Annotated in this window: 46 protein-coding genes and 3 pseudogenes (2 of these 49 running past the window's edge); 19 read left to right on the top strand and 30 right to left on the bottom strand. The window is 56.1% G+C overall.

The genetic code is table 11. The annotated features are described in order from the left end of the window. The 3 genes and pseudogenes from LIX15_RS28765 to LIX15_RS28755 all read right to left on the bottom strand — a co-directional run. A pseudogene (locus LIX15_RS28765) lies at window positions 1-771 on the bottom strand (glycerate kinase type-2 family protein); it reaches 554 nt to the left of the window's first position. A gap of 304 nt (window positions 772-1075) precedes the next feature. Beyond that, complete coding sequence (locus LIX15_RS28760; RefSeq protein WP_227778228.1) at window positions 1076-2977, bottom strand: DUF8034 domain-containing protein; 1902 nt, start codon at window positions 2975-2977, stop codon at window positions 1076-1078. Between the two features lie 88 nt (window positions 2978-3065). After that, window positions 3066-3788 (bottom strand): ThuA domain-containing protein, encoded by a 723-nt coding sequence (locus LIX15_RS28755; protein ID WP_227778227.1) that lies wholly within the window; start codon window positions 3786-3788, stop codon window positions 3066-3068. Window positions 3789-4489: 701 nt separating this feature from the next. Here LIX15_RS28755 and LIX15_RS28750 point away from each other — a divergent pair. Continuing rightward, window positions 4490-5398 (top strand): NAD(P)-dependent oxidoreductase, encoded by a 909-nt coding sequence (locus LIX15_RS28750; RefSeq protein WP_486327117.1) that lies wholly within the window; start codon window positions 4490-4492, stop codon window positions 5396-5398. A gap of 588 nt (window positions 5399-5986) precedes the next feature. Here the strand turns inward: LIX15_RS28750 and ddfA are convergent. Continuing rightward, window positions 5987-6301, bottom strand: coding sequence for a DdfA family disk-determining factor (gene ddfA / locus LIX15_RS28745; protein ID WP_227778226.1), 315 nt, complete (start codon window positions 6299-6301; stop codon window positions 5987-5989). A 622-nt stretch (window positions 6302-6923) separates the two neighbouring features. Here ddfA and LIX15_RS28740 point away from each other — a divergent pair. Next, the gene (locus LIX15_RS28740; RefSeq protein ID WP_227778225.1) at window positions 6924-7211 is read left to right on the top strand and encodes a hypothetical protein; all 288 of its coding nucleotides are present in this window, start codon (window positions 6924-6926) and stop codon (window positions 7209-7211) included. Between the two features lie 302 nt (window positions 7212-7513). Here LIX15_RS28740 and LIX15_RS28735 read toward each other — a convergent pair whose 3' ends face one another. Further along, complete coding sequence (locus tag LIX15_RS28735) at window positions 7514-7795, bottom strand: hypothetical protein (RefSeq protein ID WP_227778224.1); 282 nt, start codon at window positions 7793-7795, stop codon at window positions 7514-7516. A 63-nt stretch (window positions 7796-7858) separates the two neighbouring features. On the opposite strand from LIX15_RS28735, the gene LIX15_RS28730 reads away from it, so the two are divergent. Beyond that, window positions 7859-8632, top strand: coding sequence for an IclR family transcriptional regulator (locus LIX15_RS28730; protein ID WP_227778223.1), 774 nt, complete (start codon window positions 7859-7861; stop codon window positions 8630-8632). Window positions 8633-8828: 196 nt separating this feature from the next. Here LIX15_RS28730 and LIX15_RS28725 read toward each other — a convergent pair whose 3' ends face one another. Then, window positions 8829-9767: a dihydrodipicolinate synthase family protein gene (locus LIX15_RS28725; protein WP_227778222.1), complete on the bottom strand. Its 939-nt coding sequence runs from the start codon at window positions 9765-9767 to the stop codon at window positions 8829-8831. A gap of 153 nt (window positions 9768-9920) precedes the next feature. On the opposite strand from LIX15_RS28725, the gene LIX15_RS28720 reads away from it, so the two are divergent. From LIX15_RS28720 to LIX15_RS28705, 4 genes are all read left to right on the top strand, one after another. Continuing rightward, on the top strand, window positions 9921-11159 hold the full coding sequence (locus LIX15_RS28720; RefSeq protein ID WP_227778221.1) for a mandelate racemase/muconate lactonizing enzyme family protein: 1239 nt from the start codon (window positions 9921-9923) through the stop codon (window positions 11157-11159). Window positions 11160-11381: 222 nt separating this feature from the next. Next, window positions 11382-12521, top strand: a complete 1140-nt coding sequence (locus LIX15_RS28715; protein ID WP_227778220.1) for a mandelate racemase/muconate lactonizing enzyme family protein — start codon at window positions 11382-11384, stop codon at window positions 12519-12521. A gap of 54 nt (window positions 12522-12575) precedes the next feature. Continuing rightward, complete coding sequence (locus LIX15_RS28710; protein ID WP_227778219.1) at window positions 12576-13040, top strand: universal stress protein; 465 nt, start codon at window positions 12576-12578, stop codon at window positions 13038-13040. Between the two features lie 86 nt (window positions 13041-13126). Next, complete coding sequence (locus LIX15_RS28705) at window positions 13127-13966, top strand: NAD-dependent epimerase/dehydratase family protein (protein ID WP_227778218.1); 840 nt, start codon at window positions 13127-13129, stop codon at window positions 13964-13966. Window positions 13967-14024: 58 nt separating this feature from the next. On the opposite strand, the gene xacF is transcribed toward LIX15_RS28705, so the two are convergent. Further along, on the bottom strand, window positions 14025-15476 hold the full coding sequence (gene xacF / locus LIX15_RS28700; protein WP_227778217.1) for a 2,5-dioxovalerate dehydrogenase: 1452 nt from the start codon (window positions 15474-15476) through the stop codon (window positions 14025-14027). Window positions 15477-15684: 208 nt separating this feature from the next. On the opposite strand from xacF, the gene LIX15_RS28695 reads away from it, so the two are divergent. Further along, window positions 15685-15921, top strand: coding sequence for a hypothetical protein (locus LIX15_RS28695; RefSeq protein ID WP_227778216.1), 237 nt, complete (start codon window positions 15685-15687; stop codon window positions 15919-15921). 120 nt (window positions 15922-16041) lie between these two features. On the opposite strand, the gene LIX15_RS28690 is transcribed toward LIX15_RS28695, so the two are convergent. Together LIX15_RS28690 and LIX15_RS28685 are read right to left on the bottom strand one after the other, a co-directional pair. Continuing rightward, window positions 16042-16473, bottom strand: coding sequence for a PPC domain-containing DNA-binding protein (locus LIX15_RS28690; protein ID WP_227778215.1), 432 nt, complete (start codon window positions 16471-16473; stop codon window positions 16042-16044). Window positions 16474-16568: 95 nt separating this feature from the next. Continuing rightward, on the bottom strand, window positions 16569-17612 hold the full coding sequence (locus tag LIX15_RS28685) for a lactonase family protein (protein ID WP_227778214.1): 1044 nt from the start codon (window positions 17610-17612) through the stop codon (window positions 16569-16571). Window positions 17613-17721: 109 nt separating this feature from the next. Between LIX15_RS28685 and LIX15_RS28680 the strand changes: the two genes are divergently transcribed. Continuing rightward, window positions 17722-18546 carry an SDR family NAD(P)-dependent oxidoreductase gene (locus LIX15_RS28680; RefSeq protein ID WP_227778213.1) on the top strand — a complete coding sequence of 275 codons (825 nt, stop codon included), beginning with the start codon at window positions 17722-17724 and terminating at the stop codon, window positions 18544-18546. A 60-nt stretch (window positions 18547-18606) separates the two neighbouring features. On the opposite strand, the gene LIX15_RS28675 is transcribed toward LIX15_RS28680, so the two are convergent. The 8 genes from LIX15_RS28675 to LIX15_RS28640 all read right to left on the bottom strand — a co-directional run bounded on the left by LIX15_RS28675 (window position 18607) and on the right by LIX15_RS28640 (window position 29934). Next, on the bottom strand, window positions 18607-20784 hold the full coding sequence (locus tag LIX15_RS28675; RefSeq protein WP_227778212.1) for an ABC transporter ATP-binding protein: 2178 nt from the start codon (window positions 20782-20784) through the stop codon (window positions 18607-18609). Further along, on the bottom strand, window positions 20781-21863 hold the full coding sequence (locus LIX15_RS28670) for an ABC transporter permease (RefSeq protein WP_227778211.1): 1083 nt from the start codon (window positions 21861-21863) through the stop codon (window positions 20781-20783). The genes LIX15_RS28675 and LIX15_RS28670 overlap by 4 nt, the downstream gene beginning before the upstream one ends. Window positions 21864-22030: 167 nt before the next feature. After that, on the bottom strand, window positions 22031-23035 hold the full coding sequence (locus tag LIX15_RS28665; RefSeq protein ID WP_227778210.1) for an ABC transporter permease: 1005 nt from the start codon (window positions 23033-23035) through the stop codon (window positions 22031-22033). Between the two features lie 210 nt (window positions 23036-23245). After that, window positions 23246-23443 carry a hypothetical protein gene (locus LIX15_RS28660; protein WP_227778209.1) on the bottom strand — a complete coding sequence of 66 codons (198 nt, stop codon included), beginning with the start codon at window positions 23441-23443 and terminating at the stop codon, window positions 23246-23248. A gap of 110 nt (window positions 23444-23553) precedes the next feature. After that, a complete protein-coding gene (locus LIX15_RS28655; RefSeq protein WP_227778208.1) occupies window positions 23554-25374 on the bottom strand; it encodes an ABC transporter substrate-binding protein in 1821 nt (606 codons plus the stop codon). Between the two features lie 130 nt (window positions 25375-25504). After that, window positions 25505-26542, bottom strand: a complete 1038-nt coding sequence (locus tag LIX15_RS28650) for a Gfo/Idh/MocA family protein (RefSeq protein WP_227778207.1) — start codon at window positions 26540-26542, stop codon at window positions 25505-25507. A gap of 184 nt (window positions 26543-26726) precedes the next feature. Then, window positions 26727-28283 (bottom strand): glycoside hydrolase family 28 protein, encoded by a 1557-nt coding sequence (locus LIX15_RS28645; protein ID WP_227778206.1) that lies wholly within the window; start codon window positions 28281-28283, stop codon window positions 26727-26729. Between the two features lie 100 nt (window positions 28284-28383). After that, complete coding sequence (locus LIX15_RS28640) at window positions 28384-29934, bottom strand: pectate lyase family protein (protein ID WP_227778205.1); 1551 nt, start codon at window positions 29932-29934, stop codon at window positions 28384-28386. A 3-nt stretch (window positions 29935-29937) separates the two neighbouring features. On the opposite strand from LIX15_RS28640, the gene LIX15_RS28635 reads away from it, so the two are divergent. After that, on the top strand, window positions 29938-30426 hold the full coding sequence (locus tag LIX15_RS28635) for a hypothetical protein (RefSeq protein ID WP_227778204.1): 489 nt from the start codon (window positions 29938-29940) through the stop codon (window positions 30424-30426). A gap of 1053 nt (window positions 30427-31479) precedes the next feature. Further along, complete coding sequence (locus tag LIX15_RS28630; protein WP_227778203.1) at window positions 31480-31836, top strand: hypothetical protein; 357 nt, start codon at window positions 31480-31482, stop codon at window positions 31834-31836. A gap of 308 nt (window positions 31837-32144) precedes the next feature. Here the strand turns inward: LIX15_RS28630 and LIX15_RS28625 are convergent, their stop codons facing one another. Beyond that, entirely contained in the window at window positions 32145-33509 is a 1365-nt protein-coding gene (locus LIX15_RS28625) for a nickel pincer cofactor-dependent isomerase, group 22 (protein ID WP_227778202.1), read from the bottom strand. Between the two features lie 203 nt (window positions 33510-33712). Between LIX15_RS28625 and LIX15_RS28620 the strand changes: the two genes are divergently transcribed. Further along, window positions 33713-34555 (top strand): fumarylacetoacetate hydrolase family protein, encoded by an 843-nt coding sequence (locus LIX15_RS28620; RefSeq protein ID WP_227778201.1) that lies wholly within the window; start codon window positions 33713-33715, stop codon window positions 34553-34555. Between the two features lie 764 nt (window positions 34556-35319). On the opposite strand, the pseudogene LIX15_RS28615 reads toward LIX15_RS28620, so the two are convergent. Continuing rightward, window positions 35320-35638: pseudogene (locus LIX15_RS28615) on the bottom strand (ATP-binding protein); the annotation flags it as partial. 1083 nt (window positions 35639-36721) lie between these two features. On the opposite strand from LIX15_RS28615, the gene LIX15_RS28610 reads away from it, so the two are divergent. Next, window positions 36722-37669: a family 43 glycosylhydrolase gene (locus LIX15_RS28610; protein WP_227778536.1), complete on the top strand. Its 948-nt coding sequence runs from the start codon at window positions 36722-36724 to the stop codon at window positions 37667-37669. A gap of 29 nt (window positions 37670-37698) precedes the next feature. Here LIX15_RS28610 and LIX15_RS28605 read toward each other — a convergent pair whose 3' ends face one another. Genes LIX15_RS28605 through LIX15_RS28575 form a run of 7 tightly spaced genes read right to left on the bottom strand, consistent with a single transcriptional unit; the run spans window position 37699 to window position 46154 of the window. Then, complete coding sequence (locus tag LIX15_RS28605; protein ID WP_227778200.1) at window positions 37699-38499, bottom strand: SDR family NAD(P)-dependent oxidoreductase; 801 nt, start codon at window positions 38497-38499, stop codon at window positions 37699-37701. 2 nt (window positions 38500-38501) lie between these two features. After that, window positions 38502-39653, bottom strand: a complete 1152-nt coding sequence (gene dgoD / locus LIX15_RS28600; RefSeq protein WP_227778199.1) for a galactonate dehydratase — start codon at window positions 39651-39653, stop codon at window positions 38502-38504. Beyond that, entirely contained in the window at window positions 39650-42364 is a 2715-nt protein-coding gene (locus tag LIX15_RS28595; RefSeq protein ID WP_227778198.1) for a glycoside hydrolase family 2 protein, read from the bottom strand. The genes dgoD and LIX15_RS28595 overlap by 4 nt, the downstream gene beginning before the upstream one ends. Before the next feature lie 9 nt (window positions 42365-42373). Next, window positions 42374-43048 (bottom strand): hypothetical protein, encoded by a 675-nt coding sequence (locus LIX15_RS28590; RefSeq protein WP_227778197.1) that lies wholly within the window; start codon window positions 43046-43048, stop codon window positions 42374-42376. After that, window positions 43045-43902, bottom strand: a complete 858-nt coding sequence (locus tag LIX15_RS28585; RefSeq protein ID WP_227778196.1) for a carbohydrate ABC transporter permease — start codon at window positions 43900-43902, stop codon at window positions 43045-43047. Before LIX15_RS28585 ends, LIX15_RS28590 begins: the two co-directional genes overlap by 4 nt. Beyond that, window positions 43899-44825 (bottom strand): carbohydrate ABC transporter permease, encoded by a 927-nt coding sequence (locus LIX15_RS28580; protein ID WP_227778195.1) that lies wholly within the window; start codon window positions 44823-44825, stop codon window positions 43899-43901. Before LIX15_RS28580 ends, LIX15_RS28585 begins: the two co-directional genes overlap by 4 nt. A 3-nt stretch (window positions 44826-44828) precedes the next feature. After that, window positions 44829-46154: an ABC transporter substrate-binding protein gene (locus LIX15_RS28575; protein ID WP_227778194.1), complete on the bottom strand. Its 1326-nt coding sequence runs from the start codon at window positions 46152-46154 to the stop codon at window positions 44829-44831. A gap of 228 nt (window positions 46155-46382) precedes the next feature. Here LIX15_RS28575 and LIX15_RS28570 point away from each other — a divergent pair, with 228 nt between their 5' ends. Together LIX15_RS28570 and LIX15_RS28565 are read left to right on the top strand one after the other, a co-directional pair. Then, a complete protein-coding gene (locus tag LIX15_RS28570) occupies window positions 46383-47498 on the top strand; it encodes an ABC transporter ATP-binding protein (RefSeq protein WP_227778193.1) in 1116 nt (371 codons plus the stop codon). A 290-nt stretch (window positions 47499-47788) separates the two neighbouring features. Then, window positions 47789-48517 (top strand): IclR family transcriptional regulator, encoded by a 729-nt coding sequence (locus LIX15_RS28565; protein WP_227778192.1) that lies wholly within the window; start codon window positions 47789-47791, stop codon window positions 48515-48517. Window positions 48518-49057: 540 nt separating this feature from the next. Here LIX15_RS28565 and LIX15_RS28560 read toward each other — a convergent pair. From LIX15_RS28560 to LIX15_RS28550, 3 genes are all read right to left on the bottom strand, one after another. Beyond that, a complete protein-coding gene (locus LIX15_RS28560; RefSeq protein WP_227778191.1) occupies window positions 49058-49492 on the bottom strand; it encodes a TRAM domain-containing protein in 435 nt (144 codons plus the stop codon). A gap of 166 nt (window positions 49493-49658) precedes the next feature. After that, window positions 49659-50678 (bottom strand): S66 family peptidase, encoded by a 1020-nt coding sequence (locus LIX15_RS28555; protein ID WP_227778190.1) that lies wholly within the window; start codon window positions 50676-50678, stop codon window positions 49659-49661. A 124-nt stretch (window positions 50679-50802) separates the two neighbouring features. Further along, window positions 50803-51429: a class I SAM-dependent methyltransferase gene (locus tag LIX15_RS28550; protein ID WP_227778189.1), complete on the bottom strand. Its 627-nt coding sequence runs from the start codon at window positions 51427-51429 to the stop codon at window positions 50803-50805. Between the two features lie 751 nt (window positions 51430-52180). Between LIX15_RS28550 and LIX15_RS28545 the strand changes: the two genes are divergently transcribed. The 4 genes and pseudogenes from LIX15_RS28545 (at window position 52181) to LIX15_RS28535 (ending at window position 56015) form a co-directional block, all read left to right on the top strand. After that, window positions 52181-53056, top strand: a complete 876-nt coding sequence (locus LIX15_RS28545) for a ParA family protein (RefSeq protein WP_227778188.1) — start codon at window positions 52181-52183, stop codon at window positions 53054-53056. Then, complete coding sequence (locus tag LIX15_RS28540; protein WP_227778187.1) at window positions 53053-53460, top strand: DUF7970 domain-containing protein; 408 nt, start codon at window positions 53053-53055, stop codon at window positions 53458-53460. Before LIX15_RS28545 ends, LIX15_RS28540 begins: the two co-directional genes overlap by 4 nt. A 1383-nt stretch (window positions 53461-54843) precedes the next feature. Next, window positions 54844-54966, top strand: coding sequence for a hypothetical protein (locus tag LIX15_RS33055; RefSeq protein ID WP_265338460.1), 123 nt, complete (start codon window positions 54844-54846; stop codon window positions 54964-54966). A 23-nt stretch (window positions 54967-54989) separates the two neighbouring features. Further along, window positions 54990-56015: pseudogene (locus LIX15_RS28535) on the top strand (RNA-guided endonuclease InsQ/TnpB family protein). 696 nt (window positions 56016-56711) lie between these two features. Here the strand turns inward: LIX15_RS28535 and LIX15_RS28530 are convergent. Continuing rightward, window positions 56712-57671, bottom strand: the 3' portion of a protein-coding gene (locus LIX15_RS28530; RefSeq protein ID WP_227778186.1) for an orc1/cdc6 family replication initiation protein. It continues 435 nt past the right edge of the window; the window shows 960 of its 1395 coding nt (coding positions 436-1395); the start codon falls outside the window, past its right edge; it ends in the stop codon at window positions 56712-56714.

Genomic DNA, 57671 nt, shown 5'->3' with positions numbered 1-57671 from the left:
AGGACATTCACCATCCATGCCCCGCCGGAGTCGAACCATGACTGCGTCAGGTACGTCGATTTCGTACCGGTCGATGACGTCGAGTGCGTCCGCGAACGTCGATTCGTCGGCCGTCAACGGACCACTGGCGATGACGTCGAGACGGTTCCCGACGACGTCGCTGAACACGAAACCAACGACTGTCGCCGGCGCCGCAGCGTCAGCAAGTTGGCCGCCTTTGATATCCGAGCAGTGTTTGCGCACAGCGTTGATCTCACCGATGTCAGCGCCACACGCCAGCAGCCTCTCCGTCGTGGTTTGAAGATCCGAGAGATCGATACCGTCGGCTGGCGCAGGCATGAGCGCGCTGCCACCACCAGCAACAACGACGATCACGAGATCGTTTGCTCCGGCCGACTCGGTGATCTCCAGGAGCGTCCGTGTACTCTCGACACCGCGTTCGCTCGGGACGGGATGGCTGCCGGGTAGTACATCGATCCGTTCCGTTTCTACTGGGTTGTCGGTGACGACGACGCCACCGTCAAGCCAGTCGCCCAGTACGTCTTCCAATGCTTTCGCTGCGGTAGCGGCCGCATTCCCACCGCCGACGAGGAGTATTTCGTCGTACTCCGCGAGGTCGTACCGAACCTCGTCGATGACCAACTCTGTCCCGTCTAGCGAGAGGCACTCGTCGACTACGGTCGCTGGCTCCGAAGCGCGGATTCCGGCGGTGATACAATCCAGTGCCAATTTCTGATCCGGACGATCAAAAGCGTCGTAGTTCTCGATCATGCTCGTCGGTCTAACGTACTAGTACAAAGAAGTCCCGACTATCGAATCATTCGTTGGAGCATGCTCGGGCCTGGCACCAGACGCGTTACCAGCGAATTTGCGAGCGTCATCGTTGGGTGCCAACTTGTAGATCGAATATCGACGATACCACATCGTTACCGTTCCGCCTACTATCGCATGGAAGGCCGTCTAGTTTCGAATTCAACGACCGACGGTCACCGGGGTTCAGTGCGGGAAATCACGGGTCTCCAGCCCGGACGCTCGCTGCAAGTCGTTCGATAACGAAAAACCGCATAGAACAACGTTATCGGTCGAGTTCGGAGGGGATTTCGTAGCTGGGGTCGTTCGAGAACCGATTCATCTCGGCGGAGAGGGAGAGACGCGTGCCGCTCGGGAGCAAAACTGTGATGACGTTGGATTCGAGACGAACCTCCTCGTCCCCGGTTTTGACGGTCGTGAACTCGTGTTCGCCGTACGCACCGGCCTGAACGAGCATTTCGCGATCTTGGCCGCTCGTGTTGACGAGCGTCAGTCCGATTCCTTCCGAGGTAATCGAATCGATCAGCGCCGCGACGCCGTCGGGAAGCCCTGGCTGCTCGCGTTCGCAATCGAAGTGGCGAACTTGAGCCATGACGAGACCGCCGTAGTAGATCGGTTGGGGCGCACCCATCGTTAGTTGAAGTAGCCCCTTTTCCGAGACTGGGTTGCGGTTTCGAAGGTAGTCTTCGTCGATCTCGTCCGGTTCGTACCCCTCTTGGCGCATGAATCGCATTCGTTCCCGAACCTGTGACTGACTCGCCTCCATAATTCGCTCGGGATAGTCTTGAAACCCCCCGTCGAGATAGGCGAGCCAAGCATACTCGTGACCGTCGGCGTGCTTCGTTTTCGCGCGCGGATCGACGCGCCGCCAATCCTGCTTGTGGTAGTTGCGGAGATCACGGACGCGCTTTCTGTCTTCGTCGCTCATCGACATATACCACAGGTGGACGGCGTACGGGTCGTCCTTGTGGGGTTGGAACTCGAACCAACCGTCCTCGTAGCGAACTTCACCGTCGTTCTCCCGGAGTACGCCCGAGGCGTTGTAGTGGTAGTTACCGGGATCACCGTACTTGTGCGGGAGATAGAGAGTATCGTTGACGGCATCCGCACTCACCTCTATGCCGCGCTCGATCAGGAGGTCGAGTTGCGACCGGGGGAACGCCAGATGCTCGCGATCGCCGTCGAGAAGGACGGCATTCTCGGCAGCGACGGTCGGACCGATGCCGACATAGTGCCACCCACCCCACGACCACCCGTAATAGCCGCCGTACCACTTGCCGTTCGTATATTCGCCGATTTCGCCCGAACGCCCCACGTTATCGGGAATAATTCCGCCGTTTTCCGACGTCCGTTCGCGCCACCCTTCGAGGTAATCGAAGACCCACTCACGGTAGCGGTCATCGCTCGTGTGGAGATACGCGTTGGTCATCAGACTCGTGATGTTGAGGTTGAGCGGGATGTCGCCCTTCGTACACCGCTCGTTCAACACCTCGAACAGCAACTCCTCGTTCTCGGGGTCGTGTAGATCTGCGGGTTCGTTGAACTCGGGTACGTCGCGCCACGGGAGGCCGTGACGCCACCAACGATAGTCGGATCCGTAGCCGTGGGTGACGTACTTCGAGAAGTCACCGTAATCCGGGCCCATGCTCCCGGTTTGCGGACTGCGGACGATACGTTTTTCAGCGTCGTAGTTGCCGGTCTTCGAGTCACCGAAGTACATCGAGGCGAACCGCTCCGCTCGCTCAACCACCGCATCGTCGGCCGGATCGGCGAGGCCTATGTTGTAGGTGTAGAGGTTCCCCTCGCCAAGATGGAACCAATCGCGTCCTTGGTCGAACTCATCCACGTACATCGGGTGACCGTATGGCGTCTCGACCGTGGAGAGACGGTCGATGACTGCCAGATACTTTTTCTTCGCCGCATCAAGGAGAAGTCGGTCGCCGCCCATTGCGTAAACGAGTGGCCAGTTGTAAAAACCCTCGATGAGGTCGTCGGAGCCGTCAATACCGACGTGCCCGTCGGGCGGCCACAGCGGGCTACCATCGTCGGTGAAGTAATGCTCGACGAACGAATCGACCGCGTCGAGCGTCAGGTCAAACAGTCGTCGCTGTTTCGTCGCCCACGCAGGCGGCTTCGAATACGATTTCGTCGCCTTGAACAGAGTCATAGCTTCTATCGGAGGGGCGCACGTAATCAATATTTGGGTCGAGAACGAAGCTAACGTGAAAAGAGGTCACTCGAATCAGAATTTATCCTTACTCGTCCAACGATTCGACAGATTCGACGTTCCCCCAGTTCACAGTGGCCCCTTCGTTTGGAGCGGCCCACGCGACGGCGTTGCTGATGACCCGTTGAACTTCGTCCTGGTAGAAGATGGGATACTCCTCGTGACCGGGACGGAACGCGAAGATTCGACCGCGTCCACGTCGATAGCACACGCCCGAACGGAACACCTCGCCGCCCTCGAACCAGGAGACGAATACCGTCCGGTCGGGTTCTGGAATATCGTACGGCTCACCGTACATCTCGGTCGCCGGAATTTCGAAGTACTCGTCGAGACCGTTAGCAATGGGATGTCCGGGATCCACGACCCACACTCGCTCGGTTTCACCGCCGTGGCGATACTTGATGTTGCACGTCGTTCCCATCAGTTGAGTAAACGGCTTCGAGTTCTTACCCGAGTGTAACGGGACAAACCCCGTCCCACCGTGAACGGCGTCAACAACGCGGGTAGCGACATCGTCACTTACCTCATCGTTGGCACAGTGAGACCACCAGACGAGAACATCCGTCTCATCAAGCACGGATTCGGAGAGACCGTGCTCCGGCTCCTGCAACGTTGCGGTTTCGACGACGTATCCGTCGGCTTCGAGGGATGACGCGATCGTACCGTGAATGCCGTCGGGGTAGCGCTCCGCAACGGCCGGGTCCTCTCGCTCGTGTACGTTCTCGTTCCAGACGGTTACCCGTACGCTCATACGCAGAGTGTTCTCGAACGTGGATTATAAGTGTTCTTCGTTGGATTCAGCGGTCAGTGAAGATGTCATCGAGGTCCCAGTAGTTCTTTGAATCAACCTATCGGCGGGAACAATATCGTATTTAACGATAGTAAGCCCGTTGGGAACTGGGGTGTTTTCCTATACCGAACGTGGAGATTACAGGTTTGGTTTGTAATAGAGAGTTGCGGTTTCATCGGGTATCGTTCATCCATTGATAGTATCGTCGAGCTATTTCCGGGAGGAATGAACGAGATAGCGGTCGTAGGCGGGTCGGAATCGAGACAGACGACAGTGACGGTTCCGGAATCGGTGAGGGGGAATGCGTCAGTCGATGTTAAAAAGCGTTCGTTAAGGGGGAACGTCCTGTCTGACTCACCAGATACCATCTCTGAGGAAAGAAGCGTGACGATAGCACCGTTTATCACGCGCGTTCTCCCGGTCGTGACGGTACTATCGCGTGGACGGCTACTGATAAACGTGCGTACCGTGGTTTAGCGGGCTTGTAGTGGCGTCGATAACCGGGAAACGTCCTCTTCAACGATCACCTTCCGAGGGATACTTTGAACCGAACGGTCAGTAGAATCGGTCGCTCCTGGAATTCTTCGCTCCGCAGTCTTCGTATTTATTATCAAATTACATACGTAAGAGTATTCCGTTCTGCGGTACATGGTTTACGCGATATGTCAGACGAGACAATAGGATTTATCGGACTCGGAATCATGGGACTGCCGATGTCGAAGAACCTTCTCGACGCAGGGTACTCTGTCGTTGGACACAACCGCTCCGACGGCCCGACGGAAGAGCTCGTCGAGTACGGCGGTGAGGACGGTGGTTCACCCGCAGGTGTCGCCGAAGCGAGCGACGTTGTCCTCCTCTGTCTGCCCGATTCGCCCGATGTTGAGCAGGTCATACTCGGTAACGATGACGAGAACACCCCGGTCGTCGACGGTCTGAGCGAGGGTATGACGCTCATCGACCACTCTACGATCTCGCCCACGGTCACCCAGTCCATCGCCACGGATCTCGAGAAAATCGGTGTGACTATGCTCGACGCGCCCATCTCGGGCGGCGAGGAAGGCGCGATCGAGGGCTCATTATCGATAATGGTCGGCGGCGACGAGGACGCGTTGAACGAGCATACGGACATCCTAGGAGTCGTGGGCGAGACCGTTACCCACTGCGGACCGAGCGGTGCCGGCCAGACGACGAAGGCCGCGAACCAAATCGTCGTCGCCGCCCAGATGGTGGGTGTGAGCGAGGCACTGGTGTTCGCCGATCGAGCGGGTGCCGATTTGGAGGCTGTCGTCGATGCAATCTCCGGCGGCGCGGCCGGGTGTTGGACGCTCGACAATCGTGCCCCTAATATGATTCAGGACGCCTTCGAACCGGGCTTCTTCGCCAAGTACCAGTACAAAGACCTCAAAATCGCCACCGACGCCGGTGAGGCCTTCGGTGCTCCTATGCCCCACACCGGACTTGCCCACGAACTCTACAAGACAATGATCCAGAACGATATGGGCTACGACGACAATTCGGGCGTGATGCAGGTTCTGCAGATGATGGCCGGAAAAGCGAGTACCGACGAATAGCTCCCGTCCAGTCTGCATCGAATTCGAGTGTTCCAGGTTAGTCGGGGTAGTCCACTCGGCTACAAACGAGGGTCTAGTAGTCTCAACAAATCACTGAAATAAGTGCTAACACAACAAGAATGGGTGCTTGAGAGACGATCTGAAGCAGTCCCCACGTACTGATTCGACTGAAATTACGCATCACAGGCCTGCTAAGCCCACTGTAGTCTCAACTTCTAGCATTTGAGCGTTTGATGTAGTGGCATGGATTTATAGAGATTTTAATGGCTGTTATCGGACGATAAGAGCTTTGTATCGTCGGATTACACAAGAAGTAGTGGTGTGTGGTTCCGCCTAACATTGCAATCGGAAGTAACCTACCCCTGGGACCCCCGAATCAAACTGTGTGCAGTTGGTAGTTCTGATCATTCATCTTATACGTCCTGAAACTTGCTGAGCACGAGCTCATCGAGTACGATGGGCGCAGTGAAACAGTTCAGATACGTAACGAACTCCTCAAGGCTACCGCCACCCACAACTAGCCTGACCACGCTAACTATACTTCGACTGAAGGCGAGTGGATGGCCGACTAGTGACGTATTCGTGGTATTACTCGCCAGCCGCGTCAAGCAGGCTCACGTTCACGTCGCCTGTACTGTGTATAACAACCTCGTAGCCAGAATACGCGAAATGAACCCGCCCATCAGCTTGTGTGCCACCCGAGTAGGTTGGCGCGAAGAGGCTGTTTAACGCGTCAGGATCGACGACCTCATAGAGAGGGGCGAGTTCTTGACGCGAGCAATCGGCCGCATTGGCGACTGCCGTCACAATCCGGTCCGTGAGCGGCGCAGAGGGATGCGTTAGTGGGTGATCAGAGGCGTCTCGGCTATCAGATGGTGCTTGTGAGGTATTGTGCGTAGTCATGGTGGTTTTATTGTGCAGCCTGGAATCTGGGAGCCACATTGTGGCTGAGCGCTGTGCTATCTCATAGCAAAATGGGCAATCATGATAACTATTTCGGACAATTTTTCTATGTAAACCGCCATGAAATCAGATGAGAGTGGAATATGTGGCGTTTTGAGAATCTGATGAGAGGCACTTAGAGAATGGTACCGTAATGAGTCTCTACCAGTGTGATCATCGACGTCACAGCACAACGTGGTAATCAAATAGTGGCCGGTGGGTGATCCGCCACGCCACACTGAAGGAGTCAGAGAATGATAACCAAAAGCAATCTACGCACGACATCCCGGTCGACGCCCTGTTGAAAGTACTTGCAGACCCCTGCCGCCGCACTGTACTCTCTTATCTCCGGACAAAAGACACGGGCGTTGCAACGCTCGACGAGCTGAGCTGGCCGAGCATGTTCAGAAGCACGTGGACGCCGTCACGTCGCTCCAACACGCACGGATTGCGCTGATAGCATCTCCCGTCCCTCGCCGACCACCGCCTCATCGAGTACGACCAGCGGAGTCGGCGGGAGCCACCGCTCTTACTGCCGGGTGACGGCTAGCCAGTTTCCAGAATTGGGTGCCAACAGGGAACGATGGCCGCTACCACGGACAGAGTCAGTCTCGGTTCACGCCGCCTCGTTGGCATCGAGCCATCGGATCTCGAGAGACCCGTTGGTTCCCGAGAGATCGAGAACGTCCGCACCGCCGGCGGGAGCGTCATCGACAGCCAGGACGAGGTCGGCGGCTACCCCGACCTCTCGGTAAACACCCGGTCGCTCGACGTCCCGGAGGCCGGCACGCGCCCTGGCTACGGTCGTGGGCTCGCGACGTCGAGACATCGGACTGAGCGCACACCAACTGCCTCGATGTGGAACGATTAGCTGTCTGAAACGATGAATACTCGGAGGTCGTTGACATTCGTCGCTGTGGAGCGGTAATGATTAGGCCGCCGTGACGGTTTAAAAATCCTCCAGCATCGTTGTTTCGGAGCGCTGCCCGCGCCTCTCTTCTCGGCTCCACCGCTTCCGGGGTTAGGATACCTCCCGCAGCCTCTAAGCGTTCTTTGAATCGACCTGTCGGCGGGAACGATGGAGCATCCTTGCGTGAACGGGACGTTCTCCCATACCGAACGTGAAAATTACAGATATAGTTTTGTAATGGGAAATTGCGTTGTCATCGGGTATCATTCATCCATCGAGAGTATCGTCGAGCAGTTTCCTCGGGAGACGAACGAGATAGCGGTCGTAGGCAGGTCGGAATCGAGACGGACGACGGCGATAGTTCCGGCATTGATGAGAGGGGTTGGGTCGGTCGGTGTAAAAAACCGTTCGTTAAGGGGGAACGTTTTGTTCCGCTCATTGGATGCCATCTCTGGGGAATGAAGCGCGATGATTTCACCGTTTACCTCTTGTTCGCTCTCCCAATCGTCGGCCAAAACGGCCGAATCGAGTCGATTTATATCCAAACTGCTCCCGTTAGTTCCCCACAGGGGAACAGATTTATAATGCGGGAGTACCGTGGGAGTTGTATGGCGAAACGAAACGAGAACCACACTGGGCGCACGATTCAATCGGTCAAGATCGCCTTCAGTATCATTGACGTTGCACAACGACGCGAAAACGTCGGCGTGACCGAATTGGCGAACGAACTCGGTCATTCGAAAAGCACCATCCACAGCCACCTGCAAACCCTCGTAAATCAGGAGATCCTCGTTCCCGAGGACGACGGCTATCGTCTGAGCCTCAGAATTCTGGACATGGCCAGACGCGTTCGAGATCAGGTCGGAAACTACGACGTCATAGAAAAGGAAGTCAACGAATTGGCGACGAACACCAACGAAATAGCGCAGTTCGGGATCGAAGAGTACGGCCGGGTGTCGTATCTCTGTAAGGCGATGGGGCCGAAAGCGGTCGAAACGGCGTCCAGAGTCGGGACACAACAACCGATGTACGCGACGTCGTTGGGAAAGACGATTCTCGCATACCTTACAACTGACAGACAAGAACAAATCATCGCGAACTGCAGTTTCGAACGGCAAACGAAGAACACGATTTCTGACGCCGAGGAACTGTACGACGAACTGGAGCGGATCACCGAGCGCGGCTACGGAATCGACAACGAAGAGAACATCCACGGGCTTCGGTGCGTAGCTGCACCCGTCCAAAACGAGGACACTGTCCTGGGCGCGATTAGCATTTCAGGTCCAACCAGTCGGTTCACGGACGACCGACTCCACAGCGAACTCGCCGAGCAGGTTCTGCGCGCAGCAAACGTCATCGAACTGAACACGAAGTTCTCCTAGCGGGCGCTCTCTACGCCCTCGTCGCGTTCTCACGACGCTGTCACGGATTTCGACGATGCTTGCACCAGGGGCTAACGCACCTTGCGACTCGTTTACGACCGGGTATCACTCACGCGAAAGAGTCGACACTGACCGGACGGCCCTCTCGCAGGCGACGTCAGCTTTGAGATTGTTCTCGCCGAAGATCTCCGATTCATCATCCGATGAGGCGTTCGATGTCGTCTTCGAGCTGGTTGTACAACACCTCTGCCTTCCGTTCGTCCTCGGGTGACAGCGGTTTGATCGGTTCGCGAACGTTCCCACCGTGTAATCCTGCGAGATTGAGTCCCTTCTTTACCGCGGAGACGCTAATCGCTCCCGCGATGGTGTTGTTCTGGCCTGTTTCCTCGCGGAAATTTTGATACGGAACGCAGATGTTGCGGAGTCGTCTCGCTCGCTCCCAGTTACTGGCTGTGAGCGCGTCGAACAGTTCGAGGCCGACTTCGGGGCGGAAGTTACTGACACCCGCAGAGAAGCCCTCGATTCCTTCGTTCCAAAACGACGGGGCGAAAGGTTCGGCGAGTCCGTCTACCCAAACGATGTCATCATCGCCAGCAGCAACGCCCCGTCCGAGTTTGACTGCATCCTCCAGCGCATACTTGATACCAACCACGCCATCGACGTTTGTTAGATCTCGCAGGTATCCAACCGACGGGTCAATTCCCTTTACGTAGGGAACGAGCGGTGCGTCGGAAATTTCGTCGAGTTTCTCGTAGTACCGGATGAGTCCTTGCTCGTGAATATACGAGTGATCCGGCGGCATCACCATCATAGCGTCAACGCCGATCCGGTCGTAGTTGCGTATTGCCTCTCGGGCGTCCGCTGTACTCCCGCCTACGCCAGCGAGGATGCAGGTATCCGAGGGGAGTGCATCCACGCTCGATCTCGTTACCTCGACTCGTTCGTCGCGTGAGAGAGAATGATACTCACTGATGTTGGCGGAGGCTAGAAAGGTTCGAATACCGCTATCGTACAGGCTTCTAGCGTTCTCTTTTAGCTTCGCGTGTTCCACCGTAAGATCCTCGTCGAACGGCGTAAGGATTCCAGCGGCGACGCCACGAAGGTGCTGGCGCACCCTATCGTTGGAAAGTGGCATACCCAAGAATCTGGGTACGATGGCATAAAATCTTCGCCTACGGAAATTAGTTACGAGCGGTGCAAGGCTAGGGTGACAATGCTGTGCGAAGGGTCGTCCTCGCCGTTCGCTGGTTTCAGGAGATTTATCGTGTTCGACTTCCCAAAATTGGATATGCGGCTTACGAACATTAGCGGCTACGCACTTTCGTCTCCAATCGACCCGCCCCAAAACCGTCGTTTCTCCGGTGGAGTTCGGCGGCTCTACAAGCGTGATGTCGTCCTCGTCGTCGTAGAGACGGCTGACGGGCTCCAAGGCTTCGCGACGGCCGGTGCGAGTAGTTCCGCGATGCGCGAGTACTTCGATGGAGACTCGCACGGGACGTTCGCCGATATCGTCAACGGGACGGTGGCGGAATCCCTCACTGGGGAGCGTATCGACTCGGTCACGGACGCACACGACCTGCTGTTCGAAACCGACCTTCCCGACCGACTCTTGTACGAGGCCATTTCGGCCATCGACATTGCCCTGTACGACCTCCGTGGGAAGGAACTCGGCGCACCGATCTACGAACTCCTCACCGACGACTTCGGAAGCGAGCCGACGACCGAGATACCGCTCTACGCGAGTGCCGGTATGTACATGGAACCCGAGGGATACGTCGGGCAGGCAAAAACGATCGAAGCGCTCGGGTTCTTTGGATACAAATATCGCCCAGGCATCGGAATCGAAGGCGACCGGAAGACGGTCGACATGCTGACCGAGACGGTAGGCGAGATGGAGATCATGCTCGACGTCCACACGTGGTGGAAACTGCGTGACGCATACGGAGAGCGCGCGATCGCCGAACTCGTCGAGCACGCGACCGACCGCGGGGCCTACTGGATAGAGGAACCCGTCGAGCCCGACGACCGTGAGGGGTACGTCGCACTCGCCGCGAGCGGTGCGCCGCTCGCGGGCGGGGAGAGCGAGGAAACGGCGGCTGGTCTCGTGGAGCTCGGCCGAACGGGGGCGGTCGACTTCCTTCAAGGCGACGTGCGTCACCACGAAGGGTACACTGGATGCACGTCGGCAATCGAGTTTTGCCGTGGGCGCGACGTGACGTTCGTTCCGCACAACTTCGGTACCTGGCTCGGCCTCATCGCCAATGCGCACCTCGTTGCCGCCGCGCCGGAGGCCGGTTTGCTAGAGTACCCTATCTTCGCACGCGACCCACTCCTTCAGACGGACGCCGACCCCGGAATGTATCCGTTCGACCTGGCGTTCGACATCATCCACGGGGAGCCGTCCGTAACAGACGGCGTCTTGACGGTTCCCGATGGGCCCGGCCTCGGCCTGGAGGTCAATCTGGATGTCGTCGAAGAATATCCCTTCGTCGAAGGACCGTGGACAGAATTTCAGTACGACGAGTGAGGCACATACGAACGACGACAGAACAGCCATTCCGCTGTTTGCCGTGGCGAACTTCTCCCACCGAACCGGTTCGTGACGATATTTGCCAACAACGAGAACTGACATCCTTGCGGTTCAAGTGGATTCGGTGAACACCGTCACCGGCTCTATTCGATACCGTGTGGGCAAAACGAACCCGCCTACCGACACAAATTATAACTCATCCGACTCTGAGGGTTGAGCATGGAAGTCACGAAAATCGAGACGATTCCGATCGCCACAAAACTCCCCGAGGGAAGGGGCATGGGCGACTCTCGCGGATTCGGACGGACGCGTGAAACGACGCTTTTGCGCATCGAAACCGACGATGGTACGATCGGTTGGGGAGAGGCGTTCGCCCCCGGCCGCATCGCCGCTGCAACCGTGGACGAACTGTTCCGCGAAACCGTTCTCGGAATGGATCCGTTCGACGTGGAATCGCTCGCCGACCGGTCGTACACCGACCCGTATCACTTTGGCGGAAGCGTGTTCGTCCAAAGCTGTGTTAGCGCCATCGACGTCGCCCTCTGGGATATCATCGGGAAGACGGTCGACCGTCCCGTTCATCGGTTACTCGGTGGCGAGGAGTGTCGCACGTTGACGCCGTACGCGTCGACGATGTATTTCACCGAGGCGAACCGGTCCCTCGACCGACCGATACGGGATGCAGTTGAGGAGGGCTTCACCGCTGCGAAGATAAAGATCGGTAGCGGGTTCCAAGACGACGTCGAACGCGTGCGAATCGCGCGGGAAATTCTCGGCGACGACGCGACCCTGATGGTCGATATGAACGGCAACTATCGTCCAAGACAGGCCGTGAAGACGGCGAAGGCCATTGCACAGTACGATATCACATGGATCGAGGAACCCGTGCCGCCGGAGAACGAATCGGGGTACCGCGAGGTAAAATCCCGGATTGACACGCCGATCGCGGCAGGCGAGGCCCACTACGGCCGATTCGCGTTCAAGCGCCTCATCGATGATCGAGTCGTCGACATCGTCCAGCCGAATCTCGGACGGTGCGGCGGCTTCTCGGAGGCACGACTGATAGCCGATATGGCGACGACGGAGAACGTCGCCGTTCGACCGCATGTCTGGAACAGCGGCATCGGAATGGCCGCCGCGGTGCAGTTTGCCGCGAGCGTGTCTTCCTATCCACACACGCGCAACGTCCCAGAGCCGATGATGGTTGAGTTCGACAGGAGCGAGAATCCACTTCGGAGCGAGATTCTCGAAACGCCGCTCGACCCGTCGGGAGGTGTTCTCGATGTTCCTCAGGGCCCGGGGTTGGGAGTTTCGGTCGACCGGAACGCAGTGGAGCGGTATCGAACGAACCGAGGGTAAATCACTGTTCCGCGGTAGCTAGGTTTATTTGCTATGCGGATTCATCTACGACCGATGCAACGAGGACTCGTCGTCATAGACGACACCGAGACGCATAGAAACCTGCTCGAGGAAGCGAGTCGATTCGCACGGAACACGGACGCGAAGCTGATCCTGTTTTCGTGGATAACGCCGGAGCAGTTCGAAGAACAACTCGACGCCCTCGCGACCGCGGAGGAGACCGAACGGACGAGCTACGGGGAATTTACTGCCCAAGAAGCCGCCGTGCAGTTCGGAGAAAAGTTCGCCAAGGAAACGTTGTCGAAGATGGTCGATGACGTGGAGTACGAAGTCGTCGGCGATGTGGTCGAATCGGACGAACTCGGAAGTATGATACTCGACCTGGCGGAAAAGCGCGGGTGTGACCACGCGTTTATCGGCGGACAGAAACGATCCCCGACCGGAAAGGCGCTGTTCGGCGACATTACGCAGCGGGTGATCCTCAACTTCGACGGGTTGGTAACCACCGCAATGGATTAATTCACAGTGGAGACTGAGTACCCGTCGAGTGGCGAATAACGGGCGCTGAACGTAGCTATTTAATACCGAGATGCATAGCTAACAGCATGGACGTCGTAGTGACAGGTGCCTACGGACGCTGTGGAACAGCCATCATCGACAACCTCCACGACCGACCCGAGTACGACTTCACGTACTACAACCGTTCGGACAGACCGAACGATCACCCTTACGGAGGTTACGACACCGTAATCGGGGACATCGCCAACTACGAGAAAGTCAGAGATGCGTTCGAGAGGCAGGACGCTGTCGTCCACCTTGCTGCCTATCCCTACACCGACGGTGATTGGGGCGATATCCTTGAACCGAACATTATCGGCATGTACAACGCGCTCGAAGCGGCTCGCCGGGAGAAAGTCGAGTCGTTCGTTTTCGGTTCGACGAACCACGTCATGGGAATGTACGAGGTGGAGCACCGCCCGGAGCTGTACTCACCCACGTACGACCTTGTTATCGACCACACCGACCCCGTCCGTCCTGACTCCTACTACGGCGCGTCCAACAGTTTCGGGGAGGATTTCGGTCGGTACTACGTCGAGAATTACGAGTATCCGAAGCGATTCTACGCGCTTCGCATCTGCACCGTGAACGACGAGGCGTACGACCATCCGTATGGCGACGCCGAAGCGGGAGTGGACGATGGCAAATGGGAGCGGAGCGATCCCGAGTACGACGAACAGGTCGCACGTATGAAGGCGACGTGGCAGTCGCGACGGGATTTCGCTCACCAAATCGACTGCTGCCTGCAGGACGAATCCGTCACGTTTGATATCTTCAGCGGCATCAGCGACAACCGGCGACGATGGTTCGATCTCGAACACGTGCGAGCAAAAATCGGATACGATCCGCAAGACGATAGCGAAGAGTGGGAGGCACCGCCGGAGTAACCACGTCCGACCCACGATAGTTCGCGGACGTATGTTCGGATCTCGACCGCCTCGGCGGTCAGTAGTTCAGATATGCGGTCTTGATTGAGGTAAAAAAGTCAAGACCAGCATCGCCCTGCTCGCGGTACGTGTTCGTCGATGACTGTTTGTAACCACCAAATGGAACGTGCAACTCCAGACCGGTCGTCTTCTCGTTCACCTTTGCGACGCCCGCCTCGACACCCTCTATGAACCTATGGCCTTCGGAAAGGTCGTCCGTAACGATACTCGCTGAGAGGCCGAACTCGACGCCGTTCGCGACGGCAACCGCTTCCTCGAAATCCGAAACCGAAAGTACCGCCAACACCGGACCGAAGATTTCCTCTTGAGCGATGCGCATATCGGCGTTCACGTCCGAAAAGACAGTCGGTTCGACGAAGTAGCCATCGTCGTACTCGTCACCGGTAAGGCGGTTGCCGCCGGTTTCGAGGGTCGCTCCATCTTCGCGACCTACATTGACGTATTCGAGTGTTTCGTCAAGTTCGCTCTCGGTCACGTGCGGCCCCATATCGACATCGTCGGTGCCGTCTCCGACTGTCAGCGATTCCGCGTAATCGACGATTTCCGCGACGAACTCGTCATACACCTCCTCGTGGACGATGGCACGTGAGCAGGCGGTACACGCTTGTCCGGTGACGCCGAACGCCCCCGAGCCAACGATGTCAACAGCGTCGGTGAGATCAGCACTTGGCATAACGACTGTCGGATTCTTCCCGCCCATCTCACACTGGACGCGCTTCAAATCCTCCGTCGCGGTCTGGGCAACTATCGTCCCGATGGCAGTGCTTCCAGTGAACGACACTGCATCGATTTCGCCGTGTTCCGAGAGCGGCGCGCCGACATCACTGCCGGAACCCGTTACGTAGTTGACGACCCCACTAGGTAATCCGGCCTGTTCGAGACATTCGACGAGCTTCAGCGAAACCCCTGGCGCGGCGGACGCGGGTTTGAAAACCACCGTGTTGCCGGTAGCGAGCGCGGGTGCGAGCTTCCACGCGGGAATGGCGATAGGATAATTCCACGGCGTGATGAGCGAGACGGTTCCGAGCGGTTCGAGCTTTGTGTACAGCTGTTTGTTCCCGGCGCTCGCCGCTTTCATCGTTCCGCCGAGGTCACGAGTCTTCTCCGCGTAGTAGGTGAAAATATCGATCGCACGCTGTACCTCGCCACCCGCCTCAGAGAGGGTTTTGCCCTCCTCCGTAGTGAGCGTCTTGGTCAGTTCGTCTTTGCGTGCTTCGAGTGCATCAGCCGTTCGTTTCAAAACAGCTCCGCGCTCGGGGGCTGGTGTCGAAGCCCACTCGTCCTGTGCCGCAACTGCCGCTTCGATGGCGGCTTTCGCGTCATCGCTCGTCGATTGCTGGTACGTCCCCAGTATCTCGTTTTTGTTTGCCGGGTTGGAAACCGCAAACGTCTCGCCCGACTCTGATTCTATCCAGTCTCCGTCGATGTAGTTACCGTGTTCTGTCGACATCCTCGTGTGATATTCACACAGCCACTATACGAAGGTTTTGGTGTCGACAAATGAAGAGTAGGAAGTGACGTCCGTCTCTCTGTAGTGAACTGAAGAACGAGGCCGTCGTAAGGAGACCATATCGATGTACCGAACCGATTCGGTTGGGGTGCTCCCAAATCGAAGGCACCCCAATCGATATATACTGCTACTACGTACCATGCTATCAATGAGTTCAGTGCAAGAAACTAGCGAGACTGGCGACAGATCGAACCCGGCGATTGAACTGTTTGCGACGATTCGAAATTCGGTCACCCTTACCATCGCGCTATTGGGTGTGATCCTATTTGTCGCCGGATTCATCATCAATACCGGTGTCTGGGCGGCGATATATGCAGTCTGGGGCACGGCGCTCTTCTTATTCGGTGTCACCGCATACGCGATAATCTGGTGGCAACGCCACTGAACGAGCACTTCCGAACGGTGCTGTACGCTTTGTCCCTACAGTTCTGCACAGCGATACCCGACGACATCGTCGTATAAAATCCGGATAGTAACAACACGATTCATCGCAGCTGGGATGCGGTCACCGACGTTGGAGTTGCGAGACCGCGTTTTCTCCGGGTTGCCGGTGGAGCGAGAAATCGTCCAGCTTTCTGATGGTGAACTCCCCGAGAACGTTCACCTCGCATCCAGTTTCGAGATGTCCGCCGACCGTGCGGTCGCCGTTGAACGCCGTCACATGCAGATGGGGCTCGCCGTCGGCGACAATTCCACCGACGTTCGTCACCTCCCACGAGCCATCGAGAGTGAGCTGTATGTTTCGGTCGGCTTTTTCCTCCGGGAGGTCGGTGCGATTCACGTAGTGGACGTTCAAGTTGCTGAACGTTCCGATACCCGAGACGACAACGCCAGTGTCAACGTCGTGATTTTCACACGCGTCGGTGAGCGATTCGAGCGCCAGATCGCCGCGGTCGAGACGGACGATAACGTGCCCGTCGGATTCGAATGTTTCCATGGTGGTACGTTACTGACTGCAGTCGGCAAGAGAATAAATCTTCGCCGCTCTTCGGATAGCGGAAACGGTTTGAGCGTTCGGAGTGCAAAACCAGTTCACCGACTTTCGACGAACTGTACGCACATCGGTTTGGGAACCGAAAAGTCGCTCACCAGACAGGGGGTTCCCGTCCGGGTATCGATTTCGAACACCGCCACCCCGCCGCTATCTTTGTTCGCTGCGAAAAGGAACCGACCGGTTGGGTCGAGTGCAATGGTGCGGGGAGTTCGTCCACCCGCGCAAACAGTGCCTCGTGGATCGAGTTGACCGCAGGTATCGTCAACCGCAAAGAACGCGATGCTGTCGTGACCTCGATTCGAAGCGTATGCCCACTGCCCCGACGGATGAACACGAACGTCGGAAGCACTGTTTTCGCCGTCGAACGGTGACAGCACGGTATTCACCGTCCCGATTTCGCGAAGCACTCCGGTCGCTTGAACCACCTCGAACCCGGTTAGTGTCGAGTTCAACTCGTTTACGACGTACACGAACTGTCCGTTCGGATGGCAGTCGAAATGTCGCGGACCGGTTCCTGACGGGACTGTCACGTCGGGAATCACCGTCGAATCCAGCGTCCCGTCCCGTTTGAGCCGGAATGTGACGATTCGATCACGCCCGAGGTCAGGAACGTAAACAATGTTCTCGACCGAACCCAGCGCAGCGGAGTGGGGATGTGTATCACCGCTTTCACTCTCACCCTTGAAACGAATCGTCGTTCCACGACCCAATCGTCCGTCGTCGCCGACCGGTAGTGCCGATACAGTTCCGCCGCCGTAATTCGCAACGAAAACGTAGCTTCCGTCGTGGTTGACGCTCACGTAACACGGGCCGGCACCTCCACTAGGCTGCCGGTTTACCCGTGTTAGGGTCGTATCCGAACTATCGATTCGATACGCGGATACGATTCCATCCGACACCCGGTCGACCGTGTACGCGTACTTTCCAGTTGGGTGAACCGAGAGATAGTATGGGTTTTCTGCGGGCGACGTCGCTGATTCCGTCAGCGTCCCAGTAGCGGAATCGAATCGATAGCTGACAACGCTACTGTTTCCGCCGCCGGGCGACGAACACACAAGCATTACGAACCGCGAACGAACCATGGGAGTACGTCACAGTTGGAGGATATGTCGTTTTCGACGCGTTCCGTTTACCCGCAACTTTTCGTCCGACGACCGAAGTAGTTATGTTTCCAACGGGAAACGGAGCGTTATGTGCGAACGATTGTCAGGCGCTGTTGCAGTCATCACAGGCGGTGGAAACGGAATCGGAGCGGCGACGTGCATTCGTCTTGCCGAAGCTGGAGCGTCTGTAGCCGTGGTCGACCGTCACAGCGAGTCTGCCGAAGCGACGACAGCTGATATACGGGCGCAGACGGGGCGAGATGCAATCGCCGTGACGGCCGACATCGGCGACGAGGAGCAGGTGGCGGCGATGGCGAAAACAGTGGACGGCCAGCTCGGCAGCGTTGACGTCCTCGTGAACAACGCTGCCGTCCGTGCCGTTCCGCAACCCGTAACGGATGCGGACGAAGCGAGCTGGGATCGAATCCTTGCGGTGAACGTAAAGGGCGTCGGGTTTTGCTCGAAACACCTGATTCCACTGATGAGGGAGGGTGGGTCTATCATAAACGTCGCATCGAACGGGGCCGCAGTTGGCCGCCCGAACTGGTCACAGTATGATGCCACGAAAGGTGCGCTACTATCGATGACACGAGACATGGCGTGCGACCACGCTGCCAATGGAATCCGAGTGAATGCCGTCTCACCGGGATGGGTCATCACCGAGTACCACCTACCGGACGACGACGAGAAGGCGCACCGATTTTTCTCAGAGAAAACTACGCCGCACACCGACGGCCCCGGTATCCTCAAGCGCGCGGGGACGCCGCGCGAAATCGCCGACGCGATCCTGTTTCTTGCATCCGAGGAATCGTCGTTCGTCACCGGGACGAACCTCCCCGTCGACGGTGGCGTCGCTGCTGTCGGAAAGGGGTTGGCATGGCATGATACTGCGTTCAGAGAAAACGGCAACTGACGGGCGTCAACGTCGGAGATACCGACGTGAAGATGACAACAGAAGACGAGTTCGTGGCAGTTAGTCGTCTCCTTCGACGATGGAGTCACTCTCCCAGTATTCGTGGGTATCGTCCACGCGGAAACACGCCGTTCGGTGCGTTTCGTCGTCCGCAGAACTGTAGGAGTCAGGAGCCGTCGTCCGGCAGACCTTGCGCGCTTCGGGACATCGCGTGTGGTAGTGACAGCCGCTCGGTGGATTCGTTGGGTCTGGAATGTCTATTTTCCTAATTGGCGACTCGTCGACGACCGTCTCCTCCTCGTCGTGCGCTAGTTCAGGCGTCGCCCACCGCAGGGCCTGCGTGTAGGGATGATGTGGATCGTTGATAATCTGCTCCGGCGGGCCGATTTCGACGAGTTCGCCGAGGTAGACAACCCCGATGCGGCCGCCTGTCTTCTCGGCGATGTACCGTGCGTTCGAGAGGTCGTGCGAGACGAACAGATACGACGTGTCGAACATGTTCTGGAGCTGTATCATCAGATCCATCATTTCGACGCGCAGCGACACGTCGAGCGCACTCACCGGTTCGTCGGCGAGGATGAGATCGGGGTTCATCAGCATCGCTCGGATGATGGCGACGCGTTGCTGTTCACCACCGGAGAGTTGGTGCGGGTATCGTTCGAAGTAATCCTCCGCGGGCGACATGCCGACGTGTTCGAGCAGCCCGAGGATGCGCTGTTTTCGGTCATTTCCGTCCAGATCGTCGTGCCATCGCTTGAGTGGCATATCTAGGGCGGCTTTCACCCGGCGGTGGGGATTCAGCGAACTACCGGGGTCCTGGTGGACGATTTGGAGCGAGCGACGGATGTCACCCCACGAGACGGCACCAGTACCGTTCGAATCCCGCACGTTCCAAATGTCGTGCCCACGATATTCGATGCTTCCGCCGGTCGGGCGCTGGAGTCCGACAGCCGTTTTTCCGAGTGTCGTCTTGCCACAACCGGACTCGCCGACGAGAACGATCACGTCGTTCTCGTAGATATCGAGCGAAATGCCGTCAACTGCCTTGACGACATCCCGGTCGGAAAAGAAGTCGAAAAATCCTTTCTCCTTCTCGAAATGAACTTCGACGTCCTGCATCGAAACTACCGGTTCGCCGCCGGAATGTCCGGTCGCGTTGCTCGCGTCGACAGAACTCTCACCAAAGCCGTCCAACGACGATAAATCGTCCGACATCGGGATGGTTTCGGCCGATTCTTCCCAGTGATGACAGTGAACGTGATGGTGATCGTTGACCTGATACGGACCAGGATCGTCGGCCTCACAGAGTCCGTCCGCGAGCGGACACCGTGGATGGAACGAACAGCCGGATGGAACGTTCACCGGAGCGGGGGCGCTCCCTTCGACTGGTCGCATCTCCTCGATCGGTGATTCGAGGTTCGGCGTCGATTTCAGTAGCAGTCGGGTGTACGGATGGGTCGGAGACTCAAGCACCTCTTTCATCGGTCCGAGTTCGATGATTTCGAACGCATACATTACTGCGATACGATCGACCAAATCGGCGATGAGGGGCAGGTCGTGCGTGATGAAGACGATCGTGAGATCGTATTGCTCCTTGAGCCGCTGAAGCAACGAGATGATCGACCGCTGCATCAGGAGGTCGAGGGCCGCAGTCGGTTCGTCCATGACGAGTACTTCGGGTTCGAGAATGAGCGAGAGCGCGATGAGCGCGCGTTGTTTCATTCCGCCGCTCAGTTCGTGCGGGTACGCGTCGAGCACGCGTTCGGGATCGAGGTAGAGATCCCTCAGGAGTTGGTTCGCGCGCTCCATTCCCTCATCGATGTCGTAATCGTGCGCGTTCAGCGTCTCGACGAAGTGGGTTCGAATCGAGCGTACCGGATTGAACGAACTCATCGCTCCCTGGAACACCATCGATATCTGTTCCCAGCGGAATTCGTCCAGGTCCGAACTGTCGAGATCGAGGACGCTAACCGGTTCGCCATGTTTCGGATGGTAGGTGATGTCCCCGGTTAGCTGTCCCGGGTCAACGATAGCATCGAGGAGGGCGGAGGCAAGCATCGATTTCCCGCTCCCGCTCTCGCCGACGACACCCAGAACCTCGTTGCGTTGGACGTCGATATCGACTGAATCGAGGACGTACGAGTCACCTCGTTCCACGTCGAATGTGACGGACGCGTTTTGTACTTCTACGATCGTTTCCTCCTTGCTAATCCCGTACTCAGTTTGCGAAACAGTCATTGTCTAAGATGTTCGTCGATCATTTTGCTGCCCGATTCCTCGTCGTCGGTGGCGTCCGCTGTGACGTCACCGGCCATTTTTTCGTGTCGCGCCCGGACGCGTGGGTTGAAGACCCGGTCGAGCGATTGCCCGAGGAGGATCAGCCCGATGGAAATGAACACGATGGCTCCCATCGGCACTAAGAACCAGTGCAGTGCTTGCGGTCGAGTATGTGCATTGGCCTGGTAGGCGAGGTTCAGTGTGACACCCCAGTTCAAGTCCTCGAACGGAAGGACCCCTAGGTAGTACAGTGCGGCCGCCTCGAAGATCACTCTGCGTCCCGCGTTGGTGAGGTTGATAACCACGTATGGCATCAGATGCGGGATGATCTCTTTGAAAACGATCTTCGGCGTCGAAATCCCCATCGCCCGCGCCGCCTCGACAAACGACTCTTGTCGGAGCGTGAGCACCTGCGATCGAATCGCTCGCGCGAGACCACCCCAGGATGCGATGCACAGCAAGATGCCGATCACCCACGGATTGCCGCCGATGGGAAGCATTAGGGCGAGAACCATCACGAGCGGGAAGGCGGGAATGTTGATGCAAGTGTCGGTGATTGAACTAAGAACTGTGTCGACCTTTCCACCCTTGTAACCCGCGAGTCCACCGATTACGGTTCCAACGCTGACGGTAAACAGGGCTCCCGAGGCGACCATTTGGAGCATCGTTTGGGTGGAATGAACCACTTGCGAGAACAGGTCACGCCCCATTCTGTCCGTTCCTAAGGGGAATTCCCAGTTCTGGAAGGGCTTGACGAACGCCGGGCCCTCCGTCACCTCCGTCGGTTCGATGAGAATCGTCCCAACGGTACCCATCAGAACGTATACCGTCAGGATGGTGAATCCGATCTGTGCCCTGGGGTCGCGCCTGATAATGGCGATTGGGGCATGAACGTAGGCGTCGTAGAGTTTTCGGTACCGTTCGCGTCGCGTCTCCTCGTACTGCGAGACGACATCGAACGGTGAATTGACGTTTCCTCCGTCTGTTCGTATGTTTTCGCGGTCGTCGGTCGCCGATTCATTTCGTGGCTGGTTCGTCATTTGGCCTTCTCCTTGCACGGTTCAGTTAATCCGTTGATTTGCGATTCATCAACGTCTGTAGTCCGTATCATCGGTATACTCCTATTTTTAGTTGAAACGCTGCAGGTTCGTTGTGACCCTCCGCGGATAGTCGTCTCCGACTCGATGAGTCGTTACTCGACCGGCGATTAGTACGATTCACTGTTCTGCCCTCCTGCCCGTGGGTCGATGAGCGAGTACGTCAGATCGGCAAACAGTAAGGCGAGCACGACTGCCACCGTAATGACCACGAAGCCACCCATCATCAGTGGGTAATCGCGTTGTGAGAATGCTGAAAAGAAGTAGTACCCGAGGCCTCGGTACTGGAACACCTTCTCCAGCACGATCGAACCACCGAACATTTCTCCGATGCTGATCATCAACGTCGTGTACATCGGGAGAACGGCGTTTCGTGCAACGTACTGAGTCGAGATGGTCATATCCGAGAGCCCGCGTAGACGGGCAACGCGGAGATAGTCGGAGCCGAGGATGCGAATCGAATTTCCGCGCATTCCCAGGGAGGCGACCCCCGACGCAACGAGCATGGACATGACTGGTAGTGTCGCGTGATGTACTATCCCCTTAATGTACGGCCAGTTGAATCCGGGTGGCACACCGGTTGGCTGCTTGCCCCCGGTGGGGAACCAGCCGAGTCGGTACGACAGGGCGATCAACAGCAGGAACGCCAAAACGTAGAACGGAACCGATCCCATCAGAATGGCCCACGATGTCAGTCCCACGTCCAACTTTCCACCTTCCCAGTACGCCATCAGTGCACCGAACACGACGCCGACGAAGAAAGTGATGAATAGTGACCAGCTCAAGACGAACAGTGTCCACGGGAGTGCATTGGCGATTATCTGGGCGACAGGATCTCCGTAATAAATCGACACGCCCAGATTTCCTTGCAGCATATTTGACATATAATCGACATAGGCCACCGGTATTGGTTTCGACGGATCGATGCTCAATCGAAGTTCGACGATCTGCCTGGCTCGAACTGGGTCGACGCCCTGCTGTTCTAACTTTCGAACCATCGCCCCCATCGGGTTTCCCGGGAGCAGTCGAACGAGAACGAACGAGAGGGTGGTGACCGCCCATGCAGTGAAAATTGATTGTCCTACTCTTCGTACGCGCCAGTCTATCTCTACCATGGTACGCTTATACAGTGCCTTTCGAGAGCTACCTAATCAATTTATCCCATATTATCGGCAATGTGTTAATTATCCCCCTACGAGTAGCCGGTTGGAAAGAAGAAGACGAAACGAATCCCGCCGCTACTATCACAGAGAATCGTCGTTTCGAGAAGGGTTGCGGCGAAACGAGTGTGAACGAGGAGGTACCGGTGAGAGACAGCACCAACCTCACTCGAACGGCTCCCAACCGGTGTAAAGTATAAGCACACCTCCCACGAACGTGAGGACAATCGGGACGAGGGTTATCGTTGCCGTAACGTATGATCCGCTCCCCGGTTCGAGGTAGAGGAACGAAAATCCCAATAGCAGTAGAAAAAGGATGTCGATGCCGACAATCGTTTTCGAAGCTGACTGCAGGAGGCCCATGTTACATAGGTATGAACCGAGAGTAATAAACATTCAGGTACGTTTTGCAATGAATTGGGTAGAAAAACAGAGCATGGTACCCTTGCAAGCGGTCGACGATCTACACGTGGCTATCCTTTGTACTGTATCGTCCCGTTGGACATCTTGGGTGCGATGTAGAGCGCGTCGTCGACGCCGTTTTTGATACCGGAATCGACGTCCAACTGCCAACTAGATCCGTTGTACGCGCCTGCATCGGGTTGATACAGCATCTCGGCTTCGGGAAGGGTCTGATTCCACCACCACATCAGTTCGTGATGGAATTTCGAGTCCCCCGTGGACTGCCACTTGCGGATGTGCTGTTCCACGTTGATCGTCTTCGTTCCGCTGGAACCCTCGGGGTCACCGATTGGCATCGGAACGTCTCGCTCGGGTTTGAAGTGCGTGATCGACTGAATCCAATCCGGCACTAGACCGATCGACCACATGGCGGTGACGCCATTCGCGGACGAACCGTCCGGCATGATGTCGTACTCTCCGTTAACTCGGCGATCGTCGAAGGTCGCATCATCGACTTGCTCCTGTTTCGTTTCGATGCCGAAGTCCTTCAAATTCTGTTTGAGAACTTGGATATCAGGTCGATCCGCACCGTTCATGATGTTGAGCTTGAAGCGTTTCCCATCAGGAGTCATCCACTTGCCGTTGCTCTTCTGGTACCCTTCGCGACGAAGTAGTTCTCCAGCTCGCTTGGTGTTGTTTTCACCATACTTGGTAAAGTCTTTCACCCACTCGGACGCTTCGTGATTACCGTTGCTCAACACTTTTCCAGGAACGCGGCACGGGGCCCACTCAAACGGCCGGTCTACCCCCTGAAGGAGGGTTGTCGTTTGCTTTCGATCGAAGACGTGACAGACGGCTTTACGAACGTTGACGTTGTTGACAGGGGAATCGTAGTCGACATCATGGCCACAGTTGAACGAGAAGAGTTTGTTGCTGGATCTCCCTTCACGGAACAAGGTGTGCCCCTCCGGAAGTCGGCTTTTGAGGTCGTCCTCGATTGGAAACCCTTTATGTGCAGCATCGACCTTACCAGACGTGTACGGTTGTGTCGGCTTTTCGGTCGAGAAGAGCTTCAGCGCGAATTCGTCGAAGTTGATGTTATCGGCGTTCGGGTGGTCCTCGTATTTGCTCATTACGATGATGTTGTCACCGACCTCGGAGATTTGGAACGGGCCATGACCGATTGGATCGTCGGTTATCATCGGATATTTCGTCGTCGTGATTTCCTCGATCGCGGCCTGCTTCTCGCTCCCTTCGGCGTTTACCAGCTTATCGTGCCACCCTTTCCACTTCGAGTCATCGTGCTTGGTGAAGATCCCTCGAGCGAGATTGCCGTTGTAAATTCCGATCGTGTTCTGCACAGCGAAAATTTCGGATAACGAATCGGTCAGCTGGATCCGTATGTGCTGATCATCTATCGCTTCAACCGACTTAATGAGCTGTTCTTCCTCTGAGTCCGAGGCCTGTTGGATCGCTAACTCGATTTGTTGTTGCATGACCCAGTCCTGGGCGACGAATTGGTCACCGTTGTGCCACGTCCACTTATCACTGAGAGTGACTTCGAGGGTCTTGTCCCCGGACATTTCCCAGGATTCGGCCATTAACGGATACGCTTCGTTCTGCGTCGGACTGTACACTGCAAGCCGATCGAATATCGCTGCACCCGGGTGCCAACAGCCTGTTTGTGTTGGATTCCACGGATTGAAGTGCCGCTCGCTCGGCGTCGCACCGCTGGTTAGCGGGTCGAAAACCCTGAATCGGTTACCGTTTGTCCCGCCGCCGCCACCATCGTTAGCACCTGGTGAGGGGTCATCGCCGCTGTTGGAACAACCAGCGAGCAATGTTGCGCCAGCGACAGCGCCTGTTTTGATGAAATTCCGTCTCGTACCCATACCTCTTCGCCAGTTGTTAGCTTCTGGCATGGAAATACCATGTGAGGCACTGTATATATATTTATTCCTTACACTCCTATTTTGGTTCGTGCATGTTTACAAGTGTAGAAAGGGAGCTGGAGACCGATCGTCAGCGTGGAACCTCAGCGAGGGATGGATAGAGGTCGATCAACTCGACCCGCTCGTTCCGTCGACCGGATTCGTAAGCGGCCATCGTTACAACTGTCGCCCAGAACGCGTCGCGGGCGGTCGACGGCGGTTTCGTACCTTCGAATATCGACTCCACGAATGCACCGGCCTTACTTTCCCCCTCGCTCGGATAGGGGTCGTGTTCGATACCGTCGGCATCGATGGTGTACGACGTCCGCTCGTCCCACTCGCGTCCCTCGAAGTAGACGGCCCCATCGTCGTCCCAGATGTGAATATGTTCGCGCGTCCGAGGGACGATGCCCGTATCGGCAATGTTGGCGACTGCACCGCCGTCGAACTCGACGATGATGGACGACTGCTTGTCGAATAGCTGATCGTCGTCGTGGAACTCGACAGTTGCCGTAACGTGTGTCGGAGTCAATCCCGTCGTCCAAAGGATGGCGTCTATGATGTGCGTCCCGACGTTGAGAAGGTGACCGCCGCCACTCAGTTCGGGATCCATCCGCCAATCCGTCATTTCCTCGTAGTAGTGTCGCCAATCGTGGGTGATTTCGCCCGTTATGAACGTTGGTTCGAGGTCGCCGAGTGCCCATCGTTCGCGCGCGGCGACGAAGGCCGGATTGAGGTGACGCTGGTAGCCGAGCATCGTCACCCGGTCGCTCTTCTCCGCTCGATTTACCAAGTCGTGCGCGTCCTCGACGGTCGTTGCCAGCGGTTTCTCGCAGAGGACGTGCAGGTCGCTTTCGAGCGCGGTGGTCGCCTGGTCGTAGTGGAGGCCGTTGGGCGTCGCAATACCGACCGCATCCAGCGCCGTTTCGTCCAGCATCGTTCGATAGCTGGTGTATCGGGATGCATTCGGGATGCCAAGCTCGCGGCCTGCTGCGGCAAGACTCTCATCGTTTACGTCTGCGATCGCTACCAGTTCGACATCCGGGTGGGAGTGAAATTCGCGTCCAAGGCGGATACCGAGGCTACCGAGACCGACGAGACCCACACGGAGTCCATCTTCTGGATTCATTGTTTTATCCATCGTCAATGAATGACTCTTTCGTGGAAGTGGTATAATACTGTTGTTCACCGTCGGAGCATTCTGTACTCCGGCGGTTGTAACCCAATGATGTCATTCTTATATCATTTCTAAGATTGAGAACTTCGTTCCCCATTGGGGAACAGACAGTCTACAGTAGCGCGATTACATCAGCTTATGACGAGTCGATCGTCGCATTCGTCGCGGATTCGTCCACCGCAACCCAGTCGGTCAGCGGCCCATGATTCCCGCGGAGGGAGACCCATCGCGTCGCGGCACCACGCACCGCCAAAAACGCCTGTTCCGACGGTTGAGCAGTGCATCCAGTGATCTGAATCCGTTCGACGTCACTCGCGGTCATCGCTGGTACCGACCTCTCTCCACGTACGTCAAGACCGTCCATCGAGACAAGGTCGATCTCTTCGAAGGCGAATGCAGGGACTTCTGGTGTCCGTATCTTTACATCGGTAAACGAGATGTCCGCGAGCGACTTGCAGAAAAAGGTGTGGGACGCCTCATAATTCTCGGCCATTGCGGGTACGATATCAGTAGCGTCGAGGGGGCGAGTGGCATCGATATGGACATTCGAGAATGAAATATCTTCGAACTGCTGTTCGGGGACACCCGCGAAAAATCCTGCATAGGATACATCGCGCGCCGTGATATTGTGGAAATGAACGTTGCGAACCATCGGCGTCGATTCGTCAACGGGAACCGGGTCGATGTCGATGTCGGTGAAGTAGTAACCGTTGATGACGAAGGGACAGACCACCCGACGCATGATGATCGTGTCAAACCTGAGGTCTTCGACGACGCCGCCACGTCCGCGTTGGGTTTTGAGACGAATCCCGCGGTCGGTGTCCGTGAATGTGCAGTTGGAGACGGTGACGTCCCGCACATCGCCCGACATCTCGCTTCCGATAACGATGCCGCCGTGTCCCGCCTCGATGGTACAATTGGTGATGGTGATTTGCGACGCCGGCTCGCCGACCGACCGCCCCTCCTCATCCTTACCGGATTTGATGCAGATAGCGTCGTCACCGGCGTTGACATACGTGTCGCTTATCCTCACGTATCGGGAGGAGTCGATATCGATGCCGTCACCGTTTGGCGCGTCGGCCGGATTTTCGACGTTTACGTCGTGGACGGTAATGTTCTCCGAATAGACGAGATGCGTATTCCAGAACGGTGAGTTCCGAAGGGTAACCCCGGAGACGGAGACGTTCTCGGAGCTGTCGATCTGAAACAGTGGTGGACGGAGGGTGAAGCTGCTGACGTCATCCCGTTTGTCGTTTCGTTCGTCGAACTCATCCAGTCGTGCCCGCAAACCGTCGGGATACTCGGACTCTGGGGCGTCGTAGAATTCCCACCAGTAGTCACCCTGCCCGTCGATGGTTCCCTGTCCGGTGATGGCGACGTTCTCCGCGTCGCGCACGAGCAGGCAGGGATGGAAACCGACCTGATTCCACCCCTCCCACCGACTCTCGACGGTCGGGAACGCATTGTAGTCTCGCGCGAACAGCAGCGTCGCCCCGGCTGCGAGGTGAAGTGTGGTCTGATCGCCGACCCGGAGGGGGGCGGTAAGGTACTCGCCGGGAGGAACGTGGACCGTTCCGCCGCTCTCGGCACAGTCGTCCAGCGCGCACTGTAACGCGTCGGTATCGAGTTCTGTCCCGTCGCCGGTCGCTCCGTACTCGCGGACGTCGATTCGGGCCGTAGCTGATTCTGTCATCGGTCGATATGTTCGGAGTGAGGACATAAACGTTGTGTCAGAACAGCGGAGAACAGGTGTCGGGCGACTCGGCACTTGAGTCGATCGCGTCGGTGCGCGCTTAGTCCGACGTCTCGACGTCGCGAGCCCACGACCGTAGCCAGGCGCGCGTGCCGGCCTGTGGGATGTCGAGCGACCGGATGTTCACCGGAAGGTCGGGGTAGCCGCCGACCTCGTCCTGGCTGTTGATGATGCTCCCGCCGGCGGTGCGGACGTTCTCGACGATCCGCTCGTCGTTCGCCGTCCGATCGGCGGGACGCGCGCCCGCGTTCGCCAGGTTGTGGTCGTAGACGCGATCGGTGGAGATGCGCGACAGGTTGTCGGGCCACAGCGGCCGCGAGTCGAGCACCGTGATCTCGTCTCCGATTATCGCGTTGTCGGCGTCCCAGTCGAGGACGTTGCCGTCGGCGTAGACGCTGCCCTCGCCGAAGATGTTCGCCTTGTCGCTGTTCGGCCACTGGAAGACGTTGCCCTCGATGCTGTGGGCCGTGTCCGGGTCGGCCCACATCCCGTCCTCGTACCGGTGGATCAGGTTGTTCACGACCACCGTCTCCGTCCCCTGCTTCAGGCGCGGGTTACGGTCGGTCGCGTACGCCAGGACGTTGCCGAAGTAGGCGACGTTCTTCGCGCGGTCGCCGATGATCGAGTTGTAGCCATGCTCGCCCTTCGAGTGGGTCGCGTCGTTCAACGGTTCGGCGATCAGACAGTTGGAGATGGTGGTGTTGTTCGTGTCGTAGCCGGCGTTGATGTTCTCGTCGATCGACCACGTCCCTGTGCAGTGGTCGATCACGTTATTCGCGGTGCCGTCGCCCGTCTGAATCCCGTCGGGCTCCCAGCCAATGTCCTGGCGGGCGTCGCCAGGACGGACGCGAATGTGCTGAACCACACAGTCGTCGGCGCTCAGCCAGAGGCCACCGCGGATGAGCGTGATCCCCGGCGACGGTGCCGTCTGACCGGCGAGGTAGAGCTCGCCGTTCGTGACCGTGAGTCGCTGGGCTTCGAGGTCGATGGTGCCGCTGGTCTCGAAGACGACCACGCGCGGCCCGTTGACGCTAGTCGCGGCCTCGAGCTGCCGCCGCGTCGGTTCGGTAATCTTGATGACGGGCGTGTCGTTATCGAGCCAAGGAGCGGGATCAGCGAACCCATCGGCGGGGTCGAACGCCGACGCGCTCGACGGTCCTGTCCCGCTGCTCTGTCCGTCGCCGTTGCTCGGCGTTCCGAGCGTGAGCGTCGATCCAGTCGCGCTATCGCCGTCGCTCGTGTCGGCAACGGCGCGCACTTCGTAGTACCTCCTGCTCGTCAGCCCGCCAATGTCGACAGAGAACTCGCCCGTCTCGGTGAGCGTCGTCGACTCCGTCGCGGTCCACGACTCGGTCGGGACCTCCCGGTACTCGAAGTAGCACTCGGCCGACTCGGCCCCACCGAGGTCAGTCAACTTGCCGTTGAGAGTGGCGGATGACGCCGTCACGTCCGATGACTCGTCCGTCGAGACGAACGGCACGCCCTCCTCGACCGTGACGCTCCCGGCCACTTCCACGTCGCCGATGTCCCGGTTTGCGTCGGGCGAGATCCCCGAGAGGTTCCGGTGTTGCGTGGTACACAGCGTTCCCACGTTGTGGCTCGTGACCGGGATGCCAACGTAAGTATCCGAGCCGAGATCGACGCTCGAGGCATCGAGCTGCGCGATCCGCGTCCAGCCGCTCCCGTCTGTGGATCCGTATGCTTCGACCGCATCGCCGCTCCGCCGCAGTCGCAGCCAGTCGGCCTGGACGCTGCCGCCGTCGATCTCGCTCTCGTCCTCTCCGCCCGACGTCGTGCTGAGCGTCTCCGCCCCGCCCTCCGGTCGCCACTGCAGCGAGGCCTCCCCGTCGGGCGTCCGGCGGAGCATTACGTTCTTCGCATCGGCGTCCAGCGTCTCTCGGACCATGAGTCCAGTCTTCGCGAAGGCATCGGTGCGTTCGAGTTCCGTGTTGCGCACCGTCACGTCGAAGTCGCCCGACAGCGACTCGTAGTAGAAGTGGAACGCGTCTACCTGGTTCCAGATGTCCGCGCCGCCGCCCTCGATAGTGATGATAGTTGCCGCCGCAGCCGATCCGCTCGATAGCGTCATCGCTGTGGCACCGATACTGCCGGCTCCAATCAAACGGAGAAACGTTCTCCTGTTTTCTGGCATTGCTTAAACACCGACTATTTCATAATAGTATTGTGCGATAAACTTTATCATAAGACAGATTTCATTTTCACAAGGTCGGTGCGGGTAGATGTCGGCTAGAAAACAGAACCTGTTCTCCTAGTCGGACAGAAATAATGAAGGGCAGCCGAAAAACCGTCGATGATGGAGGAAAACACCGTTGTTACTCATTCGTGTAAAACTACACACGACTACGTACACGGCCAATCTGATCGAAGAAGTAACCGCTATCCCGAACACTCGTCGGTCAAGTGCTGTCGAACACGATGAAGAGTAATGTGCTCCAACAAGAGATTGGCTACCAACCCGAGTAAATTCAAGCGGTGGGGTTCGGTAGCACTGGATACCGAGTGAAGACGTAGTGGTGTCTGTGGATCCGGATCGCGGTACCAAACAACGAGTACTGTTCCCTCAGGGGGAACACTGGAGTTCAGTTTTTTATCAATATTATTATATCTTTTGCTGTGTTGCTTTTGACGGGTAAGTTTCTACCCTTCGGAGCGTTCGTTTCCGCTCCGATAAGCGAGTTGCTGTTCCCTAAAGCCGAACGAAAATTCATTAAAAGCCCATTACAGAGTTAGTATTGTAATAGAAAAGGGGTTCCTCTACCTAACGCCCGCTGAACACCGAAACACTCGGTTTATCGGATCAAGGATTCACTGTATCTCGAAGAGCGCATTTCGTACCACTATTTCGTCGCCGGTAGTCGGTGGGTGATAAACGAATCAATCCCGGTGATCTGCACGTTCAACACCAAATCTGTTCCCGGCTCGGGAACGTCCTTTTCAAATATGATAATGGCGAATCGCTATGTGCCCACCCGCGGATCGTAAAACGGCACTCGAAGGAAAGTCAAAGTTTGCTTCAATCGCTTCCTCCTCTGTTTGGCCCCGAGAGATCGGTGTTTAGATGAAACGCCGGTTCAAACCCCAATGGATTAAGTCGACTGACCGAGGAAGTCGTCGTATGCAGCGGTATCAAACGAACGTACGGAACGACACGCTCTACATCGAGACTGACGGTGATCGGTTGGAAATCGGTTCACTGGACGACATCTGTGAACTCGTGGGCGGTGAGACGTACAGTATCGAATATGGCCAGCGACAGCGAGCGATGGACTGGGTCGACACAGACGATGATGGGGAGTTTACGTTCGATGTTCGTGAAGTGTTACGCGATATGAGCTATGACGAGGAGTTCGTTACGAACGTCCGCCCGGTAGCTATCGACGAGACAGATGAGAACGGATATCCGCTCCGTACGTCGGTGTTCGCCGATCTGATGATGCGTATTTGGGACTCGAAGGGAAACCTCGAAGGGTAGTTACGGAACCGAGTATGAACGATATGAGGCGGCGAAAAGAATACTACCGAATCGACGTTGATACATGATCGCCAAAGCGGATGTTGTCGATACCAATTCAAAACCGACTGAATCATTTCAAGACGTCAACCCGTTCGCCGCAGTCTCCGAATCCGGAGGCCGCATCGAGAACGCGGAGTAACTGTAATGGCGTCGTCCATAGTCGCGATACGTGGACGGTCTCTACTCATCAAGGACAGCTTCGAAGAAGAACAGTCTCTACGCTACAACGCGACAAAGAGCATAAGATGACCGATGACGGATTCGTCCTACCGTGAATCGTCACCGGCGGACGTTTCATGCGGGGATGGGGCTGCAAACGCCCCTGATTCGAATTCGATCGGTGATGGTTCCGCAACGACACGGAGGTCGTTACGGGTTCGAGCCTCCTCGATCAAGGCCGTCGAAGCGTAGAGGCGATGGAGACGCATAGTGTCGGTTGCACGAAGGACACGGACGGTCTCCGGATCGACGATGCCGATCGTCGACAACGCAGCGATGAGACCAGCGCGGTCGGTTTCGACGGCCGGTGGGAGGCGGACGCCTCGGGTGGTGCTTGCCGTCAACGCATTAATCACCGTCGTTGGCATGTCTATTTCCGTAAGAAGGTTTTCGTGTACGAAGTCGGCCGATCCCATCCCCATAGCATTACCGTGAGTGGTTTCGGTGAGCGATCGCGTGAATATCCGCTTTATTTCGGGCGTCTCCGGTTCTGGTTCTTGAATCGCGAAGGGACGGCGACCGATAACGTTCGTGTCCATTCCTTGGCCGCTGATATCCTTTCCCTGTTGATCCAGGATCAGGATATCGGTTTCACGGAACGGGATTTTCGGCATGATGTCGTACGCCGTCTCGAGGAGCTCTTCCTCGCGGTTGAGGAACCCCTTCGGGGGTATTCCCTCGATTCGAGTTGTGTCGTCGTGCTGGTTCTCTAGGATCGCGACACCGCCGACGACTGGCAGTTTGGAGAGAAGTTGGGAGGTTATCTCAGGAATCATATCCCGCAACGACCAGTCTACGGCCCAATCGTGAGCGATTTTGGCCCCACGCTGTTTTCCCATTCCGATGACGAGCATTTTCGACACGCCGCTCTCGACCGCTCCGCTGAAATCAGTGTGCGGTTTGATCCGGTTTATCGGCACGATTGCATCGGCCTTCGCAGCATTGGTGTCGGCAACGACCGGCACGTTTCGCTCAGGAGTGCGACCGACTTCAGTTACATCCATACTCGAACGGATTTCACAGTCGATCGCGGATTCCGTCACACCGAGTTCAGCTAACATCTCGCGTTGACCCTCTGCAGTAGCACCACCATGGCTTCCCATCGCCGGAAACACGAAGGGTTCATAGCCGAGATCCGTCGCTTCCGCGACCACGCCTCTGACGATGCTGGGGAGGTTTGCGATACCGCGACTCCCGACGCCGAGTGCGATTTCACTACCAGTCGAAACGTCGTCTAAGGGGAGCGAACTAAATGCCAGGGCTGCTCGTGCGGCGATATCGTCCCGTGGGATGGGATTCGTCTCCCATATTTGCTCGATAATTCCCATTTTTGGTAGTGGTGTCTCGCTACAGGCTTCGACGATCGATTGTTCCGAGACAGCAAGCGAACTGCGCTTCTCGTTCGAATCCATATTATAATGCTGGAGAGGTACCCCATAAATATATCCCCACGCCGAAGGTAACCGGTAGATGTATATTTATTAATTAATCTATAATTATTGAGATATTTCATATCCGTTCACGTGAAATCCGCATCGCTGCTCGAAGACGGTGCGTTGCGGAGGGATTGCCCTCATCTCAAAATTTAAGTTCCCGTAAATAACATACACGGTTGATGCAATTCGTTCGATACAACAGTGATTCAACCCCCACTATCGGTGTCAAAGAGGGTACTCGAATACACTCCTTGGCCGATCTACCGGCGGGAGAACCTTCGTACGAGGATCTTACCAATCAACGGTACCTCGACCAGTTGCGAGACAAAGTCCAAAACGGCGCTCTTTCCCAGTGCGACGAGGAGGACGTGAACCTGCTTGCGCCAGTGCCCCGCCCGGGCAAGATCATTTGTGCCGGACTCAACTATCGAGACCACGCCCATGAGCAGGACGAGGAAATCCCCGAAAATCCGATTCTTTTCTCGAAGGCACCGACAACTGTTACAAATCCGTCCAGTCCGATCGTCCATCCCGACGGTGAAAAAGTCGATTACGAGGTCGAACTTGCCGTCGTCATCGGTCGCACCGCCAAAGACCTCAACCAAGATGAAGTCGATGACTACGTCGCTGGGTATACTATTCTCAACGATGTTAGCGGTCGCGATGCGCAGTTCTCGGACGGACAGTTCTTCCGAGGGAAGAGCTACGACACGTTTTCACCGATGGGGCCAACGTTAGTTGCCGGCAATGAATATAACCCGAATGCCGTCGACGTTGCGTTGCGTGTCGATGACGAAATGAAACAGTCTTCGAATACCAGCCAATTCATCTTCGACGTGCCAGAGTTGGTAACGTACATCAGTCAGAATATGACACTTCGGTCGGGCGATATCATCTCGACCGGAACGCCGGGAGGCGTCGGTATCTTCCGTGACCCCGTGGATCTGCTCAAACCAGGGCAAACGTGCGAAGCCGAAATCGAGGGAATCGGTACGCTCACAAATCCCGTTGTCGAAGAGTGAGCCGATCCCCTCATTTGCACACGTAGTCGCGCGGTACGCAGACGATTTCAACCGTCATCCATACTACTCATCATTTGTTGAGCCAGTTGAATAGGTACGACGCGTAACCATTGAATCCGAAGATAATTCCACGTATAATTGTCTATATTCTAATTTTTCGGATGTATTCGGGGGACGTTCTTCCCGACGTCACATATTTTCGTTTGCAAGCGGGGAACTCAAACGCGTCCGATAACGGTTGACGTCACGTCACTTTTCGATTTTAGCTTTGTTCTTACGTATGGAACCATTTTAGCGGCTAGTTGGCGAGTCAGTAACCGATCAGACGTTCCTCTCTCGCGAACGAGCCGAGCCTATGTCTCTCAAGGGGATTACCCGGTGTGCTTCGGGGATTCTCTTGGTTAACATTCAACGCAGACCTATCCTTGTTTGTGGTGCGCGGAAGGCCATCGACCACGTCAGATACTGTTACTAACACCACAACGTCCTGGTTCGGGAGACAGGAATTATGCATTCACCACGTACGCACCATAATTTGTGTTCGTTATTATAAATGAAGAGATGTTCATCCACGCTGGTCGAACAACGTAGTGGGATTCTACAATCGAGTACAACAATACCGATAGAAAAATAGTTAGATCTCGGTCACTCGCTCGTACGATTCATCGTGTGCGGCCGCGTCCTCGGGTTAGCAGTGCGGTGACTAAGTAGCCAACATACTCGTTAAAGTACTCGAAGAGCGTCACAATCCGATTCGAATCGATCGCCTCCAACGAGTCGAGGAAAAGCGCGAAGAGGTCGGCGAGTTCTGCGTCGTTGAGATACGGATCACCTTTCGTCATAATCGACCCGTCGGTACGTGTGAGCAATCGTGTGTACGTAGTATCGTCAATCGTAAGTTCGACGCTGCCTTCCTCCGCATCGTCTTTGAGGGTCGCTTGGTCGCTACCGAGTGTTGGCATGATTGCTTGCAGGAAGGAAGTGCGATTCGTTACATTTCGACCGGTAAGCACTGTAACGCCGGGGGGAGAAGCTAACGTTTGTTTAGTCAATCCCGCCGATGTTAGTTGTGCTTAGCTTAATCTGATGCTGGCCTGCCAAGTAGTCTCCAAATCACTGTTGTGTTGAACCGACCTATAAGTGAGTTTCCTTCCGACGTATATCATTACATTCCTATTTCTGTAAAGAAGCTGCTACCCGACTAATTATAGTAATCTATTGTTGGCATCCGTATAGCACTATGAGGTATAAAGGGAAAACGGTACGGAACCTATTCACGCATTCCTCGGGGACAGTTCGGGACTGTATATTAACCAGTGGGGCGGCGGCGAGTCGCCTGAGGACGTTGCCGTTTCTGGCTGTTGCATGGCCGACGCTGGCTATTTAGCGACGGAAGTGAATGCGACTCGTGAAAATAGATAGCTCAAGTGTTACCCTGCCGAGAATTTGGCGGATTCTCTTGGAAAGATCTCTACGAATACCACTCTACTAATGCGCGTGACATCAGTCTCGGTTTCGACTCAGTGAAGTTATAAAATTACAATACTGTGCAATTCTAACAGACTCTCACGAATATATGAGTCGTGGTCTCTCAAATGCTACAGAGCGTTCGATACTCGGCGACAACGGGTGTTTCGTCAAGAGTATATATGAGAGTTTGGACACATCTAACCTTCGTACCCTAAAACATATTTGGTAGAACAAGTCAAGTCTTCGGGAGCGTTACGTCGAAGAGTTCTCAAACAAGTAGATCTGAAAATACGTTTCAATCGCAATATGATTTTTGGTGCATTTAACCTCGGTTGTGCAGAGAATATGAAATACCGCGACCGCAGATTCGACGAGTTCCAAGCGTTCACGTCGTTGCTCATCTACCACACGCCACAGGGACAATCCCGAATGGAGAATTTTTTCGACGAGAGCTACATACCGCACGGTGACCGCACCTCCGAATCGTCAAGTAACACCCGAAGACGCCGTCAAAGGGGGAATTCGATGACGTCCACGGTGTAGTCGCGCTTACCCTAGTATGTGACTATTTTTTCACCAAAGAACAAACCTAAATATCAGCACTTCGTGGTATTTGCCACCGTGAAGCGACGTCAGCTCCTGTGAAGTTTGGGAAGCGGCTCGTTCGTCAGCATCGCAGCATGTTCGATTTAGACGATAAAATCATCTTCCACCGAAACGTTCGAAAATCCGGTTTTTGAGCCGATATTCGCCGACCCGACGGCCGTCAGAACTGACGACGGAACCTACTACGCCTACGCGACGGAAGACGACTGGCACGACGGAAACGGCACACAACTCGTTCCGATCGTCAAATCCACCGACTTCGTGAACTGGGAGTGCGTCGGAGAGGCGTTTGAGAAGCGACCCGAGTGGAAGGAGTACGGCAACATCTGGGCACCGGACATCTCGAAGTACCGCGGAACGTACTACCTCTACTACTCCGTCTCTACGTGGGGCGGTTCCAACCCCGGTATCGGTCTGGCCACCGCCGACTCGCCCGAGGGGCCTTTCGAAGACAGAGGGAAGCTATTCACGTTGGACGAAATCGGCGTTGAAAACTCCATTGACCCGTTTTTCTACCGCGACGGCGACACCCCCTATCTTTTCTGGGGAAGCTTTCACGGTATCTACGGCGTCGAACTAACGGAGGCTGGATTCGACGTCGCCGGGGAACCGTTCCAAATCGCGGGCGATGCGTTCGAAGCCGCTCACATCTTGCGACGCGACGGCGCGTATTACTTCTTTGGCTCCAGCGGAAGCTGTTGTGAGGGGATGGAATCGACCTACCGCATCACGGTCGGTCGTGCCGACTCGTTAAACGGACCCTACACCGACGGAGAGGGGAACCACCTGCTGAACCAGCAGGGTCGGCTCGTCGTCGGCGGAACAGAGCAGTTTGTCGCCCCCGGCCACAACACCGTCGTCACGGACGATACGGGCGACGACTGGCTACTCTATCACGCCTACGAGGATCCGAACTATTACCACGAAGGCATACTTCGGCGCGCACTCATGACTGATAAGCTCGTCTGGTCGGACGACTTTCTGCACGTCTCGGAGCGAAACCCGTCGAAAGAAGTTCCCGTCCCGACCGTCGAGTGAGCGATTCCGTTGCGAACCGCGGACGATGATTATTCGTCCCGTCGTGCTCGATAATCCGGAAGCGCGTCGTCCTGCATCACGGCGGTTCGACCGCCGTCGGCGAGGAGGCTCGCGCCGGTGACGAACGCGGCATCGTCGCTGGCGAGAAACGCGACGACGCCCGCAATGTCCGCAGGCGTACCGAGGCGACCGATCGGATGAATGGCTTCCAACTCGCGGCGACGCTCCGGGGACATGTTGTCGGTGGTTCGGTCGATGGCGACCCAACCGGGGTTGACCGTGTTGACACGAACCTGCGGCCCGAAGTCGAGCGCCATCCCGCGGGTCATCCCGTTGATACCCGCCTTCACCGCGTTGTACGGGAAGATTTCAGGCGTCGTCTGGAACGCGTGGTTCGAAGAGACGTTGACGATAGCCCCGCGATCCATGTACGGGAGTGCGTGCTTCGCACAGAGCCAGTACGAGCGAAAGTCGGTTTCGAGGACAAACGCCCAGTCATCGAGGGATGCGTCGGCTGCGCTCGTCTCCGTCTGTACCCCGGCGTTGTTCACGAGGACGTCCACGCCGCCGAACGTGTCGTTCGTCGCTTCGAACAGAGCGGCGATGTCGTCGGGGTCGCGCATATCCGCACGGACGAACTCTGCGATGCCGCCGTCGTCACGGATTTCGGCAACGACGCGCTCGCCGGCGGAATGAGTTCGCCCCGTGACGACGACGTTCGCGCCTTCCGCGGCGAATCGCCGCGCGACGCCGTCTCCGATGCCGCGCGTGGAGCCGGTGACGACGACGGTTTCGTGGTCGAATCGGCCGGAAACTGGCGTCTCGGGCATCGTCACCACTCCGCGACGGAGCCGTCGTCTCGGTGCCAGACGGGGTTGTGCCAGTCGACTTCGTGCTCTGCCCGCTCGTATACCGTCCCCTCGTCTATACTGATACCGAGACCTGGGTTCGTCGGTAAATCGATATACCCTTCGTGATAGTCGAACACGTCGGGGTCGGCGAGATAGTCCAGTACGTCGCTGGTTTCGTTGTAGTGGATGTCGAGACTCTGCTCCTGAATGAGCGTATTCGGCGAACACGCATCGACTTGCACACACGAAGCGAGCGCGATCGGCCCGAGCGGGCAGTGCGGCGCGACCGCCACATCGTAGGCTTCGGCCATGGCCGCGATCTTCTTTACTTCGGTAATACCGCCCGCGTGGCTCAAATCGGGTTGGATGATGTCGACGGTACCATCTTCGAACACCTCCTTGAAATCCCACCGCGAATACATCCGTTCGCCCGTTGCAATAGGAGTCGTCGTGTGCTGCGCTATCTCGCCGAGCGCATCGTTGTGTTCGGGGAGAACCGGCTCTTCGATGAAGAACGGATCGTACGGTTCGAGTGCATCGACCAACCGTTTAGCCATCGGCTTCGGAACGCGGCCGTGGAAATCGACGCCGATATCGACGTCGTCTCCGACGGCATCGCGAACCTGCGCGAGTCGTTCGACGGCGTCTTCGACTGCCGCCGGCGTGTCGACCAGCCGCATCTCCGACGTCGCGTTCATCTTCAGCGCGGTGAATCCGGCGTTAACTTTTTCCGCGGCCGCTTGGCCTACGTCGGCCGGACGATCGCCGCCGATCCACTGATAGACGCGAATTCGGTTCCGCGCCTTTCCGCCGAGCAGTTCGTACACCGGCGCATTGTAGTGTTTTCCTTTGATGTCCCAGAGCGCCTGGTCGATGCCGGCGATTGCGCTCATGAGGATCGGCCCGCCGCGGTAGAAACCGCCGCGGTACATCGTCTGCCAGTGGTTCTCGATGGGCAGCGGATCTTCGCCCATCAGGTAGTTGTCCATCAGTTCCTCGGTGGCGGCACGAACCGTCTTCGCGCGCCCTTCGACGACCGGTTCGCCCCAGCCAACGGTGCCGTCGCTCGTGGTGACTTTCAAAAAAAGCCACCGCGGCGGTACTTCGAACAGTTCGTATTCAACGATTCTCATTCGCTTGTAACCCTCGCGATGATGTTACTCATAAGTATCGTTGCCGTCGGATGTTTCCCGTAAACATCAGTGATTCTAAACGTGCATGCCGTGATGGTTCCAGCGCCGAATGGGCGCGTCATGAGCGGACTTCCCTCGTTGACGAGCCATCCCTCGACGTAGCCGACGTGGGCGTCGTCGGATTCTGCGACATCCGCGACCGCGTACGGGTAGAGGTCGTCGAACGCCCATCCCAGTCGCCGGTCGGTGACGACGTCGGCCACCAATTCCGAGTCGCTGTAAAACAGCGAGGAGACGAGATTCCAGCTCTCGGTGGCGGGGAGTTCGCGGAACTCGAAGGGACTCTCGTCCGACATCGTGCCGTCCGAACCGGGGACGAGGATAACAGCCCCTCCGTCTTCGGCGAACGCGCGAACGGAATCGTCCATCTCCGTTACGATGGCGATGTCTATGTCCGCGTTAAATTCGTGCTGCGTAGCGATGCCGTTGGCCGCCGCCGCTACGTGGGGGCTTATCGCCCCGCGCACGAGCGCCGTTACATCGTCATTCGCGCTCGATGTATCCTCGACGGTCCAAAGCCGTTCGGCGGCCGTGACCGTTCCGAACGAGGTTTCGAGTGTCGCGGTCACTTCGTCCGAAGAGACGCCAGTCGTGTCGGCTGTGTTCACGATGAAGGCGTCAGTGACGCGCTCGATACTTCCCCCGTCGGCATCGATTTCGACCGTTCCGGCGTCGTCGAACGCCTCCCAGGAGACGTCGGCTTCCACCGAGTCGGCGGTGTCGTTGACGACAACGACATCGACGGGTATTTCGTTGCCGCGCCAAGCGGTTCGCGCGTGCGGTTCGAGTCGGAGCATCACGGGGGCGTTCACCGATGCGAACTCGTCGCAGAACGTCTTCTCCTCGCGGTAGTAGTCGAGGAGTCCGTTGAACTCCCACTCGATGTCGGAAAATTCAGTGATGACGTATCCCGCGATATCCTCCCGGGTGCGCATCTGTCCAATAACGTCCGCTATCGAGACGAACTCTCGCTCCTGCCACGCGTTCGCGAGATCCTCGTAGCCGTCGAACACCGACGAAAGTTGTGATTCCTCGAACCGCTCGTCCACGCCGGCTGGGCGTTTGATTGGGTCGTCGAAGAAGTCGTGGTCGAACCACGACGGCTCTCCGCCGTACCGGTCGCGAAACTCGTCCACGTCGAAGAGACCCCACGTACCGAACTCCGAGACGACGATTGGAGACTCGTCGGGGTCAGTTTCCTTGGCTCCGTAGTTGTCCGCGGGGTGTGCGATGATGTGGTCGAGGTCGTCCGCCCACGCGTCGGCGCGGTCGGGGCTGACGAAGTAGCGGTGGTAATCGTTGATATCCGTGGCGACGTGCGCCCAACCGGAGTTGTCACAGAGGGGGCGCGTCGAGTCCCATTCGCGGACGGTTTCGTACAGTTCTGCGAGGTACTGTTGTTTTTCCTCGTCAGTCCACAGTGACTCTTCGCCCTCCTCGTAGTGACCGCCGATTCCCCATTCTTCGTTGTAGATGCTCCACACGACGACGCTCGGGGAGTTGTAGTCGCGCTCGATAAGCCCCTTCAGTTGGTCGCGAACTTCGCGTTTCGAGCGCTCGGTGTAAACCGACGGATTCGCCGGTTCCTCCCAGACGAGAATGCCGAATCGGTCGGCCGCTTCGACGAAATCCGGGTGGGCGGGCTTGATGTGCTTTCGGAGCATGTTGAACCCGAGCTTTTTCGCGATTCGAATTTCGCGCTCGAAGAGATCGTCCTCGAAAGGACGATACAACGTCTCGGGGTAGTATCCCTGGTCGAGCGCGCCGCGGAGCCGCAGCGGTTCGCCGTTGAGGAGGAATCTCTCTTCGGTCACCTCGAAGGTTCGCATGCCGAAATAATCCTCGTAGCGGTCGATACTCTCACCATCCGCGCTGAGGAAAACCGCGAGGTCGTAGAGGTCCGGCGACTCCGGCGTCCAGTAGTTCGGGTTCTCGATGTCGAGTTCAACCGTCGTCGTGTCCTCATCGTCGAGTTCTGCCGCCGCCTCCGCGACCACTTCACCGTCGAATGTGGCGGTGACGACGGCCGTCAAGTCACGTGATTCGCCCGCCATCTCGAACGCCAGTTCGACTTCCGCCGTGTCCGCGTCGAGGTTCGGGGTAACGCGCGCGTTCGTCGTCCGCGTCGCCGGATGCGTTTGCAGTTCGACGTCCCCCCAGATACCGCTCACTCGCGTGTACCACGGCTTTCCTTGTTTGCCGTGGGGGATTTCCTCGATGTCGTCCCGATCTTCGACTCGAACGACCATCGTGTTCTCGCCCGTCTGCGACTCATCCGTGACGTCGAACTCGAACGGGAGGTATCCGTCACAGTGGCGTCCGACCTCCTCACCGTTTACCCAGACGGTCGCCTCGTAATCGACGGCCGCGAAGGAGAGTGCGACGCGCTCGTCGGCGTCGGTCTCCGGAACCTCGATTCGTCGGCGATACCACGCCACCCCCGTGTAGTCGAGGTACTCGTCGCGCTCCTGCCACGCGTGAGGGACGTCGACCGGCGTCTGCTCCGGCCAGTCGGCGTCGGTGGCGAACCAGTCGCCGTCCAGACCCTCATCGTCCGGGTCGAGTGCGAATTCCCACGTGCCGTTCAGCGACCATTCGGTTCGATACGATTCTGCGGTAGACTGCGTTCGTATTGTTTCTATCTCGTTCATACGTTGTGTTTATATCTCAGTCAGAAAGCGATTCGGGTGATGGATTCGGTCTGTCGTTTCGCGGTCGTTCTCGTTGTCTTCTCGCCCATCGTCGAAGAGGTACAGGTGCAGCGAGAAGGCGAGCGCGGGGAATAAGAGGGCGAATCCGACGGTGAGCGCGGCCGTCGACACGAACACGACGAACGTCAGCAGTCCGGTCGTGAGCGCGAGCGTCGGGTGCCCCGTAACCTGCGTGCGACCGAATCCGAGCGCCTCGAGCAGCGGCGTCCCGTCGGAGAGCGACACGAACGCCGGGACGAGCACGAGCACCGCATACAGGGTGGCGTAGGCGCAGACGACCGCGAGTGCGGCGCTCGCGGTCGTCCTCGATTCGAGGTAGGCGTTCGCGTACAACCCAGCGGCGAGAGCGAGAAGCAACGGAAGCATGCTAAGCAAGGTCGCGTGAATACCGTTCGTTCGTACCCGCTCGAGGACAACGGCGCGGTCGATACGCCCGGATTCGCGTAGCGACCGAATCGCCGCGTACGCGCCGAGCGTCGCGGGGGCGATGGTGACGAGCGGTATCGAGGCGACGAACCACGCGATGCTCACGCCAACGAGCGCGGTGATGTGGCGATAGACGAACCGACCCGTCTCGGAGAGGGCCGTTCGAAGTCGTTCGACGTCGGAGTTGTCGGTCGTCATCCCTTCGTCCCCTGTACCTGAATCGCGTTGATCAGGTAATCTTGCAACAGCAGGAACACGACGAACAGCGGCAGCGACGCGATGAGCGTCGCTGCCATCATCAGTCCCGGTTGGAACACCTGACTGCTCGACAGCGTTACCAATCCGATGGGGAGCGTGTACGACCCCTCGGATTGGAGGACGATGAGCGGCCAGAGGAACTGGTTCCAACTGCTGACGAAGGTGAACAGCGCCAGCGCCGTCAACGGCGATTTCATCATCGGCAGCATCAGCCGCGAGTAGATTTTGAACGTCGAGAAGCCGTCGAGACGCGCCGCCTCCTCCAGTTCATCGGGGAAATCCCGGAAGAACTGCACCAGCAGGAAGACGCCGAGCGGTCCCGCGGTCAGCGGGAGGATGACGCCCGCGTAGCTACTGATGAGTCCGAGGTCGGACACGAGGGTGTACAACGGCACGATGTTCACGTATGCCGGCACCATGAAGCTGGCGATGATGAGGCTCAGCACGACGTTTCGGCCGGGCCATTCGAGCCGCGTCAGCGAGAACGCGATGAGCGAGTCGAAGAGCAGTACCACGAGTGTCGTCACCCCGGCGATGAGGAACGTGTTTATCGTCCACTGGACGATGAGCGACTCCGAGAGGACGTACTGATACCACTGGAGCGTCGGCTCTGACGGAATCCAGTGGGGTACCCGCGAGAACATCTCCGACCGCGGTTTGAGCGACAGCGAAATCATCCACAAGTACGGAACGAGGAACAACGCCGCTGCTCCGTACAGGCCGACGTACAAACCGACCGTTCGAAGGGACGCGCCCTGGATTCGCTCCCGCAGACCGTTCGCTTGCGTGCTCATGCGGAATCACCCGCCAATTTGTAGTTCGCCATCGAGACGGCGATGAGTGCCACGAAGAGAAAGTATCCCACCGCGGCCGCGTAGCCGAACTCGTGTTGGTTGAACGCTGCCTTGTACAAGTACATCACGATGGTGTCCGTCGCGTTGCCCGGCCCGCCGCCGGTCATAATGAACACCTGTCCGAATATTTGGAACGAGGCGATGAACTGAACAACGGTTACGAACAGCAGCGCCGGTTTCATCTGCGGCAGTGTGATGTCTCTGAATGCACGCCATCCGTAGGCTCCGTCGAGTCGCGCCGCTTCGTACAGCCGTTCTGGAATCCCTTGCCGTGCCGACAGGAGGATGACGAAATTGAACCCGAGGGTCCACCAAATGGTTGCCAGCGCGACGGCGGGCATTCCGAACGTCGCCGAGTTCAGCCAGTTCGGCGGAGAGATACCTAACTGCCCGATGTAGTAGTTGAACACGCCGTAACTGGGAGCGTACAGCTCGATCCAGATGAGCGCGACAACGGCGACCGTCAACACGTAGGGACTGAAAAACACCATCCGAAGGAATCGGCGACCCTTCAGCTGTCGGTTGACGCCGAGTGCGAGCACTAGTCCGAGTACGACGAGCGGTGGCACGGTGAGTGCGACGAAGTATACCGTATTCCAGAGAGCGTTCCAGAACAGTGGGTCGTTCATCATGCGAACGTAGTTCTCGAAGAGGACGAACTCGGACTGCGAGGGGTAGATAGCGTTCCAATCGTGTAAACTCATGTACAACCCCTTCAATAGGGGGTACAGGAGGAAGACCGAAAACACCAGTAGGTACGGAAGCGCAAACAGCACGCCTTCAAGCGCTTCTCGATTTCGCATCGCGGTCGCATCCTCCTTTGCCGACCGAAACCGACTGAAGAGGCGGCTTGCGACAGACATTGGTCAGTTATTGTTCTTCAGCGCGTTGTTAACACCCTGAGCAGCCTGCTGGATTCCCTTCTGGGGCGAGATTTGCTGGCTGTATATCTGCGCGAGGTTGTCCGTTATCCGCTCCTGATACGTGTCGACGGTCGATGTCCGCGGGACGTACGCGAGCGCGTTGTTGTCAGCCATCTCGTAGAACGTCGAGAGCGTCTTGTTCCAGACGTTCGACTGGCGGAGGTCGTCGGATTCGAGGATAGACTGACTCGCCGGAAGGTGACCCGCGTCGGTACCCCAGATGTTGGTTTCCTGCGTTAGCCAGCGTGCGGCCTCCGCCGCGGCCTTCTGTTTCGCATCGCTGCGATTTGGATTCATCGGAATCGCGAGCGTGTGGCTGTCGGCCCACGTGTACTGTTGGTTCCCGTCCGGATAGACGAACGGTTTGAACATGCCGAACTCGAAATCTTGGTCGTTCGCGGGACCGTAGAACCATGTCCCGTTGGCGACCATCGCGAGGTCACCCGCGTAAAACGCCTTCTCCCAGCGGTTGTCGGACATTTCCGGTTTGTCCCATCCCCAATCGCCGGTGATGTTCGAGAAGTACTTCGCGACGGCGACACCCTTCTCGTTGTTGAACGCAGCCTCGGTCTTGTCGTCGTTGAGCAACTGACCGCCCGACTGGCGGAGGAACGCGAGATAGATACGAAGGAGTTCTCCGGGACCGTACGGCGTCGGACTGAACGCCTGTTTGTCCGTCTCGCTGGTGATGGTATTACAGGCTTTCGTAAAGGCCTTCGCGGACGTCGGCGGCTTTTCGGGGTCGAGTCCCGCCTCCTCGAAGATGGATTTGTTGTAGTAGATGCCGACGGGGTGCGTGTCGAGCGGAAGCGACAGTCGGTCGCCGTTTAACTGCACCTGTTTCCAAATGGAGTTGACGTATCCGTCCGCCGTCTCGTCGTTCACGAGGTCGCCCAGCGGCTGGAGCACGTCCTGGTAGACCGCTAACTGTGATGCGTGGACGACCGCTAAATCCGGCGCTTTTCCCCCGGTGAGCGCGGTATACAGTTTATCGTAATACTGATCCCACGGGAGACGCTGGCGGTTAATCGTGATGTCATCGTGGCTTTCGTTGAACTTGTTGACCATCTTTTCCATCGCTTTTCCGTCGCCACCGCCGAACAACGTCCAGTACTCGATGGTTTGTTTTCCGTTACTCCCGCCACCGTTGCCGCCTCCGAAACCTCCAAAGCCGCTACAACCGGCCAACCCGGTGATACCGGCCGCTCCGGCCGCAGCTATGAAGCTTCGCCTATCGATACGGGAGGTTCTGTTGTTACCGTCTAGCATTCCATACCTACAGATATAGGCGGACTACATAAATATTCCTAACGATTCATGGACAAGAACGATTTATCGCAGATGTTCAGTACAAATATCACTGCAAACGCCCTATCTCGTACAAATTACGCCTTCTTCGATAGATTATTTCCATTTTAATAAGAGTTGATTCGTACTGGTTATTGGAAAATAGCACACATATTTATATGCAACGGTCATCACATGACATACACTCCCATGAGTACCGTGAGCTTCACTGACGTACGGAAAGAGTACGACGGTTCTATCGTAGCCGTAGACGGGGTTAGTTTGGATATCGAGGATGGCGAGTTTGTTTCCATCGTCGGGCCATCGGGATCCGGTAAATCGACGCTGCTTCGGATGCTCGCCGGATTGGAAGGCGTCTCCGACGGAGAGATTTCGATCAGAGAGCGAGTTGTAAATGACGTCCCGCCTCAAGAACGGGGGATTGCGATGGTGTTTCAGAACTACGCACTCTATCCCCACATGAGCGTTCGGAAGAACATGTCGTACGGGTTGAAACTGACGAGCGACCTCGCCGATGACGAAATCGACCGTCGTGTCGAAGAGGCCGCCGAGATGATGGGCATCGAGGAGCTCCTCGACAAACGTCCAGGAAACCTATCCGGCGGTCAGCAACAACGCGTCGCAACCGGCCGCGCTATCGTCCGAGACCCGGAAGCATTCCTGATGGACGAGCCGCTGTCGAACCTCGACGCAAAGCTGAAAATCCACATGCGCACGGAACTCCAACGGATTCAGGAGGAACTGAACACGACGACGATATACGTCACGCACGACCAGGAGGAAGCGATGACGATGTCCGACCGCATCGTCGTGCTCGCCGACGGGAAACTCCAGCAAGTCGGCACGCCTGACGAGGTGTACCATCAGCCGACAAATCAATTCGTTGCTGACTTCATCGGGAGTCCGTCGATGAACTTTTTCGGCGTTGAACTCCGCGACGGCGCCCTCGTCGGAGCGGAATTCACATATCCCCTCTCCGAGACGTTCGTTCAAAATCTCGAAGCCGTCGACGGCGATACGCTCACCCTTGGAGTTCGCCCCGAGTACATCATGCTCGACGAAGAAGGGAGCAACAACAGCATCCGCGCAACCGTCGACGTAGTCGAACCAGTCGGCAGCGACAACTACATCTATCTCCACATCGGCGAGGACGAGTGCATTCTCCGCACTCAAAGCGGCGTTCGTCCGTCCGCAGGTTCCGTCGTGAATATTTCCTTTGACGAATCCAGCCTTCACCTCTTCGACGCGAAGACCAACGAGAGCGTGTTCGAGCGTCGAGCCGAGTACCTCCCCGCTTCCGATTAACGACCGACACTGACGTCTTCTTCCCTGTTTTCGACTTCCTACCGGTGTCGGGTTGTCCAACCCGCCGCGCTTTCTGTTTCCCAAATAAAAACAACGTTCGAATTCAACCACGATTTTTGTGAGCGCCACACGGAAATCGACGACCATCTCCGCCCGTACCGCACGATAGTACCGTTTCGAACACGCCGAGTCATCACGAACAGGGTGTGTAATTCGAAGCGGCCGCCTTATGGAGCGCGTTTCCTGATTGGAAAAGGCTATGTGGACCCTTCGAGAACGTTGTAGAAATCATGGACGCAGAAGAGGAGTATCCGATTCGAACGACGGCCAAGGCATTCCAGGTGATAGAAGGGTTGATGGAACTTCGCGTGGCGGGTGTTACCGAACTAGCGGCACACTTACACCTCTCGAAAAGTTCCGTTTACAAACATCTCGATACGCTTCGTCGTCTCGGGTACGTCGTTAAAAAGGACGACGTGTATCAATTGGGATTCCGGTTTTTCGAATTGGGAAACGGCTTGCGAGAGAGGAACGAACTCTACAGAACCGCGAAGTCGTATATGAACAACCTCGCTATGACGACCGGTGAGACGGTGTCGTTGGCGGTCGAAGAATCAGATGAAGTCGTGTACATTTACTCCATACGCTCCGGAACGACCGACGACGGCAAGCAAGGCACCCGTGCTCCCCTCGCCGCCGATGTCGCAGGCAAGGCAATTCTCGCCTATAAGCCGACAGCAGAACGGGAGACGCTCGTATCGAGCGCCGATTGGATGGACGAGTCGCTCCTCGCCGAACTTCGAACGATTCGCGACCACCGTCTGGCCATCGAACGAGGCACCACGGAGGACGGCCAAAACTGCGTTGCGGTGCCGATTCGAGACACACACGATTACCCGCTCGGGGCGCTCACCGTATGTGGTTCTACGGCGAGTCTCTCCGGGAAACGCTTGGAGGAGGACATCACCGGGCTTGTGGTCAGTGCGGCAAAGAGCATCGAAGTGGCGCTAGCCTCCTGATATTCAGTGAGCCGAACCCGTTTCCGCATGGGAAACGGATTCCTCTCGCGCTATTTTTGGTAGAACCAACAGATTCGGAGCGAAATTAATCACTCTTTTTTGTCCGTGAATTGCTCGATTTCGATCATTTACTTCGACAGGGCGCATGATGAGAGCTCGGATTTTACGCCATGTTTCCATTACAATCCTAATATTGTAATGTATTGAAAATCGTACCGTCGCAATAGACAACGGTTTTGGCGTTACAACGCATAACGGGACGTGTCGAGTAGAGGCTATGCTCGTTGTTCATACCGAGTTCAGATGTCGCGTTCCGTAGTTACAGACAACGCATCCAACCTGGACATCTTTCGCCCTTCTGCCAATGGTTCACAAATGATTACTCATGTATCCGCGGCGGTTAGGACCATCATTCAAATATACTAACTAGAAGGAACATAACGATTCTCGGGGATGTGAGCGTAGGAACTGAATTTCTCGCATTTCACCGAATTGTAATTAGGTGAGCAATTTCGCCGATTTCGACGACCTGATCGTCGGCTATTCGTAGTACGGTTTTCGTTCGATGACCTCGGCGAAGGCGACGTTCGCCGTTACGTCGGTGATTTCGATGGTAACGCGGTCGCGTTTTTCCGTGTCGGGGACGATGATCACGTAGCCACGATCGACACGGGCAACTCCATCGCCTTGATCCCCGATACCCTCGATTTCGACTGTTCGTTGCTCTCCGACAGCAACCGGCGCTTCCGGATGTGCCTGCCGTCTGTCTGGCGCTGAATCATCGGGCGTTGCTGCCGTTTCTTGCTCCGGTGGGTTCGGTGCTGATGTGCGGTTAAGAATCGCTACTCGATAGGTGGTGCCCCGTCGGACGTCCCCTTCCGAAACTTCCCGTTTCGGAATCCGAAGGGTGTATTCTCCGTCTTCCTCTTCGATTTGGGCACTAAAAACACAACGTAGCTCATCAGGTATCTTCATCTGTCCACTTTATCGTCCCGAGAATATAAGAATCTGTGCTTGTAATCGTTCGCATGGTTGTACTATTCCGTCATATGACATGACAATCAGGTCATGGAATCTGTCGTTCCAGCAGATATGAATTCGAACGGACGCGACAGGAGCGTTTATCCATCGAACTGCAAAATTATTCGAAGACGATCGTTCGCGCTCCAGTGTCGATCGTCACCTCTGCCCCGAGCGGTAGAGGTAGTACCGGTGCTGTGTGACCGAAATCGAGGTCGAAAACGAGCGGACAATTTTCAGCGTACTCATCACAAACGCGCTCGATGGTTCGGCGTTGCTCCAGCCGGTAGGCGTTTCGTTTCGTCACCGTTCCCTTCGGTGTTTCTGGGCGACCAACCAGTATCCCCCCAAGGTCAGCGAGGTCGCCGCGCTCGCCTAGGACGGTGAAGAATCGTTCGACTTCCGCGTGTGTCGGCGTTTCACCGGATGTTTCGACTGCGAGGACGTCGCCCGGTTCGATCATGTGCGAAAATAAGCCGCCGGACAGCATGAGTTGTGATTCGAGCATCTCAAAACACCCGCCCAAAACCGTCCCAGTCACGGTTTTGCCGGTCGCATTGTGCCAGTACCACCCATCTGCGGGGAACCAGTCGCGCGGTACGTCGGTTTTGGGGTCGTCGTATTCGTCAGTCCACTCTGCGGCGGATTGGCAGCCTCCGAACGGAGTCTGAAACATCGCACGCTCGATGTTCCGATAGGTAAAAGGATGCATTTCGGAATCTACCGCAAGGTCGGGAAATAGCTGCCCACCGTAGAACGAAACCCAGCCGAGCCGATTCAGTAAGAGGTGGAGGTGCGTATTGTCACTCGACCCGAAAAATCGCGTCGGATTGTCACGCAGAATCGATTCGTCGATATCCTCGATGATTTGCATCGCACGATTACCACCCATGGCCGCAACAATTCCATCGATATTGTCGTCAGCGAACGCGCGATTGACGTCCGCAGCGCGTGCTTCCGGATGGGAGCGCAACCAATCGGTTTCCCGGGTTGCCGTTTCGAACAGTTCCACATTGAGAGCGTACGATTCGAGGCGACTGATTCCACGGTCGAACATGTCTCGTGGTGGAGCATGTGAAGGAGCGATCACCGCCACAGTTGCTCCCGGATGAAGCGCCGGGGGATACGTACAGGGTTGCATTATTTACGGGTATTTTCGATGAATCCCCTTCGTAGAGCTGTTTGCATTATCAGCGATATTAAGCCCTTCGCCAATTGTGGGCGAATGACGCCGATAAATCGATCGCAATTGTGCGCTAGATTTCTCATTTATTGTCGCGTCGAGCGACGGCGAGCCACGCTTCGACGCTTTCGTCGTCCGAAGGATCGATTCCCTCCTGGTCAGCGTTGATCTCGAAACGAGCGGATTCGACCGTCTCCACCGTCCAACCGTCGGTGAACGCCGTTCTAAGTTCTTGTTCGCTGATTCGCCGCGGCCCCCAGTCGCCTGGTTCCCGGTCGCTAAAGCAGAGAACGATGGTGTGACCGTCCGGCGCCGTGACGGCGTCCAACGACGCGATATATTTTCGCCGATTCTTATCATCGAAGATGTGAAACAAGCCACAGTCCAGGACAACGCTGAATCGCTCGTCGAGGTCATCGAGCGATAACGCGTCTTGGATTTGAAAGCACACTTCCCCTGTTACATCGAGGGTTCTGGCTTTCGCCCGGGCTTTTTCGATTGCCCGAGGAGACGCGTCGATTCCGAGAACCGAAAACCCACGGTCGGCGAGGAAGAGCGCGTTCTCACCTGTTCCACAACCGATGTCGAGAACTGAACCCTCAAACGATCGCGACTCGAATACCGAGCGAACGGCCGACTGAGGCCGACCGATATCCCACGGTGGCGTTTCGGCGTACGCTTCGTCGAATCCATCCTCAGGGGAACTCATCGCTCAAACCAACGGACGGGACATTTATAATCTTCTGGGCCACCTGACCAGTTAATGTTATTTTGTTAATTACGTATGTAGCATATCGTTAGACAGACACACTTGAGTTTCCTTGATTCCCGAACTATATATAAATAATATTCAATAATTTATTCATTTGATAGAATTAGTCATTATAGAATAATACAATATAATGTGGTAGAAATTAACCCCGAATGGCGCGTTTTTACGGGAAGTACAATCAGCGTTGGGAGTAATAATTATGTTGCCTGAAAATATATAGGAATCGAACGCGACCGAAATTGGATTCTGCGACATGCGTTACAAGTCTTCCCGCGTTCATCGTTTCCTCGAAAGCGACCATTCGACTAGGTTGTTCGGTCGCGACAACTATGTATTCAAGATTGATATTCAGTAATGAACACAATGATGTTCACTAGTTACATCTAACAGTGAATAGAAGGTCCGTCTGCCATTTATCGTAGCCACAGTTTTCAGCAATGAGTTCAAATAACAGTTTCAACTGCTATATTCGGTGTTTGTATCCATATATTTATCCACTCGTTACTCATGCCAATAACATCTAATATCCCATTCGTCAAATGAGTTAATCAACAATATTCATTGAGTGTGTTCATTAGATACATTCATTAACAACACACACACAGTGCACTCATCATATCAAAAAATAAATGCCAGTCATGAATTCGTCTGACGAACTTTCAAGATGGATGGCTCTCATGAAGAGAATATGTTAGCGTACTCAACGTACAGTGAAGCCGGTGGGGTAGGGAAAACCACAACCGCGGCGAACCTTGCCGTGGCGCACGCTCGTGCGGGTCTCAAACCACTCGTAGTTCCGCTTGACCCACAAGATGGGGATCTGTCGCGTCTCTTTGATATCGATGATCAACGAACAGAAGCAGTAGACAACATCGTCCGACACATGATTCGCCGTCCAAAAGGCAACTTCGACGATCTCATCCGAACGGTCGATGCCGTGGACATCATTCCCGAACACAATATGCTATCCGACCTCGCTGAGTATCTCCAACGTGAGAAAGACCAAGCAGAGGCAATGGGAGAAGCGTTCGGAATGCACGCGCAACTGCTTCGCGTGCTCCGCGAGGCGGGCGTCCCTGACGAATATGATGTTCTCATCTGTGATCCACCAGCGACCGAAGGGCCACACCTCTACAACGCAATTCATGCAACACGGTCGTTAGTTATTCCCGTCGAACCCACCGCGAAGGGCCGGGCAGCTGTCGAAGGGTTAGAATCGCTCGTAACCGGTCTCGAAAACCAGCTAGATGTCAAAGTAGGCGTTCTGGGAGCTCTCCCGATTGGATTCAAAGACACGCGCGACCAGCGGAAGATCCTCGACGGTATTACGTACCCAGTTCCGGAAATCATCGGGGAGCGAGCATCACTGATGGAAGGTTGTTGGATGCAACAATGCTCGGCGTTCACGTACGTCCGCGAACATCGCAACCGCTATCGCGATTACGAACTCGAAACGTTAGCTCAGTTCGACAAGATTGCACGCCATCTCGAGAACGAAGTCGGTATCGAAGCTCCGAATCCCCCGAAGCCAGGCGACCTCGACCACGAGGTGATCACCGTATGACGGGAATGAAAGAGGGAGCGGGCGAAGATCCTTTCGCTGAGGACACCGCCTCGACGGGGACAACAGATCGCCCGGACAATATCGAAACGGCATCGTCTACAGACTCCCACGCCGAGACGGCTGAAACAGTCGATTCGCAACGAACAGCGCGGCAACAGTCCATACAAATTCCGTACAAATTCCGCCGTGGCGGTGTCCAAGACGGTCGCGACCGCGTACCGCTGTTCCTTCAAAAGGATACCAAGAGCGCCGAACGTGATGCACTTCGGGAACTCGAAGAGCGGTTTGATGACGACGTTTCCCTGACCGACCTCCGAGAGGCACTCATGAAGGTCGGACTGCAACACCTAGATGAAGCTGAAATACATCTAGAGGAGTGGGGGTACGGGATGACGTTCGAGTGAACACCCTACGCGCTTCGCGCGTTGAGGGTAGAGCTTCCTGCATCTACGACTTGCTTTGTAGAAACCAAAGTGGTTCCCGTCGGGAGCGCAGTCTCCAAGCGTTTATTCGAAGCGTTCCACGGTCAGAGTAAAGAGAACAACCAGGCAAACAGAATCATCAAACTAACCCCCTCCCCCCGTTATCGAAGTGTAAACTCATAAGTGACGAAACCATGGAAACGCGAGGGAGGTGGTAACTAAGACGTATCGATGAAATGTGAACCGCTAACGCTGGAATTCGTCATATTTACTATCGACTTATTATGACCGAAATCTATAAATGAATGGTTGTCAAATAGTATCCGTAAACCAGTCTTAGATTCGTCAGAAAGAAGTTGTGGAGAAGATATAGAAGCGTCCCGCAACCACGAACTCTCGGAGACTGAGTTACACTTCGATAACGGGGTGGGGGAGAATGGCTCAACGTTGTTTTTTCAACCTCCGTCGTCAACCTAAGTTGAACCTTTAACCGGAGTATCCCATCATCTACCGGGGGAAACGTGGACGAGACGTTGTGGACATGTTCAATGGTAAGCGAGATCAAATAAATGTTAAATTACTCTCATCTTTCACTCGTGTCGTGAACGAACTCAGCCGAGAGTACCAGCTTGCTATCGTGACGAACGGGACACCGGATCTCTAGCAAAATCAACGCAGTGAACCTCGAACGTTGTGCTGATACAACCGTTATTGCAGGTCACGATGTACCGCCGAAACCCGATCCAGAACTGTTTGTACGAGTGACTCAGTCGCTCAATACGACAACCGCAACTACAGTGCACGTCAGTGATTCACTGGAAACGGATATTGTTGGGCATCTGCTGCCGGACTCGACTCCGTCTGAATTTCTGATAGTGATGACATCGAGGATATATTCTACCGTATCAACTCGAGTCTATTGGTGATATTCTGTTTCTTTCCTGGATAGAAGGGCCGCTATCCAGTACCGAGTAAATCGCTCGGATGTCTCTAATGCTCAGAATGTCTGGTCAAGGTTGTGAGCGAAACAGAACAAGACTATGTGCTGGGGAGGGTGTAGCTCGGTTTTAAAATTTTCGAGGAGCATCGTGCGACAGCTTGCCGAAATGCTTGTTCGACAAATCGGAGCAACCGTACTTTAGGAGGGCATCCATCCAGCCACATTACTTTTGAATATATACTCTTTTGAGGTTCTTAACTGTTTTTAGGCGCTAAGGCCCCTTCCTCAAGGAGCAACGCAGCGAAACGAGTAGCGCAGTAGGGAGGGGATACAGCGCCATCCTTGTCTTTCACACTGTACAACGGCAATCCCATAGCCCCACGCCAACCACAATACTTAATTCCACACTTTGTGTAGATTGTGGTGTGGCAACGCGCAAGAACATCTCTATCCGCGACGACCAAGCCGAATGGATTCAAGAGAATCACTTGAGTCTCTCCGCATTCGTTCAAGAGAAACTTGACGAACTTATCGAAGAACGCTCGTAGATGACTACAACTACAGATATCGACTGAACCCAACCGCCGACCTCAAAGAGCGGTTAGCATGGACGGTTGATACCTGTAGACAGGTCTACAACCACTTTCTCCACCGACTCAACCGGAACGACGGTACTTCAGCGTACTCCGAGCAGAAACTCCTACCGAGTCTCAAGAAGTGTTGGCACGACTTGGAAGACGTTAACTCAAAAGTGCTTCAAAAGGTCGTTCAGCGGTTGTACGATAACCTCTCAGCGCTCCGTGGTCGTAAAGACAACGGCTACCGTATTGAGACGCTCAAGTGGAAGGCACCGGGCGAATACCGAAATTTCACCTACAGTCAATCTGGCTTCAAGCTCAAGAACACGAGCGGTCAGACGCGACTGTGGCTTTCGAAACTTGGTGAGATTCCTCTCACCTTCCACCGCGAATTGCCCGACGAAGCGGATATCAAGACCGTCTCGATTAAGCAAGAACCGACCGGGAAGTGGTACGCTATCCTCGGCGTTGAAACGCCCGAGGAAGCCCCCCGAAACCGGAGAATCCCGAGAAGTGCGTCGGTATAGACGTGGGGATTCTCAAGTACGCCCACGACACCAACGGCACGGCGGTCGAATCGCTTGATTTGTCTGATGAACGCGAACGGCTTGAACGCGCACAGCGCACACTTTCGCGGTAGGAACACGGTTCGAACAACTGGGAGAAACAGCGAACAGTCTTTGCTCGCCGTCATGCCGAGTTGAAGCAGAAACGCCGGGACTTCTTGCACATACGTTCCAGTAAACCCACGAGGAACCACGAAAGAGTGTGCATCCTGTGGCGTTTCGATGGATAAACCGTTGTGGGTGCGCGAACACTCGTGCCAGGCATGTGGGTTTGAGGCGGTTAGAGACGCGAATGCGGCGTACAACATCCTTTCTCGCGGTATCACGAAGCGGTTAGGAGCGGGATGCTCCGAATTAACGCCTGTGGAGACTGCGCTCCCTACGGACACCGTTGTGTCTGCAAAGCGCGTTATTGAATCAGGAAGCCCTGTCCTCAACGCGCGAAGCGCGTAGGGCGGGGTAGTTCACATCTCAGTGCATTTCTATACATCTACGCTAATTCGGAATGTAGTGGTCGTCAGGTTGACCATCGTTTCGAAGATGCGATAGCCAAGAGGCGATAGATTAGCCGTTGATCTCTCGGTTTCTTGGCATCTCAAGCCCCATCGCCGAAGTGTAACGACAGCGGCTGTGACCCCATTATCGAAGTGTAACTAACACTTCGTCGAGGCAGAACGGCTACCCGCCTTCAGAAACATTATCATTGACCCCGGCATCGAAGTGTAACAGAGAGGGAAAACCGGCAGAGTGCGTGGACTTTTTACCCCACAACTACCCCGTTGTCGAAGTGTAATATCCGGATTGTGCTGTAGTCGTGATACATTGTGTTTATACTTTTAGCAGTTGTCATAGTAATGTACAGAAACGTCCGAACGCTTACCCCGTCATCGATGTGTAACCTTAATTTACGGGGTTAATAGCGCATAACAATCTTGATTAACACTGTTGACGTGGCTCTGGTAAAGTGTACGAAAAACAATGACGGCACTGTATCCCCTCCCTACTCACTCGCTTCGCTCGTTCCTTGAGGAAGGGGCCTTAGCGCCTGCATTTCAGGTAAAGACGGCGAAAATGTTCTGTACTCGCTAGCAAAAAACACAGGTTGTTTCACTTCGATACAGGGGTTGACAATCTCTCTCCGTTCGGTGATTAAGAGCTTTGGAACTTCTGCATTCTCGCTTGTGCAATGGTCTTGAGATGTTCCGTCTCGTCGGCGATCGCCGTGAGTCGGGAGTCTTCCGCGAGCAAATCAAGAATCGGACGAGGATTATCCGAGAAAGAAAACTCCATATGCATCCCCTGACCGCGACCGCGGCTTTTCCGTTCGGCGTCCACGATTCCGTACGTGTTGAGCTCTTTGACGTATTTAATGTACGTTTCACGCGTCATCTGGTCAGCGTCCAGCAGTTCCGTGATCCACTTGTAAACTTGGTAACCAACGGGACTTGGAACGGACGCGGTGGTGTGGGTTGTATGTACTGCGACTGCCGCTGTTGCGTAAAGCGATATTTTCTTTTGTGTCGATAATCCTTCTATTTGGGTCAGCATCCGATCTTTATCGACTTCGTCCTGCGAGTCACGGACGTGGGATTCCGTAACGATATCGTCGTTTTGCCGGTCGGCGAGATCGCCAGCTTTTCGGAAGAGATCGATCCCTTTGCGGGCATCACCGTGGCTCTGTGCCGCGAATGCTGCAACTAATGGAATAACGTCATCACTGAGGGCACCGTTTCGGAAGGCGTCGCGACGGTGCTCGAGGATTTCTCGGAGTTGATTCGCATCGTAGTCGGAGAACGGAATATCTTCGGGGTTGAACGAACTTTCCGAGCGCCCGTCAACGTTCTCCATAAATTTAGGATCGTTCGTCAGGGCGGCGACGGACACGGTTCCGTGAATGGTGTCTGTTTTCCCGGCCCGCGATAGCTGGTAGAGGAGCTTCGAGTACGCGGGTTCGTCTTCGCGACCGACCAGGAGGTCGATTTCGTCGAGGATGAATATGACCGAGTCGTAGTATGTGTTGATAAGGTCGTAGAGTCGTTCGTACTTTTGCTCGGTGGATACACCGGTTGCCGGGACACCGGCATCGACGCCGACGTCTTTTGCCACCGT

This window comes from Haladaptatus pallidirubidus (assembly GCF_020700235.1).
GTDB lineage: Archaea > Halobacteriota > Halobacteria > Halobacteriales > Haladaptataceae > Haladaptatus > Haladaptatus pallidirubidus.
The sequence above is the reverse complement of the archived record's forward strand: the minus strand, read 5'-3'. Positions and strand labels throughout refer to the sequence as shown.

Excerpts from the sequence above, each read along its gene's own strand:
- LIX15_RS28760 (WP_227778228.1), bottom strand. The coding sequence starts at position 2,977 with ATGACTCTGTTCAAGGCGACGAAATCGTATTCGAAGCCGCCTGCGTGG.
- LIX15_RS28755 (WP_227778227.1), bottom strand. The coding sequence starts at position 3,788 with ATGAGCGTACGGGTAACCGTCTGGAACGAGAACGTACACGAGCGAGAG.
- LIX15_RS28750 (WP_486327117.1), top strand. The coding sequence starts at position 4,490 with ATGTCAGACGAGACAATAGGATTTATCGGACTCGGAATCATGGGACTG.
- ddfA (WP_227778226.1), bottom strand. The coding sequence starts at position 6,301 with ATGACTACGCACAATACCTCACAAGCACCATCTGATAGCCGAGACGCC.
- LIX15_RS28740 (WP_227778225.1), top strand. The coding sequence starts at position 6,924 with ATGGCCGCTACCACGGACAGAGTCAGTCTCGGTTCACGCCGCCTCGTT.
- LIX15_RS28730 (WP_227778223.1), top strand. The coding sequence starts at position 7,859 with ATGGCGAAACGAAACGAGAACCACACTGGGCGCACGATTCAATCGGTC.
- LIX15_RS28725 (WP_227778222.1), bottom strand. The coding sequence starts at position 9,767 with ATGCCACTTTCCAACGATAGGGTGCGCCAGCACCTTCGTGGCGTCGCC.
- LIX15_RS28720 (WP_227778221.1), top strand. The coding sequence starts at position 9,921 with ATGCGGCTTACGAACATTAGCGGCTACGCACTTTCGTCTCCAATCGAC.
- LIX15_RS28715 (WP_227778220.1), top strand. The coding sequence starts at position 11,382 with ATGGAAGTCACGAAAATCGAGACGATTCCGATCGCCACAAAACTCCCC.
- LIX15_RS28710 (WP_227778219.1), top strand. The coding sequence starts at position 12,576 with ATGCAACGAGGACTCGTCGTCATAGACGACACCGAGACGCATAGAAAC.
- LIX15_RS28705 (WP_227778218.1), top strand. The coding sequence starts at position 13,127 with ATGGACGTCGTAGTGACAGGTGCCTACGGACGCTGTGGAACAGCCATC.
- xacF (WP_227778217.1), bottom strand. The coding sequence starts at position 15,476 with ATGTCGACAGAACACGGTAACTACATCGACGGAGACTGGATAGAATCA.
- LIX15_RS28695 (WP_227778216.1), top strand. The coding sequence starts at position 15,685 with ATGAGTTCAGTGCAAGAAACTAGCGAGACTGGCGACAGATCGAACCCG.
- LIX15_RS28690 (WP_227778215.1), bottom strand. The coding sequence starts at position 16,473 with ATGGAAACATTCGAATCCGACGGGCACGTTATCGTCCGTCTCGACCGC.
- LIX15_RS28685 (WP_227778214.1), bottom strand. The coding sequence starts at position 17,612 with ATGGTTCGTTCGCGGTTCGTAATGCTTGTGTGTTCGTCGCCCGGCGGC.
- LIX15_RS28680 (WP_227778213.1), top strand. The coding sequence starts at position 17,722 with ATGTGCGAACGATTGTCAGGCGCTGTTGCAGTCATCACAGGCGGTGGA.
- LIX15_RS28675 (WP_227778212.1), bottom strand. The coding sequence starts at position 20,784 with ATGACTGTTTCGCAAACTGAGTACGGGATTAGCAAGGAGGAAACGATC.
- LIX15_RS28670 (WP_227778211.1), bottom strand. The coding sequence starts at position 21,863 with ATGACGAACCAGCCACGAAATGAATCGGCGACCGACGACCGCGAAAAC.
- LIX15_RS28665 (WP_227778210.1), bottom strand. The coding sequence starts at position 23,035 with ATGGTAGAGATAGACTGGCGCGTACGAAGAGTAGGACAATCAATTTTC.
- LIX15_RS28660 (WP_227778209.1), bottom strand. The coding sequence starts at position 23,443 with ATGGGCCTCCTGCAGTCAGCTTCGAAAACGATTGTCGGCATCGACATC.
- LIX15_RS28655 (WP_227778208.1), bottom strand. The coding sequence starts at position 25,374 with ATGGGTACGAGACGGAATTTCATCAAAACAGGCGCTGTCGCTGGCGCA.
- LIX15_RS28650 (WP_227778207.1), bottom strand. The coding sequence starts at position 26,542 with ATGAATCCAGAAGATGGACTCCGTGTGGGTCTCGTCGGTCTCGGTAGC.
- LIX15_RS28645 (WP_227778206.1), bottom strand. The coding sequence starts at position 28,283 with ATGACAGAATCAGCTACGGCCCGAATCGACGTCCGCGAGTACGGAGCG.
- LIX15_RS28630 (WP_227778203.1), top strand. The coding sequence starts at position 31,480 with ATGCAGCGGTATCAAACGAACGTACGGAACGACACGCTCTACATCGAG.
- LIX15_RS28625 (WP_227778202.1), bottom strand. The coding sequence starts at position 33,509 with ATGGATTCGAACGAGAAGCGCAGTTCGCTTGCTGTCTCGGAACAATCG.
- LIX15_RS28620 (WP_227778201.1), top strand. The coding sequence starts at position 33,713 with ATGCAATTCGTTCGATACAACAGTGATTCAACCCCCACTATCGGTGTC.
- LIX15_RS28605 (WP_227778200.1), bottom strand. The coding sequence starts at position 38,499 with ATGCCCGAGACGCCAGTTTCCGGCCGATTCGACCACGAAACCGTCGTC.
- dgoD (WP_227778199.1), bottom strand. The coding sequence starts at position 39,653 with ATGAGAATCGTTGAATACGAACTGTTCGAAGTACCGCCGCGGTGGCTT.
- LIX15_RS28595 (WP_227778198.1), bottom strand. The coding sequence starts at position 42,364 with ATGAACGAGATAGAAACAATACGAACGCAGTCTACCGCAGAATCGTAT.
- LIX15_RS28590 (WP_227778197.1), bottom strand. The coding sequence starts at position 43,048 with ATGACGACCGACAACTCCGACGTCGAACGACTTCGAACGGCCCTCTCC.
- LIX15_RS28585 (WP_227778196.1), bottom strand. The coding sequence starts at position 43,902 with ATGAGCACGCAAGCGAACGGTCTGCGGGAGCGAATCCAGGGCGCGTCC.
- LIX15_RS28580 (WP_227778195.1), bottom strand. The coding sequence starts at position 44,825 with ATGTCTGTCGCAAGCCGCCTCTTCAGTCGGTTTCGGTCGGCAAAGGAG.
- LIX15_RS28575 (WP_227778194.1), bottom strand. The coding sequence starts at position 46,154 with ATGCTAGACGGTAACAACAGAACCTCCCGTATCGATAGGCGAAGCTTC.
- LIX15_RS28570 (WP_227778193.1), top strand. The coding sequence starts at position 46,383 with ATGAGTACCGTGAGCTTCACTGACGTACGGAAAGAGTACGACGGTTCT.
- LIX15_RS28565 (WP_227778192.1), top strand. The coding sequence starts at position 47,789 with ATGGACGCAGAAGAGGAGTATCCGATTCGAACGACGGCCAAGGCATTC.
- LIX15_RS28560 (WP_227778191.1), bottom strand. The coding sequence starts at position 49,492 with ATGAAGATACCTGATGAGCTACGTTGTGTTTTTAGTGCCCAAATCGAA.
- LIX15_RS28555 (WP_227778190.1), bottom strand. The coding sequence starts at position 50,678 with ATGCAACCCTGTACGTATCCCCCGGCGCTTCATCCGGGAGCAACTGTG.
- LIX15_RS28550 (WP_227778189.1), bottom strand. The coding sequence starts at position 51,429 with ATGAGTTCCCCTGAGGATGGATTCGACGAAGCGTACGCCGAAACGCCA.
- LIX15_RS28545 (WP_227778188.1), top strand. The coding sequence starts at position 52,181 with ATGTTAGCGTACTCAACGTACAGTGAAGCCGGTGGGGTAGGGAAAACC.
- LIX15_RS28540 (WP_227778187.1), top strand. The coding sequence starts at position 53,053 with ATGACGGGAATGAAAGAGGGAGCGGGCGAAGATCCTTTCGCTGAGGAC.